The organism is Capnocytophaga sp. oral taxon 336 str. F0502 (genome assembly GCF_000411575.1).
GTDB classification, from domain to species: domain Bacteria; phylum Bacteroidota; class Bacteroidia; order Flavobacteriales; family Flavobacteriaceae; genus Capnocytophaga; species Capnocytophaga ochracea.
Window position 1 is genome coordinate 420,538 of record NZ_KE150489.1, and the last position, 57,671, is coordinate 478,208.

At 39.1% G+C, this 57,671-nt stretch carries 48 protein-coding genes and 3 tRNA genes (2 of these 51 only partly in view); 27 read left to right on the plus strand and 24 right to left on the minus strand.

Annotation, left to right across the window (positions count from 1 at the left end; genetic code table 11):
- Positions 1-1,791 carry the 5' portion of an HD family phosphohydrolase gene (locus tag HMPREF1528_RS05240; protein ID WP_002671070.1) on the minus strand. 258 nt of this gene lie to the left of the window's left edge, so the window shows 1,791 of its 2,049 coding nt (coding positions 1-1,791); it begins with the start codon at positions 1,789-1,791; its stop codon lies off the left edge, out of view.
- A 626-nt stretch (positions 1,792-2,417) separates the two neighbouring features.
- On the opposite strand from HMPREF1528_RS05240, the gene HMPREF1528_RS05245 reads away from it, so the two are divergent.
- The 4 genes from HMPREF1528_RS05245 (at position 2,418) to HMPREF1528_RS05260 (ending at position 6,446) form a co-directional block, all read left to right on the plus strand.
- Positions 2,418-3,665, plus strand: coding sequence for an ABC transporter permease (locus HMPREF1528_RS05245; protein WP_016478933.1), 1,248 nt, complete (start codon positions 2,418-2,420; stop codon positions 3,663-3,665).
- A gap of 226 nt (positions 3,666-3,891) precedes the next feature.
- Positions 3,892-4,815: a tyrosine-type recombinase/integrase gene (locus HMPREF1528_RS05250; RefSeq protein ID WP_002671087.1), complete on the plus strand. Its 924-nt coding sequence runs from the start codon at positions 3,892-3,894 to the stop codon at positions 4,813-4,815.
- Positions 4,816-4,847: 32 nt separating this feature from the next.
- Complete coding sequence (gene hpf / locus HMPREF1528_RS05255) at positions 4,848-5,138, plus strand: ribosome hibernation-promoting factor, HPF/YfiA family (RefSeq protein WP_002671089.1); 291 nt, start codon at positions 4,848-4,850, stop codon at positions 5,136-5,138.
- 114 nt (positions 5,139-5,252) lie between these two features.
- Positions 5,253-6,446: an OmpA family protein gene (locus HMPREF1528_RS05260; RefSeq protein ID WP_016478934.1), complete on the plus strand. Its 1,194-nt coding sequence runs from the start codon at positions 5,253-5,255 to the stop codon at positions 6,444-6,446.
- A gap of 139 nt (positions 6,447-6,585) precedes the next feature.
- Here HMPREF1528_RS05260 and ligA read toward each other — a convergent pair whose 3' ends face one another.
- Positions 6,586-8,574: an NAD-dependent DNA ligase LigA gene (gene ligA, locus HMPREF1528_RS05265; RefSeq protein WP_016478935.1), complete on the minus strand. Its 1,989-nt coding sequence runs from the start codon at positions 8,572-8,574 to the stop codon at positions 6,586-6,588.
- Between the two features lie 32 nt (positions 8,575-8,606).
- Positions 8,607-11,282, minus strand: coding sequence for a putative LPS assembly protein LptD (locus HMPREF1528_RS05270; RefSeq protein WP_034567892.1), 2,676 nt, complete (start codon positions 11,280-11,282; stop codon positions 8,607-8,609).
- A gap of 953 nt (positions 11,283-12,235) precedes the next feature.
- Here HMPREF1528_RS05270 and purH point away from each other — a divergent pair.
- From purH to HMPREF1528_RS05285, 3 genes are read left to right on the plus strand one after another with little or no spacing between them, the layout of a single operon-like run.
- Entirely contained in the window at positions 12,236-13,768 is a 1,533-nt protein-coding gene (purH, locus tag HMPREF1528_RS05275; protein WP_016478937.1) for a bifunctional phosphoribosylaminoimidazolecarboxamide formyltransferase/IMP cyclohydrolase, read from the plus strand.
- A gap of 21 nt (positions 13,769-13,789) precedes the next feature.
- A complete protein-coding gene (locus HMPREF1528_RS05280) occupies positions 13,790-14,527 on the plus strand; it encodes an MlaE family ABC transporter permease (protein ID WP_009411747.1) in 738 nt (245 codons plus the stop codon).
- 1 nt (position 14,528) lies between these two features.
- Positions 14,529-15,770, plus strand: a complete 1,242-nt coding sequence (locus HMPREF1528_RS05285; protein WP_016478938.1) for an MFS transporter — start codon at positions 14,529-14,531, stop codon at positions 15,768-15,770.
- Positions 15,771-15,853: 83 nt separating this feature from the next.
- On the opposite strand, the gene HMPREF1528_RS05290 is transcribed toward HMPREF1528_RS05285, so the two are convergent.
- The gene (locus HMPREF1528_RS05290; protein ID WP_015782646.1) at positions 15,854-16,111 is read right to left on the minus strand and encodes a hypothetical protein; all 258 of its coding nucleotides are present in this window, start codon (positions 16,109-16,111) and stop codon (positions 15,854-15,856) included.
- 74 nt (positions 16,112-16,185) lie between these two features.
- Between HMPREF1528_RS05290 and HMPREF1528_RS05295 the strand changes: the two genes are divergently transcribed.
- The 10 genes from HMPREF1528_RS05295 to HMPREF1528_RS05335 all read left to right on the plus strand — a co-directional run bounded on the left by HMPREF1528_RS05295 (position 16,186) and on the right by HMPREF1528_RS05335 (position 28,211).
- On the plus strand, positions 16,186-16,491 hold the full coding sequence (locus HMPREF1528_RS05295) for a DUF4286 family protein (protein WP_016478939.1): 306 nt from the start codon (positions 16,186-16,188) through the stop codon (positions 16,489-16,491).
- Positions 16,492-16,593: 102 nt separating this feature from the next.
- A complete protein-coding gene (locus HMPREF1528_RS05300) occupies positions 16,594-17,619 on the plus strand; it encodes a hypothetical protein (RefSeq protein WP_016478940.1) in 1,026 nt (341 codons plus the stop codon).
- Between the two features lie 18 nt (positions 17,620-17,637).
- Complete coding sequence (locus HMPREF1528_RS12605) at positions 17,638-17,859, plus strand: hypothetical protein (RefSeq protein WP_016478941.1); 222 nt, start codon at positions 17,638-17,640, stop codon at positions 17,857-17,859.
- Between the two features lie 18 nt (positions 17,860-17,877).
- Positions 17,878-19,464, plus strand: a complete 1,587-nt coding sequence (locus HMPREF1528_RS05305) for an OmpP1/FadL family transporter (protein WP_009411742.1) — start codon at positions 17,878-17,880, stop codon at positions 19,462-19,464.
- A 118-nt stretch (positions 19,465-19,582) separates the two neighbouring features.
- Positions 19,583-20,794: an RsmB/NOP family class I SAM-dependent RNA methyltransferase gene (locus HMPREF1528_RS05310; RefSeq protein ID WP_002677036.1), complete on the plus strand. Its 1,212-nt coding sequence runs from the start codon at positions 19,583-19,585 to the stop codon at positions 20,792-20,794.
- Positions 20,795-20,835: 41 nt separating this feature from the next.
- Complete coding sequence (locus HMPREF1528_RS05315) at positions 20,836-22,257, plus strand: hypothetical protein (protein WP_016478942.1); 1,422 nt, start codon at positions 20,836-20,838, stop codon at positions 22,255-22,257.
- Positions 22,258-22,327: 70 nt separating this feature from the next.
- Positions 22,328-24,349: a protein-disulfide reductase DsbD family protein gene (locus tag HMPREF1528_RS05320; protein ID WP_016478943.1), complete on the plus strand. Its 2,022-nt coding sequence runs from the start codon at positions 22,328-22,330 to the stop codon at positions 24,347-24,349.
- Positions 24,350-24,358: 9 nt separating this feature from the next.
- A complete protein-coding gene (locus HMPREF1528_RS05325; protein ID WP_016478944.1) occupies positions 24,359-26,017 on the plus strand; it encodes a S41 family peptidase in 1,659 nt (552 codons plus the stop codon).
- 7 nt (positions 26,018-26,024) lie between these two features.
- Positions 26,025-27,503, plus strand: a complete 1,479-nt coding sequence (gene proS / locus HMPREF1528_RS05330; RefSeq protein WP_016478945.1) for a proline--tRNA ligase — start codon at positions 26,025-26,027, stop codon at positions 27,501-27,503.
- Positions 27,504-27,584: 81 nt separating this feature from the next.
- Positions 27,585-28,211 carry an outer membrane beta-barrel protein gene (locus HMPREF1528_RS05335; protein ID WP_016478946.1) on the plus strand — a complete coding sequence of 209 codons (627 nt, stop codon included), beginning with the start codon at positions 27,585-27,587 and terminating at the stop codon, positions 28,209-28,211.
- Between the two features lie 193 nt (positions 28,212-28,404).
- Here HMPREF1528_RS05335 and HMPREF1528_RS05340 read toward each other — a convergent pair whose 3' ends face one another.
- From HMPREF1528_RS05340 to HMPREF1528_RS05360, 5 genes are all read right to left on the minus strand, one after another.
- Complete coding sequence (locus HMPREF1528_RS05340; RefSeq protein ID WP_002671132.1) at positions 28,405-29,190, minus strand: zinc ribbon domain-containing protein; 786 nt, start codon at positions 29,188-29,190, stop codon at positions 28,405-28,407.
- 2 nt (positions 29,191-29,192) lie between these two features.
- Positions 29,193-30,290 carry a Nif3-like dinuclear metal center hexameric protein gene (locus tag HMPREF1528_RS05345; protein ID WP_016478947.1) on the minus strand — a complete coding sequence of 366 codons (1,098 nt, stop codon included), beginning with the start codon at positions 30,288-30,290 and terminating at the stop codon, positions 29,193-29,195.
- A gap of 85 nt (positions 30,291-30,375) precedes the next feature.
- Positions 30,376-30,912, minus strand: coding sequence for a DUF488 family protein (locus HMPREF1528_RS05350; protein WP_016478948.1), 537 nt, complete (start codon positions 30,910-30,912; stop codon positions 30,376-30,378).
- A gap of 2 nt (positions 30,913-30,914) precedes the next feature.
- Entirely contained in the window at positions 30,915-34,463 is a 3,549-nt protein-coding gene (locus tag HMPREF1528_RS05355; protein WP_016478949.1) for an AAA family ATPase, read from the minus strand.
- A 43-nt stretch (positions 34,464-34,506) separates the two neighbouring features.
- Positions 34,507-34,758, minus strand: a complete 252-nt coding sequence (locus HMPREF1528_RS05360) for a type B 50S ribosomal protein L31 (RefSeq protein ID WP_002671135.1) — start codon at positions 34,756-34,758, stop codon at positions 34,507-34,509.
- 870 nt (positions 34,759-35,628) lie between these two features.
- Here HMPREF1528_RS05360 and HMPREF1528_RS05365 point away from each other — a divergent pair.
- Genes HMPREF1528_RS05365 through HMPREF1528_RS05380 form a run of 4 tightly spaced genes read left to right on the plus strand, consistent with a single transcriptional unit; the run spans position 35,629 to position 40,185 of the window.
- The gene (locus tag HMPREF1528_RS05365; RefSeq protein ID WP_009411730.1) at positions 35,629-36,672 is read left to right on the plus strand and encodes a VWA domain-containing protein; all 1,044 of its coding nucleotides are present in this window, start codon (positions 35,629-35,631) and stop codon (positions 36,670-36,672) included.
- A gap of 60 nt (positions 36,673-36,732) precedes the next feature.
- Positions 36,733-37,623, plus strand: coding sequence for a tetratricopeptide repeat protein (locus HMPREF1528_RS05370; protein WP_016478950.1), 891 nt, complete (start codon positions 36,733-36,735; stop codon positions 37,621-37,623).
- Between the two features lie 47 nt (positions 37,624-37,670).
- A complete protein-coding gene (locus HMPREF1528_RS05375; protein ID WP_009751630.1) occupies positions 37,671-39,425 on the plus strand; it encodes a BatD family protein in 1,755 nt (584 codons plus the stop codon).
- Positions 39,426-39,429: 4 nt separating this feature from the next.
- Positions 39,430-40,185 (plus strand): tetratricopeptide repeat protein, encoded by a 756-nt coding sequence (locus HMPREF1528_RS05380; protein WP_002671140.1) that lies wholly within the window; start codon positions 39,430-39,432, stop codon positions 40,183-40,185.
- A 66-nt stretch (positions 40,186-40,251) separates the two neighbouring features.
- Here the strand turns inward: HMPREF1528_RS05380 and HMPREF1528_RS05385 are convergent.
- From HMPREF1528_RS05385 to HMPREF1528_RS05395, 3 genes are all read right to left on the minus strand, one after another.
- Positions 40,252-40,335: transfer RNA gene (locus HMPREF1528_RS05385), tRNA-Leu, on the minus strand.
- A gap of 11 nt (positions 40,336-40,346) precedes the next feature.
- A tRNA-Lys gene (locus tag HMPREF1528_RS05390) sits at positions 40,347-40,419 on the minus strand.
- A 35-nt stretch (positions 40,420-40,454) separates the two neighbouring features.
- A tRNA-Lys gene (locus tag HMPREF1528_RS05395) sits at positions 40,455-40,527 on the minus strand.
- Positions 40,528-40,666: 139 nt separating this feature from the next.
- On the opposite strand from HMPREF1528_RS05395, the gene HMPREF1528_RS05400 reads away from it, so the two are divergent.
- The gene (locus HMPREF1528_RS05400; RefSeq protein WP_034567861.1) at positions 40,667-41,179 is read left to right on the plus strand and encodes a shikimate kinase; all 513 of its coding nucleotides are present in this window, start codon (positions 40,667-40,669) and stop codon (positions 41,177-41,179) included.
- A 27-nt stretch (positions 41,180-41,206) separates the two neighbouring features.
- On the opposite strand, the gene HMPREF1528_RS11950 is transcribed toward HMPREF1528_RS05400, so the two are convergent.
- From HMPREF1528_RS11950 to HMPREF1528_RS05420, 5 genes are all read right to left on the minus strand, one after another.
- The gene (locus HMPREF1528_RS11950) at positions 41,207-41,854 is read right to left on the minus strand and encodes an RluA family pseudouridine synthase (RefSeq protein ID WP_051129439.1); all 648 of its coding nucleotides are present in this window, start codon (positions 41,852-41,854) and stop codon (positions 41,207-41,209) included.
- Positions 41,766-42,617 carry a YoaK family protein gene (locus HMPREF1528_RS05405; RefSeq protein ID WP_009411724.1) on the minus strand — a complete coding sequence of 284 codons (852 nt, stop codon included), beginning with the start codon at positions 42,615-42,617 and terminating at the stop codon, positions 41,766-41,768. Before HMPREF1528_RS05405 ends, HMPREF1528_RS11950 begins: the two co-directional genes overlap by 89 nt.
- Complete coding sequence (gene panB / locus HMPREF1528_RS05410; RefSeq protein ID WP_009411723.1) at positions 42,617-43,435, minus strand: 3-methyl-2-oxobutanoate hydroxymethyltransferase; 819 nt, start codon at positions 43,433-43,435, stop codon at positions 42,617-42,619. Before panB ends, HMPREF1528_RS05405 begins: the two co-directional genes overlap by 1 nt.
- Positions 43,436-43,691: 256 nt before the next feature.
- The gene (gene folK, locus HMPREF1528_RS05415) at positions 43,692-44,819 is read right to left on the minus strand and encodes a 2-amino-4-hydroxy-6-hydroxymethyldihydropteridine diphosphokinase (protein ID WP_016478953.1); all 1,128 of its coding nucleotides are present in this window, start codon (positions 44,817-44,819) and stop codon (positions 43,692-43,694) included.
- 89 nt (positions 44,820-44,908) lie between these two features.
- Positions 44,909-45,862, minus strand: coding sequence for a phosphoribosylaminoimidazolesuccinocarboxamide synthase (locus tag HMPREF1528_RS05420; RefSeq protein ID WP_009420666.1), 954 nt, complete (start codon positions 45,860-45,862; stop codon positions 44,909-44,911).
- 277 nt (positions 45,863-46,139) lie between these two features.
- Between HMPREF1528_RS05420 and HMPREF1528_RS12725 the strand changes: the two genes are divergently transcribed.
- Positions 46,140-46,286, plus strand: a complete 147-nt coding sequence (locus tag HMPREF1528_RS12725; RefSeq protein ID WP_198010003.1) for a hypothetical protein — start codon at positions 46,140-46,142, stop codon at positions 46,284-46,286.
- Positions 46,287-46,477: 191 nt separating this feature from the next.
- Here the strand turns inward: HMPREF1528_RS12725 and HMPREF1528_RS05425 are convergent, their stop codons facing one another.
- Together HMPREF1528_RS05425 and HMPREF1528_RS05430 are read right to left on the minus strand one after the other, a co-directional pair.
- The gene (locus HMPREF1528_RS05425) at positions 46,478-47,140 is read right to left on the minus strand and encodes a TrmH family RNA methyltransferase (protein ID WP_016478954.1); all 663 of its coding nucleotides are present in this window, start codon (positions 47,138-47,140) and stop codon (positions 46,478-46,480) included.
- Positions 47,137-47,646, minus strand: coding sequence for a GNAT family N-acetyltransferase (locus tag HMPREF1528_RS05430; RefSeq protein WP_016478955.1), 510 nt, complete (start codon positions 47,644-47,646; stop codon positions 47,137-47,139). Before HMPREF1528_RS05430 ends, HMPREF1528_RS05425 begins: the two co-directional genes overlap by 4 nt.
- 99 nt (positions 47,647-47,745) lie before the next feature.
- Here HMPREF1528_RS05430 and HMPREF1528_RS05435 point away from each other — a divergent pair, with 99 nt between their 5' ends.
- The gene (locus HMPREF1528_RS05435) at positions 47,746-48,483 is read left to right on the plus strand and encodes an ABC transporter ATP-binding protein (RefSeq protein ID WP_034567895.1); all 738 of its coding nucleotides are present in this window, start codon (positions 47,746-47,748) and stop codon (positions 48,481-48,483) included.
- Between the two features lie 49 nt (positions 48,484-48,532).
- Here HMPREF1528_RS05435 and HMPREF1528_RS05440 read toward each other — a convergent pair whose 3' ends face one another.
- Positions 48,533-49,855, minus strand: coding sequence for a leucine-rich repeat domain-containing protein (locus HMPREF1528_RS05440; RefSeq protein ID WP_016478957.1), 1,323 nt, complete (start codon positions 49,853-49,855; stop codon positions 48,533-48,535).
- Between the two features lie 203 nt (positions 49,856-50,058).
- Between HMPREF1528_RS05440 and HMPREF1528_RS05445 the strand changes: the two genes are divergently transcribed.
- The gene (locus HMPREF1528_RS05445; RefSeq protein WP_016478958.1) at positions 50,059-50,607 is read left to right on the plus strand and encodes a tyrosine-protein phosphatase; all 549 of its coding nucleotides are present in this window, start codon (positions 50,059-50,061) and stop codon (positions 50,605-50,607) included.
- 51 nt (positions 50,608-50,658) lie between these two features.
- Here the strand turns inward: HMPREF1528_RS05445 and HMPREF1528_RS05450 are convergent, their stop codons facing one another.
- The 4 genes from HMPREF1528_RS05450 to HMPREF1528_RS05465 form a co-directional block, all read right to left on the minus strand.
- Complete coding sequence (locus tag HMPREF1528_RS05450) at positions 50,659-52,458, minus strand: AMP-dependent synthetase/ligase (RefSeq protein WP_016478959.1); 1,800 nt, start codon at positions 52,456-52,458, stop codon at positions 50,659-50,661.
- A 146-nt stretch (positions 52,459-52,604) separates the two neighbouring features.
- The gene (locus HMPREF1528_RS05455; RefSeq protein ID WP_016478960.1) at positions 52,605-53,282 is read right to left on the minus strand and encodes a PAS domain-containing protein; all 678 of its coding nucleotides are present in this window, start codon (positions 53,280-53,282) and stop codon (positions 52,605-52,607) included.
- A gap of 44 nt (positions 53,283-53,326) precedes the next feature.
- Complete coding sequence (locus tag HMPREF1528_RS05460) at positions 53,327-54,013, minus strand: PAS domain-containing protein (RefSeq protein ID WP_002671161.1); 687 nt, start codon at positions 54,011-54,013, stop codon at positions 53,327-53,329.
- 221 nt (positions 54,014-54,234) lie between these two features.
- Positions 54,235-56,706 (minus strand): DUF2339 domain-containing protein, encoded by a 2,472-nt coding sequence (locus tag HMPREF1528_RS05465; RefSeq protein ID WP_016478961.1) that lies wholly within the window; start codon positions 56,704-56,706, stop codon positions 54,235-54,237.
- A 570-nt stretch (positions 56,707-57,276) separates the two neighbouring features.
- Between HMPREF1528_RS05465 and HMPREF1528_RS05470 the strand changes: the two genes are divergently transcribed.
- Positions 57,277-57,441, plus strand: a complete 165-nt coding sequence (locus HMPREF1528_RS05470) for a hypothetical protein (protein ID WP_009411712.1) — start codon at positions 57,277-57,279, stop codon at positions 57,439-57,441.
- A 47-nt stretch (positions 57,442-57,488) separates the two neighbouring features.
- On the plus strand, positions 57,489-57,671 hold the 5' end (the start) of the coding sequence (locus HMPREF1528_RS05475; RefSeq protein WP_016478962.1) for an NDP-sugar synthase. 681 nt of this gene lie beyond the right edge of the window; 183 of the gene's 864 nt are visible here — the first part of the coding sequence; the start codon lies at positions 57,489-57,491; its stop codon lies beyond the right edge, outside the window.

Consider the following 57,671-nt stretch of genomic DNA (forward strand, 5'->3'; position numbering starts at 1 on the left):
ACGGAAATCTTCTTCCTTAGTACCTTCGGGATTTAAGTCTAAGGCTTTGCGATAGAAATAATAAGTAAGACTGCGTCCGTGATGGGTTTTAATAAAATCGATAATGCGTTTGGGCAGTTTGTTTTTATGAGCGAGTTCTACTCCATCGGCTACGTGCTTGATAATCACCTTAGCGCTTTGTTCAGGAGTAAGCTGGTCGTGAGGGTTGAGGCTTGTTTTTTGGTTTTCGGTAAAGTAAATAGGGTTTTCCATCTTACCGATGTCGTGATAGAGGGCACCTACACGCACCAAGAGGGTATTAGCTCCAATCTCGGCAGCAGCAGCTTCGGCAAGATTAGCCACTTGCATAGAGTGCTGGAAGGTGCCTGGAGCTTTTTCGGAAAGCTGACGCAAGAGCTTGGTATTTGTATCGGAGAGTTCTAAGAGAGAGACATCGGAAACTAAGCCAAAAGTACGTTCGTAGATATACGTAAAGGGTTGCGAAAAGAGAATACCAATACCATTGAGGATAAAGAGGGTAAGTAGAGAGATATCGAGCCCTTTGAGTGTTCCTTCGGTAATGGTGTGGAAAGCGATATAAATAATTAAATAGGCAGCCGTGATGAGTCCCGCCGATACAAAACTGCTCAATCGGTAGTGCATTCCCTTAGGGGTGAGAATGATAGCCATAGCAGCCACAATCTGTATGAATACAAACTGGAAGCTATTGGGCACAATAAAACCTGTGATGAGTATGGTGCTGATATACACAAAGAGGACGGTACGCAAATCGAAAAACGACTTGAGAATGAGCACCATCATTCCTACGGGGACAATATAGATATAATCGGGGAAATACCTTGAAATGAGCCCTACGAAAAGAATCATACTGAGCATATTGAGTAAGATAACACTCAATTTAAGGTTGCTTTTATATAATTTATTCTCGTATATTTTTAAGTATAACGCCATCAGTAGCAATACCATAGCTACTAGCGTGTAATAACCTAAAAGCGACCAATTATAGTTGTTCTGACTCCACGTTTGGGTTTCGTACTCGTCTCTGAGCGACAACAAAGTATTCAGTTTTTCGCCCTCTACCAATTCACCTTTGGCAATGATGAGTTTCCCTTTATTTACCCAACCGCGCGTATAGACTATCTCTTTAAGGTTTTGAGTAAGCGCTTTTTGAGTGAAATTTTGGTCGATTACGAGATTAGGAGTAAGGATTTCAAAGAAAAGGTCGTAGTAATTTTTGTGATACTCATTATAAGGGGCGGTATCGAAATAGTTTTTAATAGCTGTTGCCAACTGTTGAAGATATAACACACGTTCGGCAGGTACTTCTACTATTTGATTGTTATGCTTGATAATGAAGATTTCAGAAGGACTAAACGCAGGCTGATTAAGCATCACTCCATTGCGATAGCTTTCCGCTAAAAAAGCCTCAGCTTTTTTAAGCAAGAGTTCTCGTTTATCGTCGGGCAGATGTTTAAAATAAGCGTACTTTTTCTGTTCAAACTTTTGCTTAGCACTCACAAAGGCGGTAGTATCTTGCTTGTAATACACCGTAGATTGGTTGGTTATTTGTTGTTTTTCGGCTTTTATTTGCTCTTCTGTTTTCTTTAAGGGAAAATCAAAAGGGGCATATAGGTTCTCGTGTTGCCAAAGCTCTCCTTTGCGAAATTCGTATTTAAATTTCGCTTTTTCGGGAAATACTTGCAAGATGAGTACTAAGGCTATAGCAAAGGCTAAAACCTTGAACACAAGTGATTTTTTAATAAATGCTTTGATATTTTTGAGCGTTATCATCGTTTTTCCTTTCTCAAATGTAGATGTAAATGCAATGCAAAGATAAGAAATAATTTTTTAATACCAAAAATGCCAATAATACCAGAAATGCCAATAATACCAGAAAATGAGGAAATGAGAGAATTAGAAAATGAGAGAATTAGAAAATGATGTGCGAGCTTAAGTTAGAGGAATGAGGCTGTGCCTCAGAAATTAAACAAAAATTTAACAAAATCAAGGCTACGCCTTGTGAAATAAGAGAGGTTCTGAATTTTCGGAAGATATCGGAGAGATTCGGAAGAAGGGAGGGAGGAATTTTGGTGAAAAAAGGGTGTAAGGAGGGTGGGGTTAGCTTATAGAGAGCTTATAGGAAGCTTATACGAATCTTGGACGATTGGTATAGAAAGGGTGTATAAATGGTTGAATAATAGCATAATACAACAAGGCTAAAAACGGTAAAAACGGGGTTTCGAGGCGAAAGAAAAAGGAATAGGCACTAGGCCTTAGGCCATAGGCACTAGGAGGGAGTATGGTGGGGAAGGGGGAATGTAGAGACAGAGAAAGTGAAGGAAAGAAAAAAATATTTCGTATTTAATTAAAAAAAATAATGTACATTTGCAAAAAAGAAATACAAGTATAACTGACCTATGTTTATTTATTTGCAGCTATTAAAGGAGAGTTTTAACTTCGCAATCAAATCGTTGCGAGATAATAAGCTCCGCACTTTCCTTTCGTTATTGGGTGTAACGGTGGGAATCTTCTCTATTATATCGGTATTAGCGGCGGTTGATTCACTGAATAGAAGTATTCAGGAGAGCCTTTCGGGGTTAGACAAGAATATGATAAACGTCTCTAAATTCTCTTTTGCTCCTACCGATGTACCCCGCTGGCAACGCTTGAACTTTCCGCAAGTTACCTATCAGGAATACGAATTTATGAAGCGTGAAATACCTAATACTGAAGCTGTGGTGTATGAATTGTTTGGGGTATTTTCGACGATAAAATACAATGGCAAAACGATTCCGTCGCCTACTATACAATCTACTTCAGCAGGAGTTGAACAAATAAGTGATATTAGGATAGAAAAAGGTAGGTTTTACAACGAAGCTGAAGCGAATGCCGGTACTGCGGTAGTTATATTAGGGCATAATCTGGCTGAACAGCTTTTTGGTGAGGAAGACCCTATGAATAAAGAGATACGCATTTTTGGTCGCCGACTCACAGTTATTGGGGTACTGAAAAAATATGGCGAACTGGGGGGAGGTCCCGATGATAATGCTTATGTGCCAGCTAATTTCGTAAGAGGATTTATGAATACAGGCCCACAAGGACTACCCAGTGGAGTAGTGTTAAAGCCTAAAAAAGGAGTAGATATGGCGGAGTATGAAGCGGTATTGCGCCAGAAATTCCGTGCTTATCGCGGACTCAAACCTGAGGATATAGATAACTTTTTTGTCAATAAAATATCGTCGTTTACTGATATGATAGACGAAACGATTAGTATGATGAATGTGGTGGGCTGGATTATAGGAGGCTTTTCAATCTTGGTAGGAGGCTTTGGTATTGCTAATATTATGTTTGTAAGCGTGAAAGAACGCACGAGCCTTATAGGAGTACAAAAGTCGTTAGGAGCTAAAAACCAGTTTATCTTGTTTCAGTTTTTGTTTGAAGCGGTGCTTTTGGCTATCATCGGAGGACTTTTTGGGTTGTTCTTTGTGTGGTTACTAACCTTTATAATTCCGAGCAGTAGTGATGGGTTTAACTTTGTGCTATCGTTTAAGAACGTAGCGATAGGCTTAGGAATCTCGTTTGTAGTAGGTTTGCTTTCGGGTATTATTCCTGCATCGTCGGCTGCACGGCTCAATCCTGTGGAAGCGATTAGAACCGGGCAGTAATGTAAAGTAATTTCAATATATTTAGTAAGAAAAGAAATTTTATAGGAAGAAAAAGAGAAATATAACTTTCTCATTTTCTACAAGTAAAAAAATAATTAACAATTCATCTTAAAATTTAACACTTTTTTTATGGAGTATGTCAAAAATATTTACTTATTTTGTAGCGAAGAAAGGTGAGAACCTTGCTTGAAAAACTGAGTTTACTAATCAACTAAATTTTTAACCTATGTCTATCAACGCCTTTATTATTTATCTTTCGATAGAGATGAAATATTCTGACCATACAGTTGAGGCTTATAAACACGACCTTAGGAGTTTTGAGAAGTTTATTAAGAGTCTATATGAGGAAAAAGGGGAAGATTGCTGTTTGGAACAAGCTGACCAAGAAGATATAAAGAAATGGATTATACACTTATCGGATGAAACTATTTCATTTAGGAGTATCAATAGGAAGTTATCGGCTTTAAAGACTTATTACAATTTCTTGAAGAAGACGAAACAGATAGAAATAAGTCCGTTTGAGAAAGGCATATTTTTATTGAAAACGGAGAAGAAGCACAAGTTGCCTTTTTCGGAAGCTGAGATTGAAAAGGTGTTGTCCTTTTTTTCATCGAAGGATTCATTTGATGAAGTGAGGAATAGGGCAGTGATTGAGACGCTTTATGCTACGGGTATACGTCGCTCAGAGTTGTCTGGACTGAAAGTAAGTGATGTGGATTTTGAGCAAAAACAAATAAAAGTGCTTGGGAAAGGTGATAAAGAGCGGTATATACCTATTATTCCTGAGCTTGAAAACACTCTTAAAGAATATTTAGTTTTAAGAGAAGAGGTAAAGAATGAAAAAAGCCAGGATTATCTATTTTTAGTAAAGAATGGTAAAAAGATATATTCGACGCTGGTATACAGAATTATTAATTCGTATTTTAGCGTTGTAACAACAAAGAAAGATGTGAGTCCTCACGTATTGAGACACTCATTTGCGAGTCATTTGTTAGATAATGGAGCAGACCTTTATACTGTGAAGGAACTACTGGGGCATTCCAGCTTGGCTTCTACCCAAGTGTATACGAACACCAGCTTGGCTGAACTCAAAAAGCAGTATAAGAAAGCACACCCTCGGGCAAAAGGCAATAGCAATGAGGAAGAATAATTGAATTGTTAAACCTTAAATTTGTAAACATTATGAAAGTACACGTACACCCAGTTGATTTTACAGTCGACCAAAAATTAGTAGACTTTATTCAGAAAAAACTTGATAAGCTCGATAATTTTTACGATAGGATTATCGAAGCAGATGTGCATTTGAAGTTGGAAAATACCAATACCAAAGAAAATAAAATAGTAGAAGTGAAAGTACATATCCCAGGAGAAAGTCTTGTGGTAAAGAAACAGTTTAAGACTTTTGAAGAAGGGGTTGATAGTGCTATCACACCATTGGAAAGAATGTTATTAAAACACAAAGATAAGCACTAAAAACTTATGCAATAGAGAAGAGCAGAAGTTTTAAAGTTTGTTAAAAACTTTTTGAATACAAAAAAAAGTTATATCTTTGCCCCAGTTTTTGTATAATTATAAAATCAGAAAGTAATGAAAAGAAGCATTTTACTATTGGCTTCATTGGTTTTCTTTGGAGTCCAAGCACAACAGAATGACTATAACAAATGGTCTATTGATATAAATGGAGGGTTTAATAAACCTACCACTCCTTTTACAAGTGGGTATAGTACTAATACGCCTAATTTATGGAGCACAAATGCAGGTGTGCGCTATATGGCAAACAACAAGTTTGGGGTTCGATTAGGCGGTGGTTACGACGTTTTTAAGAATGATGACGATACGCCTAATTTTGAATCTAGACTTTGGAATGTAAACCTACAAGGGGTAGCAAACCTTGCGAGTGTTCTTAGCTTTGAAGAATGGACAAGTGACTTAGGATTACTATTGCACGCAGGTTTTGGATATTCACAGCTTAATAGTGATTATATTTCTAAACCCGACCAAATAGCATTTCTTACAGTAGGTCTTACTCCTCAGCTGAGAATTTCTAACCGTATAGCTTTTTTGCTTGATGCCTCAATGTACATCAATAGTAAGCAACAACTTACTTATGACACAAAATCAGCTAATGGACAACAAGGCTTCCAAGGAAACCACTTTACCCTTACTGCTGGTTTAAATATTGCTCTCGGTAAACACGGTAAACACGCCGATTGGGCAGCAGCTTCTAAAAAAGACGAATTAGAAGAAGTGGCTCAACGCGTAGCTAACCTTGAAAATAACGTTGCTGACTTGAAGAGCGAAGTGGCTAACAAGCAAAACAAAATGAACGATGCCAATGGCAACAACGTTCCTGATGAAATTGAAAGCTACTTAAACGACAATTACAAAGCAAAAGATAAAGTAGGTGAAAACGGAGAAGTAAAAGATGATGATGTAGCTGCTGACCTTATCAGAAAAGGTTATATCAATGCTTACTTTGATTTCAATTCATCTAAACCACAGATATCATCTTCTTGGGCTGTAGATTTTGTAGCTAAGTATATGAAATCTAATCCTAATGCACACATTAATATTAATGGTTATGCTGATGAATTAGGAGGTACTCAGTACAACCAAACTTTATCACAAAAACGTGCTGATGCTGTGAAAGATTTGCTTGTGAAAACAGGTCTTGATGGCTCTCGTATTACTGCCGAAGGAAAAGGCGTAGATGCAAGTGTTGATAAGAACTCTTCAAGAGCACGTCAGTTAGCTCGTAAAACAACTTTTGACTTGAAATAGTAAGTATAATCGACTTAGAATAATAATGACAAATGCCCCCAAAAGTACTATCTTTTGGGGGCATTGCTTTTTATGAGAAGGATTATTTATTTTAACAAACAAAGAGAAGGCTATAGCATAAAAGGATATGCAACTCTACTTACAAAATCATTGCATTAAATTCTTCTTCACTAATCATCTTTACACCTAATTGCTCGGCTTTTTCTTTCTTACTTGGTCCCATATTATCGCCTACTATCACGTAATTAGTTTTAGAAGAGATAGACGACCCTACTTTACCTCCGTGTTGTTCAATAAGGGCTTTGAGTTCCTCCCGTGAATACAAGTGAAAGACCCCAGAGACCACAAAGGTAAGCCCTTTGAGAGTATCAGTTTGACCTTCGGTGGCTTGTTCATTAATCGAAAACTGCAAGCCATAGCCTTTCAGCCTATCGATGAGTTGACAGTTGTAGTCATCAGCGAAGAAGTTTACTATACTGCTAGCTATTTGGTTCCCTATTTCATCTACTTCCACCAACTGTTCGACAGTAGCATTTTCTAGGGCTTCAATCGTTTTGTAGTGGCGTGCCAGCTTCTTGGCAACAGTCTCACCTACATACCTAATCCCCAAAGCAAAAAGCACGCGTTCAAAAGGTATTTCTTTTGATTTCTGAATACCTTTAACAATATTCTCAGCACTCTTTTGTGCCATACGCTCTAAGGGGAGCAATTTCTCTACGGTTACCTCATAGAGGTCAGCATAAGTATGGATAATACCGGCACGGAAGAGTTGTTCTACTGTCTCTTCACCTAAGCCTTCTATATCCATTGCTTTGCGTGAGATAAAATGCTGAATCCTACCTGTAATCTGGGGCGGACAGCCATAAGCATTAGGACAGTAGTGCTGCGCTTCGCCTTCGTTACGAACCAATTCAGTACCACATTCAGGACAATGGGTGATATATTTCACGGGTTGAGCATCTGCTTCGCGCTTATCTAAGTTCACGCCTACAATTTTAGGGATAATCTCCCCGCCTTTTTCTACATATACCGAGTCGCCTATGCGAATATCGAGCTTTTCAATCTGGTCAGCATTATGCAATGAAGCCCGTTTTACTACGGTTCCCGCTAATAACACGGGTTTGAGATTTGCCACCGGAGTAATAGCTCCCGTACGTCCCACTTGGTAGGAAATACTCTCTAAAACAGTATCTACTTGTTCAGCTTTGAACTTGTAAGCCATTGCCCAACGCGGTGATTTTGAAGTATACCCCAACTCTTCTTGCTGGGCAATACTATCTACTTTTACCACTACTCCATCAGTTTCATAAGGCAAAGTGTGACGTTTGGTATCCCATTCGTTGATAAAGTCCATCACTTCGGCAGTAGAATGGCACAATTTGGAAATATTAGGTACTTTAAAGCCCCATTCGCGTGCTTTTTCTAAACTCTCAAACTGACTCTTTATACCTGTGTTCCCTACCAAAAAGTACAACAAGCAATCCAAACCTCGTTTAGCAACCTCGGCAGTATCTTGCAATTTGAGACTACCGCTGGCGGTGTTACGAGGGTTCATAAAAGGGTCTTCGCCAGCTGCTATACGTTCCTTATTGAGGTTTTCAAAGGCTTTTTTAGGCATTACTATCTCCCCGCGAATGTAAAAACGTTCAGGGTAATCGCCTTTTAGTTGCAAGGGTACTGAACGAATCGTACGCACATTGGCGGTAATATCGTCACCTTGAATACCATCTCCACGAGTAGTAGCTTGTTTAAGCTTGCCGTTTTCGTACAACAAATCTATAGAAGCACCGTCGTATTTCAGTTCGCAAGTAAAGTTAATTTGGTCACTGCCTAACGTCTTGATAATACGCTGTTCCCATTCCTCTAAGTCTTCCTTAGAATAAGAGTTATCTAACGAGTACATACGGTATTCGTGTACTACGGTTGGAAAACTTTTAGTAACAGAACCTCCCACGCGTACAGTAGGCGAATTCTCATCGTAAAACTCTGGGTATGCTTGCTCTAAGGCTTGTAGTTCTTTGAGCTTTTGGTCGAACTCATAATCCGAAATCGTAGGATTGTCCAGCACATAGTAGTTATAATTGTGCTCATTGAGTTCCTCCCGAAGTTGTTGTATCTTTTCTTTCATAATTCTCCTTGTTACCTTTTACCTCTTACCTTTTACCTTAAGACCCTATCCGGCTCTTTGTTCTTCTCCCATTTTAGGTCTGAAAGCATTGAGGCTTTGATGCCGATAAAGAAATACCAGGAACTGCGATAACCGAACGGAGTAAACTGAAAACTCATACGGAAACTGCTCAAATCGCGCTCAAAACGTAATTGGGTATAGGTGAATCCTTGGTTTACAAAGTCATAACCGCTCGAAACTCCTACCTGCCATTTGGGCGTGAGCGATACGTTCCCTGAGAACATTAGCGAGTTGTTGGATATCTTATTTTCGCGTGCCTGATTGCTATAAGTAAGCGAGTGTGCTAAGGTTATGTCCCAAGGGATAACTGCCTTGTAAAAGGTCTTCTTCTCATCTTTATCCTCGCCTTCTTTGCGGTTCTTATCCATATCCTGCACTTCGCTTAGTGGTTTCGACGACCCAAAGAGGTCATCAGTACGTCCTCCCGCTACGTTACCCGTTTGTTTGTCTTTATTCTTGTCTTTTTTATCTTTGTTCGAGAATGAATAGTTGGTAGAAATATTGGCATTAGTAAGCCTAAAAAGGCTACCGCCGTTGTCTATATTCCATTTCTCCATTTGTCGTCCGTTGTTGTCTATTGCATAAGGGTTGAGTGTTGCTCCAAAGTTCACCCCGAGCTTCCCGTTAAAGAAAGAAGTACCCCCCGTAATGTTCAGCGGACTAAACTGTTTAGTAATCACGTTGTAGTTAGAACTGAAATTGAGACTGTTCAATAGCATTACCTTTTTCGGCTCAGCATCAGTGCTATCTTTTTGTTTCACTTTGGCTTCAAAGGTGTTTGCCAATGAGAACCCTATCGATTGCGACTCACCCAAACTTGGCGTACCGTAGATACCCCCCTCAAAACGGGTGTATTGTGAGCGGTTGCCATAAGCGTCTGAAATATAATAATCGTAATACTGGTCAAAAGAAGGATTATAACCATAACTCACCGAGGGTCGCATCACGTGACGAATAGCTTGTATTTTAGCGTTCTTGCCAAAACGGAAAGTACCGTAGATAGTCGTACCGAGACTCGCCCCGAGGTTGTACGTCATAAAACGGTCAAAACCGCTAAGGGTGTCAATGCCCACCTTGCCCGTATTGCTGTTGAAGTCCTTACGGCGAATTGTCTTAAATTGCCACGTCTCGTTTACTGATGAGTTCAACCCTAAGGTAACGTATTTAAATAGCTTAGCAGTTGTACTCACTGGTATAGAGTGTCGCACCCCGTTTCTCGCCTCGTCAAACATTTTTTTAGTAAAGAACAAACTGTCATAGGTCGAAAAACGGTTATCGGCTTGCATACTGTACTGGAAATTCAAACTCTTGATAAGTCCTTTCTTCGTTTGTCCTTCACGGGCAAAAGGATAAATGCGCTCCATACTCGCACGCATCGAAGGGAGTGTCATATCAATACTTTTCGTATTCGTATTTTGTGAATGCGATGCCGATAGCGATAAGTTAATCGAAGGATACGCTGGGAATGTCTTGGAATACGAGATAGACGACATCATCGTGTTGTTCAAAAAGTTCGACGTGTTCGCTTGATTGTAGGATTCTTGATAATATCTACTGTTGCTCGATAGGTTCACCGAAGCCGAAAAGTTAGAATTAGGGTTGGCTTTGCCGTCTTTGGAATGCGACCACTGGATATTGTACATACGGCTACCTGAATAGTCAGGTAAACCCCTCATACTGTATATGTTATTCTCAAATGAAAGATTAAAGTTTCCTGAATACTTGTAGCGCTTCACATAAGCCGATTGTGCCCTAAGCCCATAGCTACCATTGGTATAATAGTCACCCGTAAGCGAAAGGTCAAAATTGTCGCTAATTACAAAGTAATAACCTATGTTCTGCAAAAAATAGCCACGGTTATTCACTTCTCCAAAGGTAGGGAAGATAAGCCCCGAAGTGCGTCCCGATACCATAGGGTAATAAGCGAACGGAATAGCCAAAGGCGTAGGAATATCCACGATATACATATTGCTAAACCCTGCGATAACCTTCTTCTTAGGCACGAACTTCGCTTTGCGCACTTTGATGTAATAATCAGGGTCGTCGAGGTCTTCGGCAGTAGTGATAATCGCGTTTCTCATAAAGTAAGTAGAGTCATTTTCTTTCTTAATGATTTCGCCTTTTATGTTGTTCTCGTCCTGCTTGGTATAAGCATTGCGGATAATCGCCTTCTGGTTGCGGTAATTAAAACGTATCGAATCGGGCTCTATTACATCACTACCTTGCTTAAATACAGGGTGTTGGGTATATTCTCCCACGCTGTCTTTTAGGCGTCCGGCATACACTTCGCCTTTCTCATAGTTAATCACGTCTATTCCCGCAGTGATGTCAATATCAGTATATTGCACATTAGTTTCGTTGTACAAAATGATTTCGTTCTTCACCTTGTTGAACACAATACTGTCCTTAGCCTTGTATTTCACAATGTCTTCCAAGGCATTCTTAGGTTTTTTAATCGTATCGTTTTTAAGGGAATCTTTAGCTTTTTCCGAAGGTTTCTTAGGCTTGATACGTCGCCCACGGCGGTCGTTTTTAGGCTCTACAGTATCTTTTTTGATAGTATCGCGCACTGCCCACGGAGTTGTATAGTGAAAACCACCCGACTTAAAGGCGAATGATTCCGCATACCAAAGACAGGAGCTTACCACTAATAAGCTGATAATGAAAGTGAGTTGACGTTTATAATGTAACAAAGTTCTTTCTGTATAGTTTTATTGAGGGGTCAAAAATACAACTTTTTTTTGAATTAACTGCTATCTACGAAAAAATCAACTCCCAAAACACAAGATTTTACAAACAATAGCCCTTCACTATAACGTTGTCACACTCACCCTTTTTTCTTTGTGTCGTTGCGCCGGAGATGCTTGAAAAGTCTCAAAATCGCTTTTGCATCGCAAACTTTTCCATAATTTAAAACTTTAGTAAAGTTAAAATCTCCTCCACTTTTCCTCCACTTTTTCCGTCGCTACATTCCCCCTTTGAAGACTGCCAGCAAGAAGTTTTCACCACATCACCTCCACTTTTCCGTCACCACATTCCCCCTTTGAAGGGGGGATGTTATCCCCTACTGCCTATGGCCTAAGGCCTATCACCTCTTCCTCTTTCTTTCGCCTCGAAACCCTCTTTTTACCATTTTTTGCATCGCTGTATTATACTATGAGTCAAATACTTATATACCCTTCCTATACCAATCGTCCAAGATTCGTATAAGCTTCCTATAAGCTCTCTATAAGCTACCCCCACCCTCCTTATAGCCTTTTTTCATCAAAAGACCTCCTAGCCTCCTTCTGAAAATCTTCGTTTCCTTCCGAATTCTCCTAACAGTCCCAACACATCGCTTTTTCATCTCAAACTAACAATCTCTCTGCTGGTTTACAAGGCGTAGCCTTGATTTTGTTTAATTTTTGTTTAATTTCTGAGGCACAGCCTCATTCCTCTAACTCAACCTCGCTCCTCATTTCCTAATTCTCTAATTTTCTCATTTCCTCATTTTCTCATTTCCTCATTTCCAGTATTATTAGCATTTTTTTAATCTTTTGTTTGCTTGGTATTGATAAAAAGTAGTATTTTTGTAGCCTAAAATGAAACCTTTTTTTTCCAAATGAGCACTGCAAAACAAGCAAAATCTGCCTTAATATCTGTTTTCGACAAAACAGGATTAGAGCCTATCATTCACAGAATGAAAACCTTAGGAATTACTATTTACTCCACAGGAGGTACTGAAGATTTTATCAAGAAATTAGGCGTAGAGGTAGTTCCCGTCGAATCTATCACCGATTATCCTCCCATTTTCGGCGGACGTGTCAAGACGCTCCACCCTAAAATCTTCGGAGGTATCCTCAACCGTCAGGATAATGCACAAGATACTGAAGAAATGAAGCAATATGCTATCCCTCAAATCGATATAGTGATTGTAGACTTATATCCTTTCGAAAAAACAGTAACCAGCGGAGCTAGCGAGCAAGAGATTATTGAAAAGATAGATATAGGAGGTATTTCGCTTATTCGTGCAGCTGCCAAAAACTATAAAGATGTACTTTGTGTGGCATCGGTAAACCAATATGCTGACCTTTTGTACATCTTAAACGAACAGCACGGTAGCTCTACTTTGGAAGAGCGCCACTCCTTTGCTACTAAGGCTTTCCGAGTATCCTCACACTACGATACCGCTATCTTCAACTATTTTAATCAAACAGAAGAAATTCCTACCTTAGCGATTAACGAGTGCGACGGACAAGTATTACGCTATGGCGAAAACCCTCATCAAAAAGGAGAATTTTACGGTAATTTCGATGCCCTTTTCGATAAACTACACGGCAAAGAGCTCTCTTATAACAATTTGTTAGATGTAGATGCCGCCGTAAACTTAATGGCTGAATTTGTAGGTGACGACCCTACTTTTGCCATACTGAAACACAACAATGCTTGTGGCGTAGCAACTCGCAAAACGATACACGAGGCATATAAAGATGCTCTCGCAGGCGACCCCGTATCAGCTTTTGGTGGTATTCTCATCTCTAATACTAAGATAGATTCAGCTACTGCCGAAACCATTCACTCGCTGTTTTTTGAGGTAATCATTGCACCTTCTTACAGCGATGAAGCCCTAAAAATACTCGAACAGAAGAAAAACCGTATTATTTTAGTACAGAAGAAAGCCAAAATGCCTACAACAAGTGTGCGCTCGTGTCTCAACGGCTATTTGGTACAAGAAAAAGACCTCAAAACCGATAGCATAGAAGATGTACAATACGTAACTGCTGTAAAACCCTCAGCTGAAGTGCTCGAAGACCTCTTTTTTGCATCTAAAATATGTAAGAATACGAAATCGAATACCATTGTATTGGCGAAGGATAAACAGCTCATTGCAAGTGGTACAGGACAAACCAGTCGTGTAGATGCTCTTAAACAAGCTATTGAAAAGGCTAAAGAATTTCAGTTTGACCTCAACGATGCCGTAATGGCAAGCGATGCCTTCTTCCCCTTCCCCGATTGCGTAGAAATCGCTCACAACGAAGGTATCCGTTCGGTGATACAACCTGGAGGGTCTATCAAAGACCAAGCCAGTATCGATTATTGCGATGCACACCAAATGGGAATGGTATTCACAGGAGTACGACATTTTAAACACTAATAAACGCTTTTTAAACAACGTATGAAACACATTGCAGCCGTAGGAGGCTATTTTATAATGCTTTATGATGTCTTTCGCAAACGCACCCGTTGGTCGATAATGAAAGACCTTATCTTGCGTGAGATAGACGATTTAATATTTGGGTCAATAGGTATCGTGACTTTTATCTCTTTCTTTGTAGGAGGGGTAGTAGCAGTACAAACCGCCCTAAATATCGATAACCCTTTTATTCCTAAATATCTCATAGGTTTCGCCACTCGCCAATCTATTGTATTGGAGTTTGCCCCCACCTTTACAGCTATCATCTTGGCAGGAAAAATAGGGTCGTTTATCACTTCCAGTATAGGTACTATGCGCGTAACCGAACAGATTGATGCTCTTGATATTATGGGAGTAAACTCAGTGAATTATTTAGTATTCCCAAAAATAGTAGCCCTAATGTTAATGCCTTTTCTTATCGCCTTAGGTATGTACTTAGGGGTATTAGGAGGCTGGGCTTCAGCGGTGATGAGTGGTTATACCACCTCTGCCGAATTTGTGCAAGGAGTACAATACGACTTCAAACCTTACAGTATGATATACGCTTTCACCAAAACGATAGTATTTGCCTTCTTCTTGGCTACTATCCCGTCCTATCACGGCTATTATATGAAAGGAGGTGCACTGGACGTTGGAAAAGCGAGTACCGTTTCATTTGTATGGACAAGTATAGTGATTATCCTTTCTAACTCGGTACTCACACAGTTGTTCTACGCTTAAAATGTATCAAGAAAACAAACCACAATATCGCATTTTACTGCTTATCGCCTTAGCACACGGACTCAATGACCTCATTCAAGGGGTCATTCCGTCTATTTATCCTGCTCTGCAAAGCAAATATGCTCTCACAATGGCGCAAGTAGGGGTTATTACACTCTGTTACCAACTTTCAGCCTCTATATTGCAACCCTTAGTAGGCAATTATACCGATAAGCACCCTAAGCCCTACTCACAAGTATTAGGAATGGCATTTACTACTATGGGAATCGTGAGTTTATCGTTGGCGAGTAGCTATACAGCTATACTGTGCTCGGTGGTATTCATAGGGGTAGGTTCATCGGTATTCCACCCCGAATCGTCCAGAGTAGCATTTTTAGCCTCAGGAGGCAGACGCTCGTTCGCACAAGCTATCTTCCAGTTGGGTGGTAACTTTGGGACAGCCTTAGCTCCTCTATTGGTGATATTACTATTGTTCAGCAAAAAAGTAATCGACGGACGAGTTGTAGAAGAAAGTCATCAAGGCAATTTAATATGGTTTGCAGGGTTCTCTATCTTTGCAATGCTTATACTGCTCCTCATAGGCAAATGGCGTAGCATTCTGCTTAAATTGCTCAAAAAGAAAGCTAAAAAACCTGTAGTGTTGCCCAATCTCACTCGTGCACAAATACACAACTCTATGATTATATTGATGTTGCTAGTATTCTCCAAGAACTTCTATACAGCAGCTATCAACAATTACTTTCAGTTTTATACCATTAAAAAGTTCGGATTTAGTAATGCTGAGGCACAAGTATACCTATTTTACTTTTTAGGAGCAGTAGCTGCGGGCTCACTTATTGGAGGTTTTTTAGGTGATAAAGTAGGAAGAAAATTTATTATTTGGTTTTCAATCTTAGGGGCTGCCCCCTTTGCGCTTTGGTTGCCTTACGCCGATGCTACCACTACGGCAGTACTCATCGTGCTGATTGGGTTTATCATTTCATCGGCTTTTGCCTCTATTTTAGTCTATTCACAAGAGCTTTTGCCCCAGAAAATAGGAATGATTTCAGGCTTTTTCTACGGTTTTGCTTTTGGTATGGGCGGATTGGCTTCGGCAGTATTAGGCAAATTGATAGACATAACCAATATTGACTTCGTTTATAAACTATGTTCTTTCTTGCCTTTGATGGGGCTTATTGCATACTTTTTGCCAAACTTATCTTCTGTATCTCTTTCTCAAAAACAGACACAAGCAACCCCATAAGGGTATTTTGCAATACTCTTACAAATAAACTTTTTCAGTGTTTAAGCTATATTTCTAACTTATGTTTAAGCTATATTTCTAACTTACGATAATGCGTTGAGTTTCTCGATAAGAGCCCCTGCTTTTTGTTCAAAGTCTCTTCTCACTTGTTTGAGGTGAGCGCCTCTGTTTTCCACTGTTTTATCGGCTACTTTATCGATAAGCGTATCAAAATCGTTGAGAATTTCGGTTACAAGAGCTTTACCTTCCTCAGTTTGCATCTTTCCTGTGAAATACACTGCATCGATAATATCACCCAACACGTAGTTGATGTCCTTTTTTAAATTGCGAATACTTGCCATACGTTTTTAATTTATTTATAAATTGGTTGCAAAGTTATGAATTATTTATTATCTTTGCAAAAAATAAATGCGTAATGTATGTATATAATTTAACAGTGGTGATAAGCGATGAGGTATTCACCCAGTGGCAAGAATGGCTACAAAACGTTTATTTACCTACTATAAACACTAATAAAGCCATAGAGAGAGTACGAGTGTTTAAAGTATTAAACGTACCTGAAAAACACTATGCCATTCATCACGAAACTACTTCACCCGCACAGTTATTGCATTTCATTGAGCACACTATTCCTAAACTCCTACAACAGTCTGCTGAAACTTTTGGCGAAAAGGTTCTCTTTTGGGGCACCCAACTGAAAGAAGTAAAAAGTGAAGAGTGAGAAGTACATAGATTTTGGCACAGAAATTGATTTACATTCATTAAGCACTAACCATTGACCATAAACCATTAATTACACACTATTAACTAAAAACGATTGACGATGAAAAAGAATTTTAACCTCAGAAAAACGATGAGATACCTCTCCTTAGGTCTGGTAGCCTCATTAACACTTACCTCGTGCGTAGGTTATTACTATGCCGATGGTATCTATAACGACCCTGTACCCGAAAGGGTAAGATATGTGGAGAGAGAAAGCTATCCTGAACGTTATGACTATCCTCCTGAAAACCGTTATACCCCTAATAAATATAAGGATTTTTTCAGTGAGAAAGCTCAACAATATCAACAAAAAACTGACAGTAGTTTTACGCATTTTACTGATGTGAATAGCTATCGCTCCAATGCCTATACAGGCAACTCCTCTTACGGAGGTTGGGGCAGTAACCCTTCACGAGTGAATGTAAATGTGTATAATAACGGTTGGGTAAATCCTTATTACGGCTGGAATAACTATTGGGGCTACGGAGCTTGGTATCCTTATTATAGCTATTACGACTACCCTTACTATCGCCCTTATCGCTCTGGCTGGAGCTTTTCCTTAGGTTGGGGCTGGGGTAACTACTACGACCCTTATTGGGGTGGTTACTACGGAGGCTACTATCCTTACTACGGTTACTATGGCTATCCTTATTATGGATATTATGGATATTATGGATATTACGGATACCCATACTATGGATATTATCCTTATGGTGGATACTATGACCATTATTACGACAGAAGATACTATGACAGCGATTATCGTGTAAGAGAAAGAGGTTATAGAAGATCATACACAGGTGACACACCTCGCGATGATAATCGCAGAGACTATCCTTCTTATGATAATCGTTCAAGAAATACCTATAGCCGTCCTTATGATGAAGGAAGGTATCGCAGTAGCAACCAGAATAATAACTACAATCAGAACAATAATTATAATCGGGGTTATTCTTCCCCTCAGTATGATTCAGGGAGAAGTTATGACAGCGGTCGATACAACTCAGGAGGAAATTATGGAAGTGGCAATTCTGGGGGAAGTAACAATCAATCTTCAGGAGCTGGTACTACAAGAAGAGATTACTAACTTAAAAAGTAAAATTATATGAAAAAAATACTATTTACAATAAGGTATCGCAGTAGCAACCAGAATAATAACTACAATCAGAACAATAATTATAATCGGGGTTATTCTTCCCCTCAGTATGATTCAGGGAGAAGTTATGACAGCGGTCGATACAACTCAGGAGGAAATTATGGAAGTGGCAATTCTGGGGGAAGTAACAATCAATCTTCAGGAGCTGGTACTACAAGAAGAGATTACTAACTTAAAAAGTAAAATTATATGAAAAAAATACTATTTACAATATTGTCTTTGGTAGTCTATAACGTATCAGCTCAAAATTATAAAGATGCCTTGCGTTATTCAACAGAAGACCTTACAGGAACAGCTCGTTTTAAAGGAATGAGTGGTGCCTTTGGAGCTATAGGAGGTGACTTTTCAGCTATCAATATCAATCCTGCTGGAAGTTCTGTTTTTTCGGGAGCACAAATAGGAGGTACTTTGCAAAGTAATGTTACTAAAAATAAGATTACTTATAATGGTACTCAAACTAATAATAGAGATACTGACTTTAATATTAATCAGTTCGGAGTTGTATTTCCTATTGAAGTTAGCTCTTCAGGATGGAGAAAAGTCTCTTTTGGTTTTAATTACCAAAATACTAAAAATTTTGATGCTAGTAACTTCTCATTTTCTGGAAGCGCAAACAAAAATTTGGGAGATTATTTTAAATATTTTGCTGATGGTATAAAGCAACAAAACTTGTTATTAGAAACCTATCAAAATAAACGAGTAATAGAGAGAAATACTCTCCAAGATATTTATTTTGATATGGGAAGATTAGCAGGAGATAGAGCTTTCCGTTATAGAAATGCACTCTTAGGGCATTATGTAGGGCTTATTCGTCCACACATAGGAAGAGATGAGGTTAAACCAACAGATTCTGATGCTGTTGCAGATGCTATTTTGCAAGAAACACAGTATGATAAGAATGTAAGTAACGGAGCTGACCAACGATTTGAGCGTGTTACCAGCGGAGGTGTATCAAAGTATAATTTTAATTTTTCAACTCAATACGAAGATTTTCTATACTTAGGACTTAACCTAAATGCACATCGTATCAATCAAAAGGACAAATTATCACATTGGGAAACTTACGCAAGCACTTCTACTATAACAAATGCTTATTTTGAAAATGATTATACTACTACAGGTAGTGGATTTTCTTTTCAGTTAGGAGCTATAGTAAAAGCTACTAAAAGCTTGCGCTTAGGAGTAACTTATACTTCTCCTACGTGGTATACCTTTAATCAAGAGTATACACAATATTTAAGTACTAACAACCGTACTAATTATGCGGATCCAAGAGTGATTGTTACTCTTCCTGACTACAAATTTCGTACACCAGGCAGTTGGACAGCAAGTGCAGCTTACTTATTTGGTAGATATGCTATGCTAAGTGTAGATTATATTTATAAAGATTATAAAAATCTTCACTTTAGGTCTGCTGCAAAAAATGCTGAAAATGATGTTATAGAAAATCAGTTAGGAGAAACCTCTACTGTACGCATAGGAACTGAGTTTCGTATTCCATTTAAAACGGGTGAAACTACCAATTACGTAAGCCTTCGTGGAGGTTATCGTTACGAGCAAAGTCCATATCGCAAAAAGGTGGCTACGGTAGGCGACCTCACTGGCTATTCGTTTGGAGCAGGAGTTACTTTAGGAGGTATTCGTTTAGATGCGTCTTATGACATCGCTAAACAAACAAACCTATACCAAATGTACGAAACAATACTTACCGATAATGCTCAAATAAAATCAACTTACGGTAACTTCTTGTTTACCTTTACTGCACAGCTCTTTTAATTAAATAATTATTAAAGTTACTTTTGCATCATATTGTAGGGGCGAATTGTAATTCGCCCTTCAAAAAGATAAAGTAAAGAGACGGTAATTTTTGTATTACCGTCTTATTTTTAGTATAATGAAATTACACAGAAACTTAGTAGATGCCGTAATAGAGGGACTTACCTTTATTTTCAACGAAGGGCAATACGCCGATAAGGTAGTAGAAAAACAACTGAAAAAAGACAAGCGTTGGGGCGCCCGCGATAGGGCTTTTATTGCCGAAACCATTTACGACATTGTGCGTTGGAAACGGCTTTATGCCGAGATTGCCGAAGTGTACGAACCCTTTACAGTGCATAACCTGCGCCGTATGTTTGCCGTGTGGGCGACTCTCAAAAGTATCGCCTTGCCGGATTGGGGAAACTATTTTGAAGATACTCCTGCACGTCGTATCAAAGGCAAGTTCGACGAACTCTCTAAGGTAAGAAAACTACGTGAATCAGTACCCGACTGGTTAGATACTTTGGGAGCACAAGAATTAGGAGAAACGTTGTGGACAGATGAATTGCACGCCCTTAACAGTTTAGCTCCCGTAGTATTGCGAGTGAATACCCTTAAAACTTCTTTGGAACACTTGCAACAGTTTTTGCGACAAGAAGGAGTAGAAACTTATCCTTTGCGCGATTACCCCGATGCTTTGCAGTTAGTAGAACGCAGCAATATCTTTAAAACCCAAGCTTTTGCCGATGGACTGTTTGAGGTACAAGATGCTTCCTCTCAAAAAGTAGCACCCTTTATGCAGATAGACGACAAGGTGAAACGTGTAATCGACACTTGTGCTGGAGCAGGAGGTAAAACCTTACACCTCGCTACCCTAATGCAAAACAAAGGTCAGATTATAGCGATGGATATCTACGAGCAGAAATTGCAAGAGCTCAAACGCAGGGCACGCCGTAACGGGGTTTTTAACATAGAAACTAAACTCATAGAACCCAAACAGCTCAAACGTATGCACGGCACATTCGACCGCGTACTCATTGATGCCCCTTGTAGCGGACTCGGCGTACTGCGCCGTAACCCAGATGCAAAATGGAAATTGCAACCTGAATTCTTGGACGAAATACGCACTACTCAACAAGAAATTTTACAACAGTACAGTAAATTGCTAAAAAAAGGAGGCAAACTTGTCTATGCTACTTGTTCTATATTGCCTAGTGAAAACCAACAACAAATAGAAAAATTCTTAGCCTCAGAAGCAGGAAAAGAATATCGCTTAGAAGCTGAGGAAGTAATTTTTGCCCATCAATCGGGTTATGATGGTTTCTATATGGCAAGACTTTCTCTTTAAGAGGATGTTTTCAAACTCATTTAACCTTTAATCCCATTGTTATGAAAAACATAAACGAGCTAAAAATAGGTGATATATTTTCTTTTTACTTGAAAAGGTGGGGTTTTTATGTGTCGGCACAAATTGTTCTCAAAGATGACAAGAAAGGAACAATAGCTATTGTCTTAAATGCTTTGACCAAAGAAGTGCCAACGCTTGATGCTCTAAAAAATGCAAAATATTTTGTTTTTGACCATCACTATTGGCAAAAGAAAAACTTTTATATCAATGGCGATACATTACTTGCTTTCAATCCTATTCTCATTGGAAATACCCCTCTTATAGATACCCCACCTGATGGATACATAAGCACAGAAACTATGGAGCAGTTTTCTTTGCAATACCAATGGAATCGGTTACCAGAAGATTTTAAAAAGCATTTTAAGGCAAAGAAACCTCAAAACACAAAGCTAAAGATTACTGCTAATAAATCCAAGGACTTTTATACAAATGCACTGAAAGAAAATCCGCTTTTGTATAAGATAGAAAGTAGTATTTTCGATGCTGAATTGCAATCTTTTCTGAAAGAAAAACAACAAGTAAGTGAGTTAGAGCTTAAAGGAACAGATAAAGCTGTGGTAGATGTTTCGACAAGTGGCACAAATTCGTTAAGTATACACAATAGTAATATTGATAAAATAGTGCTAAACAGTTATATGCAATCAATTTCTTTGTTTGGAGATTTTTCAACACTCAAAGAAATAGTATGCCCTTTTGAAGGCGAACTTTTAAACCTTTGTCTATATGATTTCAATAGTGGATTTCTAAAGTTCAAAGGACTTCACAATCTGAGAGAACTAAGAATATTTTCTGCTAAAAAACTTTGTGTAGATATAGAGGAAATTGTCAATACTTTCCCTTGCTTAGAGTTCTTGATGATTAGTGGGAAAAATGCTTCTTTAAGAAATATAGAGGCTTTGGTTAAGTTTCAGCACTTGGAATCAGTTTGGCTTTCAAATCTTTATAATTTTGACAGTTTTGTAAAGAAAACCGAAATGCCTAATTTGAGCTCTATTACCTTATGGTCTGTACCCAAAGTAGTAGTAGATAAGGTTAAAAAAGAGTTTAAAGGCATTGATGAATTAGAAATTAAGCAAGCCCGTACTGATGAATGGATAAAAGCCAACTTAGATAATCCCTTAGGGGAATGGGATGGCAGAGAAGGTACAAAACTTTCAGTGGCTAAAAAAGCGATGAAGGCATATACCGATGCTTACAAAAAACTATCGAGTAATCAAGACAAGAATGAAGCTGCAAAGACATTACAAAATTTCATAGTAATTTTCAATCAAATTGATGAGAAACACCCTATTGACACTTTGGAAAGAGAGGAGATTTGGGATGCTTTCAACATCTTGGGAGAACTTACTTTACTCACGGTAAAAGAAAAGGAACAAATATTCGAAGATTTGAGAGATTTTTAAATGTTGTATATATCATTATTTTGTTGTAATTTTGTACCCTAAAATTTATCACTCATAAACTCAATAACGAATGAAGAAAATAATAACACTGATATTCGTAGTACTTGTTGCAATAGCAAACGCTCAGATACATACCCCTGTAAAGTGGACAACAACGGTTGAAAAAATCAATGATTCTGAATACAATTTAGTAAGTACGGCTACTATAGAGGCTGGCTGGAAGCTCTATGCACAAAACATTCCGCCTAAAGGACCTATTCCTACCACCTTTACTTTTGAAAAAAGCGCAAACTTCGAGCTTATGGGTAAGACCGAAGAAAGTAAACCTATACAAAAACACGACAAGGTTTTTGATATGGAAATTGCTTATTTTCACAATCAAGCTGTGTTCAAACAACGCATCAAAATAGTAAAACCTGTAACTTCTATAAAAGCAACGGTAGAGTTTATGAGCTGTGACGATAGCAACTGTTTGCCTCCCGATACAGTAGATTTAGAGTTTTTCCTTTCGGGAGCTCCCGTTGCAAGCAAAGTGGCAACTCCTCAGTTTACTTTTGGTAATAATACCGACGGAAATAATACAGTTCCTACAACTACCGTAAGTCAGACTACAACAACAAAAGCTCCTGCTACTACCCCTATCTCACGTCAAGGTCTGTGGACAATATTCTTTATATCTTTTCTTTCTGGCTTTGCTGCATTGCTCACTCCTTGTGTATTTCCAATGATTCCTATGACGGTGAGTTATTTTACCAAACAGAGCAAAACTAAAGCTAAAGGAGTGAAGAATGCTGTAATCTATGGTATTTCTATCATTGTGATTTACGTATTGTTGGGCTCAGCTATTACTGCTATCTTTGGTGCAGATGCTTTGAATGCTTTGGCAAGCAACTTCTGGTTTAACCTCATCTTTTTCTTAATATTGGTAGTATTTGCTATTTCGTTTTTAGGAGCGTTCGAAATTACTTTGCCCAGCTCGTGGAGTACCAAAGTAGATGCTCAAGCCGATCGCAGTGGTTTTATAGGTATCTTTTTTATGGCATTGGCGTTAGCTATCGTATCATTTTCGTGTACAGGTCCTATTGTAGGTACTTTGTTAGTACAAGCTGCTTCCGAAGGGGGGATCGCTCCTATTATTGGTATGTTCGGCTTCTCATTGGCAATTGCCTTGCCTTTTGCCTTGTTCGCAGCCTTCCCTGGTTGGTTGCACTCCTTGCCTAAATCAGGTGGTTGGATGAACACCGTGAAAGTGGTATTGGGATTTTTAGAATTGGCTTTAGCATTCAAATTCCTTTCTAATGCTGATTTGGTATTGCAATACCACTGGATAGAACGAGAAGTATTTATCGCTATTTGGATTGCAGTTTTTGGTGCCTTATCACTTTACCTTTTTGGAAAAATACGTTTGCCTCACGACGATGCCACCGACCGTATTTCAGTAGGTCGCCTGCTATTAGGCTTACTAACTCTTAGTTTTACGGTTTATATGATTCCGGGGTTATGGGGGGCACCACTCAACCTTATCAATGCTTTTCCTCCTCCGCAACATTATAGCGAATCGCCTTACGGTGTAGGCTATACCGCTGACGGAGGTAGTACGAGCGTAGATGAAGGTGCTCTTCCTGAAGGAGCGCACTTGTTCAAACCTCACAATATCGTTACTTTTGATGATTATGAAAAAGGATTAGCTTATGCCAAACAAGTGAACAAACCCGTATTGTTAGACTTTACTGGCTGGTCTTGTGTAAACTGCCGCAAAATGGAACAAAACGTATGGCCTAACCCTCAAGTGCTCGATGTTCTTAGAAATGAGGTGGTATTAATTTCGTTGTACGTAGACGATAAACGTCCACTACCCGAAAGCGAAGTGAGAGCTTCACAAATTAGAGAAGGCAAGATGATAAAAACCATTGGACAAAAATGGAGTGAGTTCCAAACCCTCCATTACAAAGCCAATACACAGCCCTTTTACGTGCTGATGAATCTCCAAGGAGAGAACTTAGTAGACCCAATAGGATATACCCTTGATACCGATGACCCCGATGAGTTTTACAAATGGATAAAACAGGGGATTACTGCCTTTGGTAAATAAAATTATTTGATGAAAAACAAACACTACATACTCCCCATATTTATAGGCTTAAGTTTAGCATTAGGGCTTGTTTTAGGAAGACAGCTTGCGAATTTCTACATTCCCAAGCCTCCTCCACCTGTACCTATGCCTATTACTGATATAGATACGGTGCAAGAGAATCCTTATAAAGTGAAATTAAACAGACTTATCGATTATATAGAAGAGGACTATGTAGATAAAGTAAATACCGATAGTATTGTAGACCTCACAATAAACAGTATTTTGCGCAAGTTAGATCCTCACTCCACTTATATCTCTAAAAGTGATATCCAAGAGGTAGCCGAAACGATGAGTGGTAAGTTCGTCGGTGTGGGTATTAGCTTTTATATGTACAAAGATACCATTGCCGTAATCAAACCTATTGAGGGAAGTGATGCAATGCACAAAGGTATTCGTTTTGGTGACCGTATTTTAATAGCAGGGAAAGATACCTTGTTTAAAAAACACTTAAATACTGATAAAATCAAAAATATTCTCAAAGGAGAAATGGGGTCAAAAGTAGATTTAACTATTTACCGAAAAAGTAAAGATAGTCTTTTTAAGATAGGTATTGAGCGAAAGTTTATTCCTATTAAAAGCATTGATTGTTTTTACAAAGTAAATGATACTTTAGGCTATATACGTATGAATAGGTTTGCCGAAACTACTAATGACGAATTTGACTCAGCACTTAAAGCTTTGGAAAAAGAAGGTATTAACAGCTTAATTCTAGATTTGCGTAATAATTCTGGTGGCTTTCTCAATGTAGGAATTCAGATAGCCGATGAGTTCTTAGCAAAGGATAAGATGATTGTATTTACCAAAAATAATCGCAAAGAAATAGAAGAAACCTATTCTACTGCTGGTGGGTTATTCGAAAATAAACCTATATTTGTACTTGTCAATGAAAATAGCGCCTCAGCTAGTGAAATTGTAGCAGGGGCTTTACAGGATAACGATAGAGGTGTGATTGTAGGACGTAGAACTTTCGGCAAGGGATTAGTACAAAGCGAAATGCCTCTGCCTGATGGTTCGGCAGTACGCCTTACTACCGCTCGCTACTACACTCCAACAGGACGCTCTATACAAAAGCCCTACAACTTGCGTCACCAGCGCAGAAGCTTCCAAATAGATAATACTACAGTCCCCGATTCTTTAAAGTTTACAACTCCTAAGGGAAAAGTAGTGTATGGTGGTGGTGGTATCTACCCTGATGTATATGTACCAGTAGATATGAAACCGGAAACCTATATGGTAAATGAAGTGCTAAACTCAGGACTTACGAACTTCTTTTTGTTTGAATATTTAGATAGTCACCCTTCTCAAAACCATAAGCCACAAAAGTCTTATTTCATAGGGGGATACAAAGTGCCCAAAGAAATGCTCAACGCCTTTTCAAAGTTTTTAAAAGAGCGTAAAATCAACATAGATTTCAAACGAAACAGCAATGATATATCAAAATATCTAAAAGCTAACTTAGCTGAGATATGGTTTAACGATAATGTAGCAGGGCTTATCAGGAATCAAGGAGATTTTTACATAGAAAGCTGTCTACACTACTACAAACAAAAACACCCTAAAAATAGCACTGAAAATCCTACCAAAGTGGTAAGGAGAAAAGCCAAAAAACCTATAAAAAGAGTTTAAAAAATATATGAGCAAGAATTTAACATCACGTAGTGAAGACTATTCTAAATGGTATAACGAATTGGTTGTAAAAGCCGATTTAGCCGAAAGTTCAGGCGTGCGTGGCTGTATGGTAATCAAACCTTACGGCTATGCTATTTGGGAAAAAATGCAAGCAGAGCTCGACCGTATGTTTAAAGAAACTGGTCACACCAATGCTTATTTTCCTTTATTTGTACCCAAAAGTTATTTTGAAGCAGAGGAAAAGAATGCTGAAGGTTTTGCCAAAGAATGTGCCGTAGTAACCCACTATCGCCTTAAAGCCGACCCTAATGAAAAAGGAAAACTAATGGTAGACCCGGAAGCAAAACTCGAAGAAGAGCTGATTGTACGTCCTACCTCAGAGGCGATTATTTGGAACACCTACAAAAACTGGATACAGTCTTACCGTGATTTGCCTATACTCATCAACCAATGGGCGAATGTTGTGCGCTGGGAGATGCGCACCCGTCTATTTCTTCGCACTGCCGAATTCTTGTGGCAAGAAGGACACACCGCTCACGCCACTAAAGCCGAAGCCATAGAAGAAGCTCAAAAGATGATGAACGTATACGCCAACTTCGTAGAGAATTTTATGGCTGTGCCTGTAATAAAGGGTGTAAAAAGTGAAAGCGAACGCTTTGCAGGGGCTGACGATACCTACTGTATAGAAGCCCTTATGCAAGACGGAAAAGCTCTGCAAGCAGGAACATCACACTTCTTGGGACAGAACTTCGCCAAAGCCTTTGACGTGAAATATGTGAGTAAAGAAGGTAAACAAGAGTACGTATGGGCGAGCTCTTGGGGCGTCTCTACCCGCTTGATGGGAGCACTCATTATGACCCACAGCGATGACAACGGATTAGTGTTGCCTCCTAAATTGGCCCCTATACAAGTGGTAATCGTGCCTATCTACAAAGGAGCAGAACAATTAGAAAAAGTGCGCTCCCATATTCAGCCTTTAATTGAAGAACTCAAAAAACACAATATCAGCGTAAAATTCGACGATCGTGATACACAGTCTCCTGGTTTTAAGTTCCACGAGTACGAACTCAAAGGGATACCTGTACGCTTAGCTGTAGGACAACGCGACATAGAGCACAATACCTTCGAAGTAGCCCGTCGCGATACCCTTACCAAAGAGACAGTAGCTGGTGACCAAATTGTAGCCCATATTCAGCAGCTTTTAGAGAATATTCAATCCAATATGTACAACAAAGCTTTGGAGTACCGCAATACTCATATTACCGAGGTAAATAGCTATGACGAGTTCAAGGAATTGTTAGAAACTAAAGGAGGTTTCCTCTCAGCCCACTGGGATGGTACCCCCGAAACAGAAGAGCGTATCAAAGAAGAGACCAAAGCAACGATACGTTGTATACCATTGGATATCAAGGAAGAGTCTGGGCATTGCATCTACTCGGGTAAGCCTTCGAAAAAACGAGTGCTTTTTGCTAAAGCTTATTAAGCAAAAAAATATGTTAAATTTTTTGGTAGTTATAATAGAATAAACTACCTTTGCCCTATTAATAATCAAAAAAATTACACAATGAAAAAAATCATTTTATCATTAGTAGCAGTTTTTGCTTTTGGTGCTCTATCAGCACAAGACAGTGAGTTCGGTTTTAAAAAAGGAAACCTATTTTCAGAAGGTAACTTAAAAATTGGTTCTACAACTGACAATTCAGGTTCTTCTGAAAAGAAAACCAATACATTTGAATTTACTCCACAAGCAGGGTTTTTCTTAACTGATAAATTTGCTTTGGGAGGTGGATTAAATATTGGTACTGAGAAAATAAAAGAAGGAGGAAGCCAAACAAGTAAGACAAATGTATTTGGTTTTGATGTTTTCGGTCGTTACTATTTCCTTGAATTAGGACAACGCTTCAAAGTGTATGGACAAGGTGGTGTTGGATTAGACTTCGGTAGCACACAAACAACAAGTGGTTCTGATAAAGCAAAATACACTGAATTTAGTATTGGCGCAGGATTAGGCATTAATTATTTTGTTACCCCTAAACTTGCTATTAACTTTGGTTTATCTGATGTAGTTTCTTTTACTACAAAAAAACCAAAAAATGGAGATGCTAACAACGAATTTAATGTAAACATTAATGAGTTCAATAACTTCTTCGGTTCTCACACTACATTTGGTTTAACTTATATACTTTTTTAAAAAGCAAACGCTTAAAACACACTGCTTACTAAAACATTACCTCCAAAAAGTTTTCCTTTTTGGAGGTTCTTTTTTGCTTGATAAGTATATTAAAATCACACATAAATCATATCTAAAACAAAATGAGTCCAGCAAATTACTGAACTCTTTCTATCATATTAATAATTACTAATTTCTTAACTATCTATACCTTCTATGCTTTAAAACTTTTAAACAAAGTTTCCATCTTTTCTCTTTCTTCTTCAGCTAAAGCTGCATCTACCAAGATTCGTCCACTGTGTTCATCAGTAATAATCTTTCTACGAGAGGCAATTTCTACTTGTACTTGTGGCGGAATAGCAAAGAATGAACCTCCAGAGGCTCCACGCTGAATTGGCACTATTGCTAAACGGTTCATCACACTACTGCGAATGCGTTGATAGGCTTTTAGCAAACGCTCTTCAATTTTAGCCGCATACTCTTCTGCTTTTTCTCTTAAAAATTCCTCCTCTTTCTCAGTTTCTGCCAAAACAGAATCAAGTTCAGCTTTTTTGTGCTTGAGGTGCGCATCACGTTGGGCTTTGCGCTCATCTACTTGTTTAATAGCCTCTTTCTTTTGGTCTACTTGCGCTTTACCTTCTTTAATGCGTTTTTCTGCCAACTGTACTTCTAACTCTTGAAACTCTATCTCTTTAGAAAGAGAGGTATATTCACGATTGTTACGTACATTCTTTTGCTGGGTAGTATATTTTTTAATAAGGGCTTTTGCCTCTTCAATTTTTGCCTTCTTCTCAGCAATTCCTGCCTGCAATTCGTCTAACTCTTCTTTAAACTTTACGTGACGTTTTTTTAAACCCTCTACCTCATCTTCAAGGTCTGAGACTTCTAACGGAAGCTCACCACGAGTGTTCTGTAACTCATCAATCTTAGAATCGATGAGCTGTAAATCATACAATGCTCTTAATTTTTCTTCTACGGTTATATCCACTTTTTGTGCCATATCTATGAATAATATTTGATAGGATTTGTATCTACATTTGATATTGAGAGGGCAAAAGTAGGAATTTTTTTTGAAAGATACTCAAATAAAATAAATTTTATGTATTGTTCACTTTCAAAATGACCTATATCTGCTAATAATATTTTCCCCTCAGCCCTGAAAAAATCGTGGTATTTAAAGTCCGCACTCACAAAAACATCTGCTCCTGCTCGCTTAGCATCTTCTATTGCAAAAGCTCCACTTCCTCCCAATACAGCTACTTTTTTCACTTCTTTTCCCCTGAATGCTGAATACCTAATACAGCTTACCTCCATTTTCTCTTTTAAATAAACAAGAAAATCTGCTTCACTCATCGGGGTTTCAAATTCCCCTATCATACCCATTCCTATATGTTGGTGTTCGTTTTCGAGTATATATATCTCATAAGCCACCTCTTCATAAGGGTGATTTTGGCGAAGTGCTTTTAGTATTTGAGATTGTAAGTGCTTGGGAAAAATAACTCCTATTTGTGTTTCATCTTCTGTGTGAAATACATTGGGTTCACCAATAGTTGGGTGTGAAGATTCATTGCCCTTATAAGTACCTTTCCCTTCAAGATTGAAACTGCATTCCGCATAGTTGCCAATATTCCCCGCTCCTGCTTCGAAGAGTGCTTTACGTAGCTTTTCAGCATTAGCTTTTGGAACATAGGTAATAAGTTTTCTAATAACATTAGGCTGTGGAATAAGTATGGAGCGATTATGCAATCCTAAACGGTCAGCAATAGAAGCATTCACTCCTAACAACTGATTGTCTAAAGCCGTATGCATACTGTAAATAGCTATTTGGTGTCGAATCGCTTTCATCACTACTCGTTCCACATAGGTCTTCCCTGTAAGCGATTTAAGCCCACTGAAGATAATCGGGTGGAAACTAACAATAAGATTACAATTCTTTTCAATAGCTTCTTCTACCACAGTTTCTAATGTATCTAAGGTGATGAGCACTCCTGTCACTTCGGCATTGGCGTCACCTACCAATAAGCCTACATTGTCAAAACTCTCAGCATAATCAAGTGGTGCAAGAGTTTCAAGAACTTTAGTTATGTCTTTTACTTTCATCGTATTATTTTAATGTTTACATACTTTTTCACAGTTCTTTTAATAAAGATTTTCTCTAATCTTTTTCTATATCTGATTTATTGTGTTAGAGATTTAAAATCTCTCCATCATCGTAATACACTACTCTGTCTCCTATAATACGAGCAGGAGCGGTGTATCTATGAGGTTCTTCCTTACCTATTGCCATAATATGATTTACTTGCCAACCCTTGGCTTTCAGATAATCTGATACCATCGACCTATGACAACGCCACCAAACAGCCTCTGCACACATATAAGCAGTAGTTTCTTTTTCAGCTATAGCAATGAGTTGAGCAATACCTTTTTCAAAATCATAAGTCTCCATATAATCAGCATAAGCTCGGAAGGACTCGTTATGCCAACGAGTATTCTTAGAGTCTTTATGTACTTTACGTCTACCACCTAATAACGTGAGATGGGTATAGGCTATCCCAATTTCGGGTAATACTACCTCTAAGTTTTCTTTATTAAATTGCGGATATTTGTTAGAGCCTGGTAACCCTCTGATATCAACTAAATGTTGTATCTCAAACGATTGTAACATCTCTATAAATTCTTCCAATGTATGTGTGGAATGTCCTATAGTATATATTCTCTTCATAATCAATTACTAACCACTATCTTACTCTTTCCATTACCTTCCTTCTGTACCACTACTTTCACAGCAATACGCTCTACCATCTCCTGTACGTGAGAGATAACTCCCACTTTCTTCCCTTGATTTTGCAAACTCTCTAAGGCATCTAAGGCTACTGAAAGTGTCTCAGAGTCTAAAGAACCAAAACCTTCGTCTATAAAGAGGGTTTCTACGTTCATTTTGGTAGATGAAAGAGACGAGAGTGCCAAAGCTAAAGCCAAGGATACCAAAAACGATTCGCCTCCTGAAAGTGAGTATACCGACCGTACCTCAGCTCCCATATCGTTGTCTATCACTTGCAAACTAAGAGAGTTAGGAATGCGTTGCAGGGTGTAGCGCCTATTGAGGTAGCGCATCTGCACATTAGCATATTGCAAGAGCATATCCAAAGTGTACTCTTGCGCGTATTTGCGAAACGCATTACCTGTACTACTTCCTATCAGGTCGTTGAGCAAGCTCCAGCGATGAGCGAGTTTTTCCTTTTCTTCTTTGGCTGTATGCAACTCAACTGCTATTGCTCGCTGTTGCTCATCATTTAAAAGCCGACTCTTTTGAGTGACTACCGTATCGCGCAAGGTATCTTCTTCTGCTGTCTGTTCTGCCAACTGCTGAACGATATCTTCTTCTGTAAAGTTGAGAGGTCTTTTTTCTTTTAGTGTTTCAAGCGCTTGCTGTTTTTCATTCGCAATGGTATTGTATTGTGCAATGCGGTCATTTAACGATTGAAGGGCTTGGCGCTCTGATTGTAGCCATTCGTGAGAACGATTCGCCCACTCTTGCATTTTGCTTCTTATATGTTCTATTTGAGCAGGCTTGTAGGCTGTAAGCCATTCTTCTATTTTGTGAGTTGCTTCGGCTATATGAGCTTGCGATTGCTGTTGTTGCATCGCTAAGGTCTCTAAGGTTTTTTCGTTAGCCGTCATCTCCAATAAAATAGCATTATATTGCTGTTGCGTTTGCTCTGAAAGAGTTGTTAATTGCTCTAACTGCTGTTGGTAACTCTCTTCTATTACTTGAACCGATTTTCCTTCTAACAATCCCGCACGTTCTTCTTTCAGCGTTTGCAATTGTGCTTGCTCTTTATCGATTGCCGCTGTCAATTCGGTGAGCTCTTGACGGAGTACTTGTTGTGAGGAGGCGAGCTCAGTGCGCTCTTGGGTGAGTTCAGCAAGGCGCTTTTTGTATTTTTCGATACAAGCCGAATGCGCTTCCCAGTCAGTTTTAGCAGTGGTAATTTGGTTTTGAAATTGCACAATATCGGTTTTCCAAAGGATAAGCCAAGCGTCCGAAAGTTGTAAGCTCTGTAATTGCTGACTGTATTTTTGCCGTTGTTGCTCGTAATTTTCAGCGTCTTTCGCAAGGGTATTCAGCTCATCAGTAAGCGATTTGAGTCGGTTGAGGACTTCAAAAAGACGCTCGTTTTCCGCTAAAAGATGTTCTGTTTTTGCTATCTTATCCGTGATATATTCTTCTATTTTCACAGAAGGATAGGTCGTATAATACACTGATTGCGACAAGCGTTCGCTCTCTTGTTGCCATAAATCCGTACGCTCTGCGTTTTCTGCTGTCTGACTCTCTATACGCTTTTGCAGTTCTTTGAGCTCCGTTTCTTTGGTGATAACCTCTTTGGTAAGCGTTTCTAATTGTTTTTTAGCCGTTAGAAATTCTTGTTGCACTGTATCTATCAGGTGTTCAGCTACTGCTTTATGAGCATTGGGGTGGTGTACCGAACCACATACGGGGCAGGCTTCTCCTTCCACCAAATGTTCTCTCAAAAACGCTACATCTTTGGTATTTTCTATTTGTGCCCTTTGGTAAATGCGTTCCGCTGTATCACAAGCTATTTGGGTGGCTATCTTCTCAGTTTTTAAACGTTGCAATGTTTCCAATATTTGGCTTTGGGCGTTTTGCATCTCTTGTAAAAGCGCTTCTCCCTGAACCTTTGCGTCAGTATATTGCTTGATATGTTTGGCAATCTCTCTATCCGCCTGATACACTTGCAAGGCGGTGAGATAAGCCTTCTGCTGTTTGGCAAGCGTCTCTATATCAGTTGAGGGGAGTGCTTGTATAGGGTATTGTGCTTTCAGCTCATTGAGTTGTTGCGTAAGGCGTTCTTCTGCTTGGCTATGGGCGGTTAGTTTTTCATTGAGTTGTTGCTGTTCTTCCACAAGCTGTTTGAGCCACAACGCATTGCGGTACAACTGCGCTTCATCAGGGTGAGTGTTGAGCCACTGCTCTTCTTGCTGAATGTACCTCTCCCCTTTCTGTATGTGTTCAGTTACTTTTTCAAGCGACTCTTTTTTAGCTTGCAAAGCACTCTCTTTCGCCTCTTGTTGCTGCTGTTTTTGCTCAAAAATCTGCGTTAGTTCTGCAAGTCTTACGTCCAATTCCTTTGCTCTGGCAATAAAAGGTTTGGCAGTTTCATAAGCCTTTTTGGCAGTAGCCAAATCGTTTTCGGTCAGCAATTTTTGCTCGGATACCTTAGCCTTATCAGCTGTGAGCCGTTCTTTTTCGGCAGTAGCTTCCTTGAAATGTTGCTGAGCGGTTGCTAATAGTTCTTTTTCCCTTTGCTCGGTAAGGATATCCCCTTTTATGGCTTGTAATTGCTCTATGATAGCAAGCTCTCCAAAACGTTGCGCTTGCGAGGTTTTCTCTTGTTCGGCTTTTTCTTTATTAGCAACAGCCTCTTGCCATTGCTGAGTGTACAACTTCTGATTTTCAAACCACTGTTGTTGTTCTTTTAAAGTAGCGAGCGAGGCTTGTAAGGTTTTCAACCTCTCTTCATCGGCTGTAAGTTGCTCGGTTAAGGCACTGCGTTCTTCTTCCGTTAAAAAAACAATGTTTTCGAGCTGTTTTTCTAAGAGTTGGAGTTCGTTTTTATGTTGTTTGTTGAGTTCGTACACTTGCTTAGAAATGCGTGTGTAAATCTCCGTACCTGTGAGTTTTTCTAAAATATCCGACCGCTTATCATCATTCGCTTTTAAGAACGACGTAAAGTCTCCCTGTGCCAAAATCACCGATTTGGTAAACTCGTCAAAAGTCAAGCCTACGCATTCCTTTATCTTTTCGAGCACCAATGTCTTGCGGTTCTCAGCAATCAGTTGGTTATCCGTCAGGCAAGTAAGTTGCAAAGTTTCAGGCTGAATTGCCCCCGAAAGTTTGTTATAGGCTCTGCGTACCTGCCATTCCGCTTCATAAGTCTTGCCATCTACCGCCTGAAATACCACTTTGGCATAGCCCGAAATCGCCCCTTTGCGCAAGAGGTTCTTCACATTATTCACCTGCACCTCAGCCGAGCCGTCAGCAATAGCAACCGAGTTTTTTGTAGTTGCCAAGCGAGGGGTATCGTTGTAAAGCGCAAGGCAAATAGCATCTAAAATGGTAGATTTGCCTGCCCCTGTCGCTCCTGTAATAGCAAATAACCCCACCGATTTAAGGGGTTCAGCTTCCAAATTAAGCGTAAAGGGGCCTTCTATAGAAGCGATATTATGAAGAGAGACCGAAAGTATTTTCATAAGAAAAAAAACCTCCGTGAGGAGGTTTTTAAAAGTTGCTATGTTATTTTTGGAACTTAGCGTATTTGTTTTTAAACTTATCAATACGTCCGGCTGTGTCGATAAGTTTAGATTTACCAGTGTAGTAAGGGTGCGAAGTGCGAGAAATCTCTAATTTTACTAATGGATACTCAACCCCTTCTACTTCAATAGTCTCTTTTGTTTCTACGGTAGACTTTGTGATGAAGATATCGTCGTTCGACATATCTTTGAAAGCCACCAAACGGTAAGATTCTGGGTGAATTTCTTTTTTCATTGCAATGCTAATTTTATTACGTAATTTTTTCAGGGCGCAAAGGTACAACTATTTTTCGAATTGACAAACTAAATAATTAAAATCTAAAACCTTAAAATATAATTCACTGATTATTAAACGCTCCAACAGCCTTTGTATAACAATCACCTAAGATTCATCAAAGTCTCAATTGTCGCTTTTGCATCGTATCTCCCCCTTTGAGGATAGCCAGCGAGAAGTTTTCACCACACCACCTCCACTTTTTCGTCACCACATTCCCCCTTTGAAGGGGGCTAGGGGGATGTTATCCCCTAGTGCCTATGGCCTAAGGCCTATCACCTCTTCCCTTTTCTTTCGCCTCGAAACCCCGTTTTTAACATTTTTAGTGCTATTGTATTATAGTATGAATCAACTACTTATACACCCTTTCTATACCAATCGTCCAAGATTCGTATAAGCTTCCTATAAGCTCTCTATAAGCTACCTCCACCCTCCTCATAGCCTTTTTTCACCAAAATCCCTCTCGACCCACTTCCGAACTATTCCGTTTCCTTCCGAAATCTCCAATGTGTTACTTTTTATAGCAAACATTTCCTCTCTCGTCACTACATTCCCCCTTTGAAGGGGGCTAGGGGATGTTTATACAATAATTATGGGATGTTTATACAACAATAATGACCGTCGTTTCTCCCCTAATACCTATGGCCTATGACCTAAGGCCTTACACCACCTCATTTTCTAATTTCCTAATTCTCTCATTTTCTAATTTTATAAATTATTTTGTATCTTTGCATCGTTTTGGCGCAGTATTTGATTAACAGCTATGAATTAAAAGTTAATAATAAAAGCCTTTGCGACTTTTAACTCTTAACTCTTATCTTTTAACTAATTATGATTCATATCGACGAAAAAATATATCTTTGGCTCATAGCGGTACTCATTCCGCTATTTATCATCTTTGCCCTTTCAATGCTTCGCAAACGTCGGTTGCAAAGACAATTTGCCTCCTCCCCTGCCCTTAGGCGTTTAGCTCCTGACCGTTCGCGATTCAAACTCTGGGTGAAATGGAGTGTCTTGGCAGTAGTGCTTGTGCTACTGAGCATCGCCCTAGCTAACCCCAAGATAGGTACAAAAATTGAAACCGTAAAACGCGAAGGGGTAGATATCGTCTTTGCCATTGATGTCTCTAAAAGTATGCTTGCCGAAGACGTAGCCCCCAATCGTTTGGAAAAGGCAAAACGCATCGCTTTCGAAACCATTAGTCAGCTAAAAGGCGACCGTGTAGGTATCGTAGCTTATGCAGCTAGCGCTTATCCTCAGCTCGCTCTCACTACCGACCATTCTGCCGCTAAGATGTTTCTACAAGGTATGAACACCGATATGCTTTCCTCTCAAGGAACTGCCATTCAGGAAGCAATACGTATGGCAAGCAACTATTTCGATGAGAATACTCCCACTGCACGCTTGCTCTTTATCCTCACCGATGGCGAAGACCACGAAATGGGTGCTACCGAAATCGCTACCGAAGCACAAGAAAAAGGAGTACATATCTACACCATAGGTATCGGCACCGAAAAAGGCGCTCCTATCCCTATCAAAGACGGAGGCGAACAAACGTATAAGCGCGACCGCAATGGCGAGGTGGTGATTACCAAACTCAACCGTGAGCTCTTGCAACAGATAGCCATCAATGCAGGAGGTGAATACCTCGACGGCGATAATACCCAAAAAGTAGTAAGCCAAATTAACAAGATATTAGACGGTACTGAAAAAAGTCAGTTCGATACCCAAAAGTTTGTAGATTTCAAAGACCAATTTCAGTGGTTTTTAGGCGGAGCTTTGCTCTTGCTCATCTTAGACCTCGCTATCTTTGAACGCAAAACCCAATGGGTAAAGAAATTGAATCTATTCAACGAAAAAGAAAAAGACAAATAGTGCGTCCCGAACTTTGCCAAAGTTTGAAACTTTGGCAAAGTTGAAAACAAACAATCTACTATGAAAAACGTTCTATACATAACATTATCCTTACTATCCCTCTCTGCTTTTGCACAAACCAAAGCCGAAAAAGAGGCACAAAAAGCAATTGCTAACTCTAAAAAATATACGTACGAGGGCAACACCGCTCTCAAAGGCGATAAACCTGTACAAGCCGAAGTAGAATATCGCAAAGCAATAGCTGAAGATAAAAACAACGCTACTGCACAGTATAATCTCGGTACGATGTACTATCAACAAAAGAGTTACGACGAGGCTTTCTCCCGACTTAAAAACGCCTCAACCTCCGATAAGATAACCGAAGAAGAAAAACACAAGGCTTTCCACAATTTAGGCAATGCCTTTATGAAGAACAAAGAGTACGAAAAGGCAGTGCTCTCTTATAAAGAAGCTTTGCGTCATAATTCTAAAGATGAAGAAACCCGTTACAATTTGGCAGTAGCCAAAGAAATGCTTAAACAAAACCCTCCTCCACCTCAAAACAACAAAAACAATAAAGATAAAAACAACCAACAAAACCAAAACAATCAACAGAACCAGCAAAATCAGAATAATCAGAATAATCAACAGAACCAAAATAACCAGAATAAAAACCAAGATAACAAGAATAATCAGGACAACAAAGACAATAAAGATAATAAAAAAGATCAAGGCGATAAACAGGATAAAAACAAAGATAAGGGCGACGACCAGAAAGACCCTAACCAAAACAACCAGCAGAATAAAAACCAAAGCGGACAAGGACAAGGTGAGCAACGTCCCTCTTCTCTTTCGCCACAACAAATGGAGCGTATCTTGGAGGCAATGAACAACGAAGAGCGCAAAACCCAAGAGAAAATTAACGCTCAAAAAGTAAAAGGTCAACGCGCTAAAACTGAAAAAGATTGGTAGTAGTAGGGGCGAATGGCTATTCGCCCTTTTAATAAGTAAAAGCTAAAATGAAATACAAGATAATATTCTTTATAACTTTCTTAATCCAAAGTCTCTATGCACAACAAGTAGAGTTCAAAGCCGAAGTGAGTAAAAATCAATTAGGGGCTAACGAACGCTTGCGCATAGAGTTCTCTATGAATAAAGATGGCGATAACTTTACTCCGCCTAACTTTCACGGTTTTACCATAGTAATGGGACCTTCGCAATCGGTTTCAAGATCGTGGATTAATGGAGTAAGTAGTTTCTCCAAAACTTATATTTACATTCTCCAACCTACTGCCAAAGGTAAGTTTACCATAGGACAAGCAAGTATAGAAATTGACGGTAGAACATATAAAACAAACCCCATAGCTATCACTGTTACCGAGGCGGTAAAAACTCCCTCAATAGACAGAAATACTAACGATATCGCACGTGAAAACCTATTCCTTCTTGCCGAAGTTTCAAAGCCCAACCCATACCTTAACGAAGCTGTAAGTGTGGTATATCGGCTTTATGTAGGAGGAGAAATATCTCTTAGTAACCTGCGTTTGTTAGATGTACCAAAATACCCTAACTTCTGGAGTCAAGATATACGTCTGCAAAATTATGAGGTAGAAAATTGCTCTTATCAAGGTCGTTCCTACCGTTGTATTGTAGTAAAAAGAATAGTGCTTTACCCTCAAAAAACAGGTGCTATCACTCTCGAGCCTCTGTCTGTAGAAGCTATTATCAATGCTCCTACAGGACAACGAGACTTCTTTGGACGCCCTTTCTATGAAGAAATATCACGCAAAGTAAGCTCTGGTAGTCGTGTTTTAAACATAAAACCCTTACCTGAGGAAGGAAAACCCGAAAACTTCTCAGGAGCAGTCGGTAACTTCTCTTTTTCTGTAAATGCTACTAAACAAACACTCAAAGCTAATGAAAGTACTCAACTAAAAATAGAAGTATCAGGTAATGGCAATTTTAAACTGTTTGATTTACCTAAGCCTACTTTCCCATCATCGTTAGAAGTGTATGCTCCCGAACAAAAAGAAGACATCAACACTTCTCTTAACGGAATGAAAGGACGCTTAGAACAAACCTATACTATCGTTCCTGAATACAAAGGAAAATATCCTATTTCAGGACTCTCATTCTCGTATTTCAACCCTAATACTCAGAAATATGAAACTGTAAAAACCGAAGATATTTGGATAGATGTAACCGAAGGTCCTACAGCCGAAAACCAGCCTAATGACACGGCTAATAGTAATAACATTCCTCTAAAACCAGAAGGTCTTCAAACCAATGCCGACCTTCAGCCAATGCACCAACCCGTATTCTTTGGTTCTACAGCTTACTATTTATGGCTGTTCTTGCCTTTGCTTCTTATCCCTATTGTACTTATCTGGTGGCATATCAAAATGCAAAGAGCCGGAGATATCGAAGGTAATAAAGTAAGAGTAGCCAATAGATTAGCGAAGAAATATCTGGGAGAAGCCAAACGTAAATTAGGTGATAAAGGTACCTTCTATGAAGCGTTAGAACGCGCCTTGCACAATTACTTAAAAGCCAAATTAAAAATTGAAACAGCTGAAATGAGCAAAGATAAAATCACTGAACTATTGCTCAGCCGAAAAGCTACTGAAGCTACCGTAGCTCAGTTTATGGCATTACTCGCTAATTGCGAAATGGCACGCTACTCTCAGCATCACACCGATGCTTCTATGGAAAAAGATTTTAGCGAGGCAGTACAAGTAATCTCTGCCCTCGACAAACAAGTGAAAAACAAGTAATAAAATGAAAAACAACATCATCATATCACTTTTGCTGTTGCTCTCTTTCTCTGTTTTCTCTCAAACTAACGAAAATCCTTTCGAGAAAGCAACCCAATATTACGACCAAGGAGAGTACCAAAATGCAATTGACCAATACAAATCAATTTTGAAGTCTGGTAAAGAATCATCAGCTTTGTATTATAATTTAGCAAATACTTATTACAAACTGAATCACGTGCCTGAAAGTATCTATTATTATGAGAAAGCGCTCCAGCTAAACCCCAAAAACCAACAGGCTAAAAACGGACTCCTATTGGCAAACCAAATGAAGGTAGATGCTATTACACCCCTACCTAAAACCTGGTTACGCCAGCTCTCCGATGCTATTACAGGTTTGTTTAGCTTGCAAACGTGGGCAGTGCTCTCTATAATAGGAGTAATGGTATTTGTATTGAGTTTCTTTTGTTACTACTTTTTAGAACAAACTGCCCTCAAACGGCTCTTTTTCACCTTGATGTTCATATCAGTAGCAGTAGCGGTAGGTACTTATTTCATCGCTGATTTTCACAAAAGGCAAGTAGACGGTGAAAAATACGCCATCTTATTTGATAAAACGGTACGGGTATTTTCTGAAGCCAATTCTTATAGCAATGAAGTAGTACAGCTTCACGAAGGTACTAAAGTAGAAATTATAGAAAAGAACAATGACTGGATAAAAATTCGTTTAGCTAATGGAAAAATAGGGTGGACTAAAGAAAGTGCTTTAAAAGTATTATAATTAAAAAAATATAAATATAGACAATAAAAAAGACTACTTTATCAATAAAGTAGTCTTATCTTTTTGTGCCTACGACTGGATTCGAACCAGCACGCCCTAACGAGCACCACCCCCTCAAGATGGCGAGTCTACCAATTTCTCCACGTAGGCTTACGTGTTTGTGACCTGGCTGGGGCTCGAACCCAGGACCCCAACATTAAAAGTGTTGTGCTCTACCAACTGAGCTACCAAGTCCCTTAAAAATAAAAAAACAAATTGTATAACCCTTGTGACCCGGCAGGGGATCGAACCCTGGACCCCAACATTAAGAGTGTCGTGCTCTACCAGCTGAGCTACCGAGTCATTATAACAATTCAGTGTCTTTATTGTTTTGCGGGTGCAAAGATATAACAAATTTCTTATGTAACAAGAAAAAAAGTATTATTTTTGCAGTTTATTTTTAGCATTACATTTCAAACATCTATTATACAATACCTTATATATGAAAATAATTTTACTTGGCTATATGGGAAGCGGTAAAACTACTCTTGGACAAGCTATAGCTCACCTTAAAAACATTCCTTTTATTGACCTTGATTCTTATATTGCTGAAGGTGAAAACCTATCAGTACAAGAGATTTTCCGTAGTAAAGGAGAGATTTATTTCCGAAAAAAAGAAACTCTTTATTTAAAGGAGTTATTACAAAAAGAAGAAGACTTTATATTATCCTTAGGAGGGGGAACACCGTGCTTTGGCAATAATATGGCTTTAATAAAAGAAGCTACTTCTTTATCTATTTATCTAAAATACCAACCTAAAATCTTAGCCAAACGTCTTATTAAAGAAAAACCGCATCGCCCTCTACTCTCTGAAATTAATGATGCTGATTTAGAGGATTTCATTCGCAAACATCTGTTTGAACGCAACCCTTTTTATATGCAAGCTAACTATATTATCTCTATGGATAATCTTACTGAAGAAGAAAGTATAAATGAAATTGTAAAAATTCTATAACTCTAAGCTATACGAATTAGCAATTAACTACAAGAAAGAGAAAGGGGCTTCTGCAATAATCTTAATAGGTTCTTTCTTTACAGGGTGAACAAAGCTTAGGCTATAAGCGTGAAGACAGATACCACCATCGGGATTGGAACGTTTAGCACCGTACTTTAGGTCTCCTTTGATGTGCAATCCTATGGCAGCTAATTGCGCTCTTATCTGGTGATGACGCCCCGTAATAAGGTCGATTTCTAATAGGTAATAACGTTCATACGATTTCAATAACTTATAATGCAATACAGCTTTCTTGCTTTGCTGTATTTCTTTATTATATGCTACTGACTTGTTTTGTTTTTCATTACGTACCAACCAATGGGTAAGTGTATCTTCCTCGACAGGAGGTCTTGCATCTACCAACGCCCAATAGATTTTCTGTACTTCCTGCTTGTTAGCAAACATCGTATTGAAGCGTGCGAGAGCTTTAGAGGTTTTAGCAAAGAGCACCACTCCCGTAGTAGGACGATCTAAGCGATGTACTACCCCAAGGAATACTTCCCCAGGTTTGTTATATTTTTGTTTAAGATATTGTCTGACAATATCGCTAAGCGGAGTGTCCCCCGTCTTGTCGCCCTGAACTATGTCGCCTACTCGCTTGTTTACGGCGATAACGTGATTGTCTTCGTAAAGCACGTCTACGTTTTCGGCGTTTGTGATAAGTTTCATAATGTCGTTTATTAGTGAAATAGAAAAAGCGCATTCCGTCGTAGAAAAGTCCTAAGAGAAGAATGGCTACCGAAATGAGCAGAGTATATATTGAAAAACCTCGTTCAATATAAAAATACCCCGCACTAAATCCTCCTAGAAAGAAGAACGCAATGATAAAAAGTCGCAGACGAATGGTGTTTCGCAAATGCGTGTGTTGCTGCTCGTAGTGATTACGATTAAGGTAAATTCTTTGGGCGAGTTCGATACCTAAATCGGTGAAAAGACCTGTAAGGTGGGTAGTACGCACTACCGAGTTAGAGATTTTAGTCACAAAAGCATTCTGCAAGCCCATTGCAAAGAGCAAGATACAAGCAGTAACATCGGAGGGAATATCATTGGAAGAAAAAGCGTGTAACCCTACTACCGATAACAAAGCCAAACACTCCAAGAGTGTAGGCTTGAGATACTTGTTCTGGGTACGATGATAATTAGCATTCTCGATGAGTAAGCCCGAAGTGAAGGAACCTATGAGGAAAGCAAAGATGTAGAGAAAGTAAATGAGCCCTTTCCAAAACTCAGCTACCGACACATCATAGATAAAATATGCAAAATGTCCCGTAACATTGGTGGTAAGTTTACCCACAAACAAAAAGCCGGTAACGTTCACCATTCCTGCAACGAATGAGAGCACTACGGCTATTTGTAGATTGTGTTTGGCGGTACGTTTTTTACCTTGATGACGGAACATTAATACTGTTCTTTTTCGTTAGGAAAATCGACGCTTTTTACGTCTTCGATGTAATGCGATACGGCATTAGTAATCACTTCTTGTAAATTGGCATATTTGCGCAGGAAACGAGGTTGGAATTCATTGCTCATACCGAGCATATCCTGCATCACCAATACTTGCCCATCTACTGCACTACCAGCCCCAATCCCTATAATGGGAATATGCACACTTTTGGCTACTTCTTCAGCCAATGTAGCAGGTATTTTCTCTAATACAATAGCAAAACAACCCAATTGTTCTAATAACTTAGCATCTTCTTTGAGTTTTTGAGCTTCAGCTTCTTCTTTAGCACGCAAAGCAAATGAACCAAACTGGTGAATAGATTGAGGAGTGAGCCCCAAGTGCCCCATTACTGGAATACCCGCATTTACAATGCGCTTGATGCTCTCGGCTTCCTCCTTACCTCCCTCCAATTTAATTGCGTGAGCCCCACTTTCTTTCATTATTCTAATAGCTGAGCGCAACGCCTTTTTAGGGTCGGATTGGTAAGTACCAAAAGGCAAATCTACCACTATAAGGGCGCGATTCACCCCACGTACTACTGATGAGGCGTGATAAATCATTTGATCTAAGGTGATAGGGAGGGTAGTTTCGTGACCTGCCATTACATTACTAGCGGAGTCACCTACCAATAGCACATCGATACCGGCACTATCTAATAGTTTAGCAAATGTATAATCGTAGGCGGTAAGCATCGAAATCTTTTCGCCATTGGCTTTCATCTCTACTACCGATTTGGTAGTTACTCGTTTGTATTCTTTTCTAACTGCTGACATTTTGTTGTAGTTTAAAAATCGGGGGCAAAGATACGAATAATTGACAAATTAGCTAATTTGTGAATTAGCTAATTAGGAGAAATAGTATTTTGTCTACTCTTTTATAAACTATCCAATTGCTATAAACCATATTGTGTTTCTTTTCATTTGGATACTTATAATGTATAGAAAACCATATTTTTAGAGTGGATTTATCAAAATAAAAGTTATTCAACTTTGCCAAAATTTAAAACTTTAGCAAAGTGTATACTGAAAATTAATTCTCGCGTATCTTTTCTATAATATACTCGTAATGAGTGTAGTGTTTTACAAAATCGAGGTCGGTTACATCAATGATAAGAGAATTCATAGCGGTATTCTTCTGTATGAAATCTAAATAGCCATAGTGTATCTTTTTGAGATAATCGGGGGAGATGTTTTGCTCATATGTTCTACCGCGCTTCTTGATGTTCTCAATAAGACGGTCGGTATTTTGATAAAGGAATACATACAAATCGGGTTTAATGATTTGGCTATAAAGAATGTAAAAAAGCTTACGGTACAACACAAATTCATCATCGGTAAGAGTTACCTTAGAAAAGATGAGTGATTTGAAGATATCATAATCGGAGACGACGAACTCCTTGAACAAGTCCATTTGTGCTAACTGTTCACACATTTGCTGGTAGCGTTCGGTAAGGAACGACATCTCCAACGTAAAACCGTATTGTTTGGGGTTCTCGTAGAATTTAGGCAAAAAAGGATTATCAGAAAACTGCTCTAAGATGAGCTTTGCATTGAAGTCTTCGGCTATTTTAGTCGCCAAAGTGGTCTTTCCAGAACCTATATTCCCCTCAATAGCAATGTACTTATAATTCAAGAAAGGTGATTTTTGTGCAGGAAACGACAGCTGGTCGGTAAGACGTTGCACAGGTGAAGTATCATCGGTAGTGCGGAGAAGTTCGGCAACCGTTTTTTTGAGTACAGGGTGTACTTTGAGGTCGTCGATATTTGCTAAAGGTTTCAGCACAAACTTACGGCGGTGCAAAAGAGGATGAGGTACGGTAAGCACTTCGGTATTAATAACTCTATCGTCGTAGAAAAGAATATCGAGGTCGATAGTGCGTGATTGGTAGCCTTTGGACTGAGGCATACGCTCTCGCCCGAGTTCTTGTTCTATTTGCAAGAGCTGTACTAATACTTCCTCAGGTGATAGAAAGGTACGACATAGCAAGCAGGTGTTCAGGAAAGCTTCCCCCGAAAAACCCCACGAGGGTGTTTCGTAAACAGGGGCTATATCGACAATAGTACCCACCCGCATCGCAATGCCTTCAATGGCTTGTTGCAGGTAGGCTTTACGATTTCCTAAGTTACTTCCTAATGATATGTAGACATCGTGGTTCAATTAACAATTGACAATTGACAATTAACAATTAACGAGCGCTATTCAACTTTGGCAAAGTATAGGGCGCAAAAGCGACCTTTTTTCATTGATTATTGATTCTGCAAAAATCGCATTATGTTGTCGTAGATGCGGTTCTCTATATCGGAAGTATCGGCGGGGAGGAATTTCTCGCCCATAATATTCTCGTAGAGCTCTATATAACGCTCAGAAACGGATTGTACATACTTATCAGTCATCGTAGGTACCTTTTGTCCTTTTTCACCTTGAAAGCCCTTCGAAATGAGCCACTGCCGTACGAACTCCTTGGAAAGCTGTATTTGGGGCTCACCGTTTTCTTGTCGTTCGTCATAGCCTTCTTTATAGAAATAACGAGAGGAATCGGGGGTATGAATTTCGTCGATGAGCACTATTTCGCCATCGCGAGTTTTACCGAATTCGTATTTAGTATCTACCAAGATGAGTCCGTGTTTAGAGGCGATTTCAGTACCGCGAGCAAAGAGTGCGTAGGTGTATTTTTCCATCAATCGATAGTCTTCCTCGCTTACAATTCCTTTGCGGATGAGGTCTTCACGGGAAATATCTTCGTCGTGCAAGCCTTGTTCGGCTTTGGTAGCCGGAGTAATAATGGGGTGTTGTGGGAACATATCGAACTCTCGCAAGCCTTCTGGCAAGGGGACGCCCGATAGTTTGCGCACGCCATTTTTGTAGAGACGAGCCGAGTGCCCTGCAAGATAACCGCGAATGACCATTTCCACTTTTAGTGGTTCGCACACTTGACCAATAGAAACATTGGGGTCAGGAGAAGCAATAAGCCAGTTAGGTACAATATCTTCGGTTTGTTGCAAGAAACTTACAGCCATTTGATTTAATATCTGACCTTTGTAAGGAATACCTTTGGGTAGAATGGTATCGAAAGCCGAAATACGGTCGGTAGCAATCATAATGAGGGTATCATCTTTAAGTTGATACACATCACGCACTTTCCCTCTGTAAACGGTTTTTTGTTTAGGGAATTTAAAGTTTGTTTTTGTTATAGTATTCATTTCTGTAAATGGTTAAAAATCTCTTCTCGGTGCAAAGGTACAAAATAATTACAAATTACGGATTACGAATTGTGAAAAAAATGAGTGAAGAAATTGTAATACCTTAAATACCAGAAATACCAAATAAAGATTAGAAAATTAGCAAATTTGAAAATTAGAAAATGGGAAGTGTTGTTAATGGTTAATGGTTAATGGTGAAATTGGAGGAGGATTATACAAAGCTTATGGGATAATCGAACGATGAGTAGTTTTTCAGTGGGTCTACAGTGGCTCTACAGTGGCTCTACAGTGGCTCTACAGTGGCTCTACAGTGGCTCTACAGTGGCTCTACAACGAACAAAAGACGAACAAAAGACGAACAAAAGACGAAGGAATGACGAACCGAAAACGAACCTATGATGAAGGTAAAGCGAATCTAAGATAGAGATAAAAAGAAGGTTATTAGTGGAGTTCAACTTTGGCAATGTTTGAAACTTTGGCAAAGTTCATACAAAAGACGGTGCAAGCCGGACGGGCAGTCGTAGCAGGGCAGGCAAGTAGGAAAAGAATGAACAAAGAAATGATGAAGATTTCTTGTAGTTAATGCGAAGATAGGAGGAAGTTTATTGAAGATTTTTATTTTTGAGCGGTGAGTTCTTCGTAGCGTTTTAGCACATCTTTTACGTTGCGAATGGATTTCTTTGCCCAATTGATAAGAGTGTTGAGGCGTTCTTCGTCGGTGAGTTGCCAAGCTACTTGGCTACGGCGGAGTTTATCAGTAAGCTGTTGCAGGACAATGGCTACCGCTACCGAGATATTCAAACTTTCGGTAAAACCTACCATTGGAATTTTTAAATATGTATCAGCTTGTGAGAGTACTTGCTGGGAGAGCCCTTCTTTTTCTGTACCAAAGAAGAAAGCACTCTTTTTACTAATATCGAAGTCGTTGAGGAAATAAGCGTCTTTGTGTGGGGTTGTTGCCACAATTTGGTAACCTTGGGCACGGAGGGTATCGATACAACTTTGGGTGTCGTTATAGCGGAAGACGTCTACCCATTTTTGAGCACCCATTGCTATTTTGGCATCGAGGCGTTTGCCAAATCGTCCTTCTATGCTGTGTGCTTGTTGTACGCCAAAGACTTCGCAAGTGCGCACTACGGCACTGGTGTTATGCATTTGGAATACATCTTCCATCGCTACCGTAAAGTGATTGGTACGCGCGCTTATTACCTGTAAAAAACGTTCCTTGCGTTCTTCGGTAATAAAATGTTCTAAATAGGTGAGTAATTCTTGATTCATAGTTTTTTCTCAAAGGCTTTGCGGGGAGTACCTCTGAAAGTAACTTCACCGCAGTACTTATAGCCTAATTTTTCGAATAGGTGTAACATCGGGGCATTATCGAAATTAGTATCGGCTCGCAAAGAAGGAATGCCTTTATTGTGAGCTATTTCTTCTATCTTTTGAAGAAGAAACTTTGCTAAGCCACGCCCCAAATGGTCAGGCGAAATTGCTACGCGATGAAATACCATAAAGTCGGCATTGGTAAGCCATTTGCCCTTGATAGCCTCATAAGCAGGTTCGTTGTTGATGAGGAGAGCAGCATAGCCTAATATTTCGTTGCCTTCCGTGAGTACATAGCCATATTGATGGGCGATATCGTTAGCTATAACCTCTTCATTAGGGTAGCCGTCTTGCCACTGGTTACTGCCATCGGCTTTGCGACGCTCAATAGCAGCAGATAGGATTGCCCAAATAGCAGGAGTATCCTGAGGCATTGCTATTCTAAGCGTTACATTTTCGTTCATTGTGTTACTTGTTACCTATTAAAACCCTGCAAATGTACAAAAAACTTTGCTAATTGCAATATTTTGACTAACTTGCCCCGCTTTTTAGCTTTTGAGAATATGAGTACACCCCCCAATGCCATTGAGGTAACCCACCTCAGCAAACAATATAAAGAAGCCAGTAGCCTTTCCTTGAACGATGTGACGTTTAAGGTGAGAAGAGGAGAAATTTATGGCATTTTAGGACCTAATGGAGCAGGAAAAACTACCCTGATGTCTATTCTTTTTGGGAGTATCAAACCTACGATGGGGAGTTTTTCTATTGTAGGACTTACTTATAAAGATACAAGCCTTAGGTATAAAATAGGGGTGGTTCCGCAAGAATACGCTTTGTATCCTACGCTTACCGCTCGCGAAAACTTGCATTATTTCGGTAGCCTGTATGGACTCAAAGGCAAACAACTAAAAGCACTCACTGACGAAGCTCTTGAACGAGTAGCCTTAGCCTCAGTTGCCAATAAGAAGATTGCTCATTTTTCGGGGGGAATGAAACGCCGTATCAACTTGGTGGCGGGTATATTGCACAGCCCTGAGGTGCTTTTCTTAGACGAACCTACAGTGGGGGTGGATGTGCAGTCCAAAAATATTATTATCGATTATTTAAAGGAATTGAACAGAGGAGGTATGTCGATACTTTACACCTCCCATCATTTACAAGAGGCACAGGATTTTTGTGACCGTGTAGGTATTTTAAACGAAGGACAATTGCTAAAAGAAGACACACCTCAAAACCTTATTACCGAAGTGCAAGCATTTAATTTGGAAGAAGCGTTTATTCAGGTAACAGGTAAAAGATAAAAAGGTAATAAAAAAAGCTACCGAATTGGTAGCTTTTTTTGTTTATATCTTATTTGATAAAATCTTTGTATTGAGGGTTTAATATTTTATATTCCTCTACTTTCCCGGAAGGGACATAAATGTTGCGCAAGAGTGTTTGATTAAATGCCATAATGCCTATACTAAAAGCATTAGGGTTACGTATGATTACGGTATGCAAGTTATCACACTTTGCAAAGGCATTATTCACTATATTGTTTACTGTTTCAGGAAGTATAACACTTGTAAGTCTATTACAACCTGTGAAAGCTCTTGCTTCAATAGTAGTAACGCTCGAAGGAATATCTACATTTTGTAGATGAGTACAATTAGCAAAGGTTTGCGTTTTTATTTTTGTAATCTCTCTTCTTATATTCTCATTCGATACTTCTACACTTGTCAATTTAGTACATAGATAGAAAGCCTTAGCCCCTATATCTTTTACTTTATCCCCAATGACGAAAGTTCTCAACTGGTATGTGAGTTTATTTACTTCTGCGTTAAAAGCATTGTCAGCTATGATTTCTACATCTTTTAGCTTAGGGTCAGTATTCATATCGATAAAAAGTGTTTTCTCATTTTTCCATTTTAGCAATATTTTTCCGTCAGTGCTAAGTTCATAGTCTGTGTCACTCATTTGTTGAGCGGTAAGAGAAATACCGGTAGAAGGCCAACCTGTATTGGTTTTAGGTCCATAGAATATTTTAGCTTCAGTATCGATATAGTAATCACCTTCTACTCCTTGGCTCACAGGTTTGCCTTGTCCTGAATATATTTTAGAGCCATCTTTACCGGGAAGTCCTTGTGCTCCTGTAGCACCCGTAGCACCAGTTTCTCCTTTGTCTCCTTGAGCCTTTATATGAGTATCTTGATTTCCTATAAACCAATTACCATTGTATCCTATATGAGGCGTAAGACCATCTTGACCGTTTTGACCATTAGTGCCATTAGTACCATCAGTACCCTTTTCTCCTTGGGCTTTAATATGAGTATTCGTTTCACCTATATACCAAAAGCCATTCTTTATTTGAGGTACAGGGGCATCTTTCCCGTCTTGACCGTTGGTACCATTAGCACCATCAGCTCCCGCATCACCTTTTAAGCCTTTTAAAGAAATAGGAGTTCCCCAGCCTTTTGCTGTTTTAGCTCCATAAAGATTGGCTGTAGATAGGTCGAGATAATAATCGCCTATCGTTCCTTGAGAAGCATCAGGCACGCCTATTCCTGAGAGGATTAAGTTGCCACGCTCACCGCGTTCTCCTTTAATTTCTACACGTTCTGTGTCGGTTTTGGTACATTGTACAAACACAAGACCAAGGCAACTTAATATTGCCATAAATAAGAATCTTTTCATACAAATTACTCTTCGATTAGCAGATAATATTAAAAATCGGGCGCAAAGGTACAAAATAAGAAAATACAACAATGCTTTTTTAACAATTAAAATGTTTATATTGCAATTATTTTATGCAATATAGTTTGCATATCTGCTATAATAATAGTATGTTTGCCTCCTGATTTTAAGCACTTAACAGATTCTATAAAAACATTACTTTTATGAAGAAAAATCTAATACTTTACCTTCTATTATTCTCTTTTATCTCATTATGGGGGCAACAAAAAGCTTCTCTTATTCACGCAGATGCTAACTTGTATAAGGTAGACAGTCTGCTTTACAGAAGTGAACAATTAGTAAATGAAGACAAGAAGGTTATCAAAAAGATACCTATTAAAACTATCATCAATCTGCGCTACTTTACACGTTCAGGAGACAAGAAGATTTTCCACGCCTCTGAAGGCATCAAGCTTATCAATCATCCGTTACTTACTTGGCGTATCAAAGCTCCTGAAATAGCAAGTGTACTAAAACTAATTCGCAAACATCAAAACGAAGGAGCGGTACTTATTCACTGTTATCACGGTGCTGATCGTACAGGTATTATGGTAGCAATGTATAGAATTATCTATGAAGATTGGAGTATAGCCGATGCTAAAAAAGAGATGCTCAATGGACCTTACGGCTATCACAGTGTCTGGAAAAACTTAGAAGCCTTGTTTACCGAAAGTACTGTTGCCGAAGTACGTAAGCACTTAGGAATAAAATAGAAAATAAAAAGAGACTATCTTAAAATGTTTTACGGATAGTCTCTAATATCTTTATCTGTACATCGCCTCTATTTCACGACTATAATTGGCATAAATCACTTTTCTTCTGAGTTTGAGCGAAGGAGTAATCTCATTACGCTCAATAGTGAAAGCCGAAGACAGAAGCGTAAACTTTTTAATCTGCTCGTAGTCGGGTAGGTCTTTCTGAAATTTTTGTAGCTGCTTACCTATGTACTCAATCACTTGGCTATGCTTTATCATATCTGCAGTGTTTTTGTACTTAAGGTTGAGATCTTTTAATGCTTGTGAGAGCATCTCGTAGTTAGGTACAATAAGGGCAGAAACAAACTTCTTACCATCAGCAATCACGGCTATTTGTTCTATAAGGTTATACTTCCCTACCTTGCCTTCAATCATCTGTGGAGCAATGTATTTGCCATTAGATGTCTTCATCAGTTCTTTAATGCGTTCGGTGATAAAGAGATTGTTATTACCGTCCAAATTACCCGCATCACCCGTACGCAAATAACCATCAGGAGTAAAAGCTTTGGCGGTTTCTTCTAGGTTCTTGTAGTAACCCTTCATCACCATTCCTCCTTTTACCAATATCTCGTTCTCTTCTCCTATCCGCACTTGCACATTAGGCATCACATTCCCTACCGATTGTGGATTGATACGATCGTCGCCCCAACAAGATATAGTAGCAGTCGTTTCGGTCATCCCATAACCTAATTTCAGGTTAATACCTATCGACTGAAAGAAACGTCCGATACTAGGTTCGAGGTTAGCCCCTCCACAAGGCATAAACTTAATGCGTCCACCAAGAGCCTCTTTCAGTTTCTTATAAACCATTTTATCAAAAAGGTTATAAGCTTTCTGTAAGACAAACGACGGTTTCTTACCTTGTTCGCGTAATGCCAATACTCGTTTACCAGTAGCTATTGCCAAGCGGAAAAGCTTACGCTTTACAAATGACGATGCGTCAGCTCGGTCGTGTACGGTGGCAAATATTTTTTCGTAGAAGCGCGGTACAGCACACATCAAGGTAGGACGCACCTCAGCAAGGGCTTCGCGTACTAAATTAGTATCATCTAAGTAATAAACAGTAACTGCTTTGTAAAGGCAGAAGTACGTCCACGCGCGTTCAAATACGTGCGATAGTGGCAAGAAAGCCAATGACGTATCAGTGTTATCTACGGTAGATAAGCGCTCGGTATGTCCTACCATCTGGAAAGCTAAATTCTCATAAGTAAGCATTACTCCTTTGGGCTCACCCGTAGTACCCGAGGTGTAGATAATCGTAAAAAGGTCGTCTAAATTGCGTTCTGCAATGCGCTTGTCTAACTCTGTGTCATACTGCGGACTATTACCGAGTGCCAAAAAGTCATTCCAGTGAATGGAATACTGTTTTTCAGTAAGAGGCACTTCGTTATCACATACCACAATCATTTGCAAGGTGGGGCACTGAGAGGCTACTTCAAGAGCTTTTTGGTATTGCTTTTCATCGCCTACAAACAGCACTTTCACCTCAGCGTGATTCATCACGTAGAGGGCTTGTTCAGCGGTATTTGTAGTATATATGGGTACCGGAATGGCACGTATTTGCAAGCAAGCAAGGTCAGCAAGCGACCATTGTGGGGTGTTCTGTGCAAGAATCCCTACAGTTTCTTGGGGCTGGACACCCAATGAAAGCAGAGATTTAGATAAAAGGGTTGTGGTACTGCCTAAGGTCTCCCACGTAATACCTTTCCAATGAGAAGAAGCGTCTCTTCCCATCAAAGCGTCTTTCTGTGGGTATTGCTGTACATTATTGCGAAACAGCGATACAAAGTGATAGGCTGTTAAGTCCATTTCGTTATTGAATTAATTAGTCGGGGCAAAAGTATAAAATAATTTTCAATTGACAATCCACGCTCAATAAATAACAAATCCTATGCCACAAAAAAGAGGAATAGAGTCTACCTCTATTCCTCTCTTATCTCTCTCTAATATTTTTATTAGTTAAACAAACGCTCGAAGAAGTTCTTGCGCTTTTCATTCTTCGAGTCATCCATTTGGTAAATATCGTCAGATACTGTCACGTTGTTATTATCAACACCCGATACAGTTTCAGCTGTAAATTTAGTTTGACCCTCTGACATAATACTAATCACAAAGTCAACATAGTCCTTCCCTTGCTTAGCCAAATAGTTTTTAAAGAAACGACTGCTCAATTCTACCCCCCCTATTCTCTCCATTTTCAAAAGTGAATCATAGAAAGGTGCCAAATAGTCTTTAATCGCTGCTTCAGGAACAGAACTTCTTCTACCTACGTAATGCGTAATATTACCCGATGCATCACGACGCATTTCAAAATCAGTAACCACCCAGTAGTATTCTCCTGTTTTAGCTAAGTTCTTAATCACACCCACAAAGTTGTGACCCGCCTTTAAGTTATCCCAAAGAAGCTTAAAAATAAGTTTTGGCATATCGGGGTGACGTATCAAGTTATGAGGTTGTCCTATGAGTTCTTCAGCAGTGTAGTGTGATACCTCACAAAACACATCATTCACTTTGGTAATAGTACCAACCGCATCTGTTTCACTGATGAGTACTTTGGTCTTATCCCACTGTACTTCACGGTCAATAGGAGTAGGTCTTGCAATAGTAGGTACAGCACTTTTAAATTCTGACATATTATTTTAAATTTTTTAGTTAATCACATAGGTTGTTCAGATAGTTATTGCACAAACAATCTACCAAAGAAACTCTTGCGTTTCTCGTTTTGAGCCTCATTCATAGTTACAATATCATCTGAAATCACTTGTGTAGTATCTACTGATGATACTTGATTTTCTTCGAAAGACACATTTTCTCTATTTTCATTCATTATATCTATAATGAAATCAATATAATCCTTGCCCTGTTTAGCTAAGTAGTTCTTGAAAAAACGGGCACTAAGCTCCATTCCACCTATCTTCTCAAGCTTCAAAAGCGTATCATAAAACGGCGCTACATAGTTGTCTATTACTCCTTTGGGCACCGATCTACGGCGTGCAATGTAGTGTGTGATATTTCCTTCAGCATCTCTGCGCATTTCAAAATCCGTGACTACCCAGTAATACTCCCCTGATTTTGCTAAGTTCTTAATTACCCCAATAAAGTTATTCCCCAATTTAAGGTTATCCCAAAGCAGTTTAAAAATCAGTTTAGGCATATCAGGATGGCGAATAATACTATGTGGTTGTCCTATCATTTCCGCAGCACTATAGCCACAAACATTGCAAAACACATCGTTTACATTGGTAATACGACCATAAACATCAGTTTCACTAATCACTACCAACGATTTATTCCAGTTCACCTCCTTGTCAATAGGAGTAGGACGTTGTACAGTAAGCTTAATGTCTCTATAATCTCTAATCATTACAAAATTAAATTTTGGTTATTATGGCGCAAAAGTAATGTTTTTATTTTAAATAATATGTATTTTTTTATCAAAAATTTTTCCTTACAACTACTATTATTATTTATTAATTTGATTTACAACTTTCTATAAAAAATCATCTCTCACAACGTTTCTCTTCCTCTTTGGAAAAATAATACACATTTAGCATTTTTTCTCTCTCTTTTTAATCTTCCATCCTCTTATTTTTGCTCCCCCTCTATCTCTTTGGTATATTTGTTATAGAGGAATGATGCTATCAGTAGCAATACCCCAAGCAGTACAAACACTATGGTCTTATGAAGAGTGTCGAGGTGGGTAGTATCGTAAAAGAATAACTTCAACAGCGTAAAACCTACCAGTATAATACCCGATATTCGCTGGTATTTCTTCCTTTTAAAAATACCCAATACTACCAATAAAATAGCATAACCTCCCCATAAAATTGTAAGACCTAATTTATAATTAGCTACCGATTCATATATATCTGTCCAGTGCAGTAATTCACTGCTAGCAACCCACAAAATAACCAGATGCAACAACATTTCCAATACACGCCTTGCTCCTGTTTTAAATTCCAAAAACTTACTGAGGGCATAAATGCTATTACCTAATACCACCAGCGAGAGCAAACCCACATATCTAATATTTAAAAACCAAAGTGATAACTGCCCTCCTTCCTGCGCTTCTTCCATATAACGTTCACGCAACTCACTGAAATAGTAAAGCCCCAAGGTCATAAATATAGTCAGTAACAAAAAGTTTAAGCCTATTTGTAGTTCTGCCAACAATTTCTTTTTCAGGTACTTCACATTCAGAAAACTATAAGCCGAAATAAACAACACACTGTATATAATATGCCATACCCCTTTAAAAGTGTTCAAGTCTTGATATGCCTCATAATGGCTGTAAATTTCAGGGTCTTGATGTAAAGCCCTCATATCGCAAAACACGCTTATCTCTCTGTAAAAAGTGCAATACAAAATAAGTACCGAAAAAATATTGAACAAAAAGCTCAACACTTTATTAAGCGTCCCTGTCTCTTTGTATTTATCATTGATATAAGCCATTGCTCCTACCGCCACACTATAAAGTAACCCTGTAATGAAGAGCGAGTTAGCAAAAGGCGTGATATACGCACTCGCGTCTTCCATATCAAAGATACTATAAGAGCCTTTCCCCCAATCTATCAGCAAACTGAAAGTAGCCAAAATCACTACTGCGTATGAAATTCGCTCGTACACAGGCATTTTTTTAGTACGCCCAAACCCAAAGAGTAACGCAGCTTCGGCTATCCAGAAGATAGTTATCCACGTTCCTTTAAACTGTATCGGGATTACCAAAGTAGCAAATGAGAGCGCCAATACCAAAACTAGGTATTTCAAAGCCTGAGAAGGCGCCTTTTTGAGATGAAAATAATAACCCACCAAAAAGTGAAATACAGCGTTAAGCAATGTAAACATCGCCACAAAAGTCCGATTATTAGGATAATAATCCAATATAAGCCAAACACCCATCGCGTAGAACGACAAGCTACTAAACAAGAACAAAAGCACATCTACCGCTTCTAATTCCTGTACCCTGTGTATTTTCTGAGCTATAAAAGCAACATAGAAAGTGAGGAACGTTACCAAATTAAATACAAAGTAAGGCACAAAATCGTCGTACTGATAAGCCGATGCCCACGTCGAGAACAACAATAGCCAAGTGAGGAACAACGCCGAAATGTACAGTGAACGCCATTGCTTATAAAACGAAAGTATCAGCACACCTATATTAATAATTGCTGTATACGCAAATAAAATTTCTACCTGACCCGAGTTATTACTCAAAAGAAAAGGTACCGCATAACCTCCCACAAGCCCTATAATAGCTATCACCACTTGGTTATAGCTCAACGAAGCAAGTACCGTAAAGGCTGTAAAGAGGAACATCAGCACAAAGGCAAGAGATTGCGGGAAATAACCAAAAACAGCATATGCAATAAAGGTGACGAAGTAAAAAATCGTCATTGCTCCACTCACCAAGATAGCACTAAAACTCTCATATTTTTTCTTGAGCATAGCTCCCGTTACAAAAAGCCCTATACCCATTAAGTAACCTAAAACCAAGCGCATTGCAGGGCTGATAAGGTTGTGCTGAATAGAGTATTTCACCCCTATAAACACCCCAATAATAATAATCACTATCCCTATCTTGCCAAACAAATTCTCACCGATAAATCGCTCCCAGTTAGTAGATTGCTTCGGCTCAAACGGATTTCTCACCTTCTTTTTAGGCGCAAACGGATTCGTTTTTGACGAAAAAGTAATCGGAGGGGTCTCTTGTTTCGGTTGTGAAGTTTCTTGCACCGCTTCAGCAACCGTCGCAACAGGCGTTTGCTTCTCTACAACAGCTGCCGTCATCTCCTCAGCCACAGTATTTATTACGGTTTGTTCCTCAACAGGAGTTACCGTTTCCACAGGGGGAGTCTCTGCTACTGCCTCACGTGTACCCTCAGGCACTGCCGTTTCTGCGGGTACCGCCGAAGTTAATACCGAAGTAGCACGCATTTGGGCTTTCAGTTCCCAAAGCGTTTGCTTTATCTGCTTCATCTCTTTAATGAAGTCGTACTGCCTATCCACAGCACCATCTACCTGAGCCATTAAGGCTTCTAAATCTTTTTCTGATACCATAACTTATAAGTAAAAGCGAAAGCTAATAAGCAATGAAAGCACAAAGGTAACAAAAAAAACTAATTTACCAAAATCACCCATATAATCCTTACAGCATTCACATTTAACGGATTCTCCTCCATTGAGAATATGCAAAAAGTTTTAAATAGGTATGATTGTGGATTGTCCCCCTTTGGAGGGGGAGCGGGGGAGGTAAGTTATAACACCCCTCTCCTACCCCAAACGCCCTTTACCCTAAATTACGAAAGTACACCCCTACGCCTTAGCTTTCGTTTTAATATATCTTTAACACCTCCTAAATGCCTGTTTCTCAACGTTTAATACAGTCTTTGTATACCAATCGTCCAAGATTCGTATAAGCTTCCTATAAGCTTTCTATAAGCTAAGTACACTAAACCATATCTTCAATATCTTTCCAAACCTTTCTAAAATCCTTCCAAAAACTTTCGTTCCTCCTCAAATTTTCAATCCTTTCACTTCCGCGCCTGAGACTTTTAAAGTCTCCCCTAGATTCTCCGAAAAACTCCGGTGCGTCGCTTTTGCGCTACACACTTAGCCAAAGTTCAAACTTTGGCTAAGTTAATTGGCATTACTGACATTATCGGTATTATTGGCATTATCAAAACTCTTATAAAAGAACAAGTAACGGAAAGCATTTTTAAATTCTTCGTAAAAATTTCGTTATATTTTTTTCCAGATTACAAAATTATCCCTATCTTTGCCGATGCAAAATAAGTACATTCACTTATCAAGACTTTTATTTATTAAGAAATTAACTTTATATGACAACATTAGTAATTTTAGCGGCAGGTTTAGGAAGTCGCTTTGGTTCAGACAAGCAGTTAGAAAATATTCACAATGGCAACGCTTTGTTTGATTACGGTATTTACGACGCTCTACAAGCTGGTTTCGACAATGTAGTACTCATCATTCGTCGTGAAATCGACGATTTAGCACGCCAACAC

Coding starts and splice junctions, on each gene's coding strand:
- proS (WP_016478945.1), top strand. CDS start 26,025: ATGAGCAAGAATTTAACATCACGTAGTGAAGACTATTCTAAATGGTAT.
- HMPREF1528_RS05320 (WP_016478943.1), top strand. CDS start 22,328: ATGAAGAAAATAATAACACTGATATTCGTAGTACTTGTTGCAATAGCA.
- purH (WP_016478937.1), top strand. CDS start 12,236: ATGAGCACTGCAAAACAAGCAAAATCTGCCTTAATATCTGTTTTCGAC.
- HMPREF1528_RS05290 (WP_015782646.1), bottom strand. CDS start 16,111: ATGGCAAGTATTCGCAATTTAAAAAAGGACATCAACTACGTGTTGGGT.
- ligA (WP_016478935.1), bottom strand. CDS start 8,574: ATGAAAGAAAAGATACAACAACTTCGGGAGGAACTCAATGAGCACAAT.
- hpf (WP_002671089.1), top strand. CDS start 4,848: ATGAAAGTACACGTACACCCAGTTGATTTTACAGTCGACCAAAAATTA.
- HMPREF1528_RS05325 (WP_016478944.1), top strand. CDS start 24,359: ATGAAAAACAAACACTACATACTCCCCATATTTATAGGCTTAAGTTTA.
- HMPREF1528_RS05370 (WP_016478950.1), top strand. CDS start 36,733: ATGAAAAACGTTCTATACATAACATTATCCTTACTATCCCTCTCTGCT.
- HMPREF1528_RS05455 (WP_016478960.1), bottom strand. CDS start 53,282: ATGTCAGAATTTAAAAGTGCTGTACCTACTATTGCAAGACCTACTCCT.
- HMPREF1528_RS12605 (WP_016478941.1), top strand. CDS start 17,638: ATGAAAAAAATACTATTTACAATAAGGTATCGCAGTAGCAACCAGAAT.
- HMPREF1528_RS05315 (WP_016478942.1), top strand. CDS start 20,836: ATGAAAAACATAAACGAGCTAAAAATAGGTGATATATTTTCTTTTTAC.
- HMPREF1528_RS05345 (WP_016478947.1), bottom strand. CDS start 30,290: ATGAAAGTAAAAGACATAACTAAAGTTCTTGAAACTCTTGCACCACTT.
- HMPREF1528_RS05440 (WP_016478957.1), bottom strand. CDS start 49,855: ATGAAAAGATTCTTATTTATGGCAATATTAAGTTGCCTTGGTCTTGTG.
- HMPREF1528_RS05280 (WP_009411747.1), top strand. CDS start 13,790: ATGAAACACATTGCAGCCGTAGGAGGCTATTTTATAATGCTTTATGAT.
- HMPREF1528_RS05400 (WP_034567861.1), top strand. CDS start 40,667: ATGAAAATAATTTTACTTGGCTATATGGGAAGCGGTAAAACTACTCTT.
- HMPREF1528_RS05430 (WP_016478955.1), bottom strand. CDS start 47,646: ATGAACGAAAATGTAACGCTTAGAATAGCAATGCCTCAGGATACTCCT.
- HMPREF1528_RS05445 (WP_016478958.1), top strand. CDS start 50,059: ATGAAGAAAAATCTAATACTTTACCTTCTATTATTCTCTTTTATCTCA.
- HMPREF1528_RS05405 (WP_009411724.1), bottom strand. CDS start 42,617: ATGTTCCGTCATCAAGGTAAAAAACGTACCGCCAAACACAATCTACAA.
- HMPREF1528_RS05425 (WP_016478954.1), bottom strand. CDS start 47,140: ATGAATCAAGAATTACTCACCTATTTAGAACATTTTATTACCGAAGAA.
- HMPREF1528_RS05380 (WP_002671140.1), top strand. CDS start 39,430: ATGAAAAACAACATCATCATATCACTTTTGCTGTTGCTCTCTTTCTCT.
- HMPREF1528_RS05460 (WP_002671161.1), bottom strand. CDS start 54,013: ATGATTAGAGATTATAGAGACATTAAGCTTACTGTACAACGTCCTACT.
- HMPREF1528_RS05465 (WP_016478961.1), bottom strand. CDS start 56,706: ATGGTATCAGAAAAAGATTTAGAAGCCTTAATGGCTCAGGTAGATGGT.
- HMPREF1528_RS05360 (WP_002671135.1), bottom strand. CDS start 34,758: ATGAAAAAAGAAATTCACCCAGAATCTTACCGTTTGGTGGCTTTCAAA.
- HMPREF1528_RS05420 (WP_009420666.1), bottom strand. CDS start 45,862: ATGAATACTATAACAAAAACAAACTTTAAATTCCCTAAACAAAAAACC.
- HMPREF1528_RS05350 (WP_016478948.1), bottom strand. CDS start 30,912: ATGAAGAGAATATATACTATAGGACATTCCACACATACATTGGAAGAA.
- HMPREF1528_RS05355 (WP_016478949.1), bottom strand. CDS start 34,463: ATGAAAATACTTTCGGTCTCTCTTCATAATATCGCTTCTATAGAAGGC.
- HMPREF1528_RS05285 (WP_016478938.1), top strand. CDS start 14,529: ATGTATCAAGAAAACAAACCACAATATCGCATTTTACTGCTTATCGCC.
- HMPREF1528_RS05300 (WP_016478940.1), top strand. CDS start 16,594: ATGAAAAAGAATTTTAACCTCAGAAAAACGATGAGATACCTCTCCTTA.
- HMPREF1528_RS05340 (WP_002671132.1), bottom strand. CDS start 29,190: ATGGCACAAAAAGTGGATATAACCGTAGAAGAAAAATTAAGAGCATTG.
- HMPREF1528_RS05310 (WP_002677036.1), top strand. CDS start 19,583: ATGAAATTACACAGAAACTTAGTAGATGCCGTAATAGAGGGACTTACC.
- HMPREF1528_RS05245 (WP_016478933.1), top strand. CDS start 2,418: ATGTTTATTTATTTGCAGCTATTAAAGGAGAGTTTTAACTTCGCAATC.
- HMPREF1528_RS05435 (WP_034567895.1), top strand. CDS start 47,746: ATGAGTACACCCCCCAATGCCATTGAGGTAACCCACCTCAGCAAACAA.
- HMPREF1528_RS05260 (WP_016478934.1), top strand. CDS start 5,253: ATGAAAAGAAGCATTTTACTATTGGCTTCATTGGTTTTCTTTGGAGTC.
- HMPREF1528_RS05335 (WP_016478946.1), top strand. CDS start 27,585: ATGAAAAAAATCATTTTATCATTAGTAGCAGTTTTTGCTTTTGGTGCT.
- HMPREF1528_RS05305 (WP_009411742.1), top strand. CDS start 17,878: ATGAAAAAAATACTATTTACAATATTGTCTTTGGTAGTCTATAACGTA.
- panB (WP_009411723.1), bottom strand. CDS start 43,435: ATGTCAGCAGTTAGAAAAGAATACAAACGAGTAACTACCAAATCGGTA.
- HMPREF1528_RS05365 (WP_009411730.1), top strand. CDS start 35,629: ATGATTCATATCGACGAAAAAATATATCTTTGGCTCATAGCGGTACTC.
- HMPREF1528_RS05295 (WP_016478939.1), top strand. CDS start 16,186: ATGTATGTATATAATTTAACAGTGGTGATAAGCGATGAGGTATTCACC.
- HMPREF1528_RS05375 (WP_009751630.1), top strand. CDS start 37,671: ATGAAATACAAGATAATATTCTTTATAACTTTCTTAATCCAAAGTCTC.
- HMPREF1528_RS05450 (WP_016478959.1), bottom strand. CDS start 52,458: ATGGACTTAACAGCCTATCACTTTGTATCGCTGTTTCGCAATAATGTA.
- HMPREF1528_RS05250 (WP_002671087.1), top strand. CDS start 3,892: ATGTCTATCAACGCCTTTATTATTTATCTTTCGATAGAGATGAAATAT.